Below are 57671 nucleotides of genomic sequence, written 5' to 3' on the forward strand. Positions count from 1 at the left end.
GCGGGCGGCTCCCGGCGCGGCCCGCCCCCCCCGCGGGGGGGGGGGCCCCGAGACCGGCGAGCCGCTTCGCTCAGACGGCGAACCCGCGGAAGACGCCCTGGGGGTCCTCTTCGGCCGCTTCCTTGAAGTCGCCGAAGGACAGATTGGCGATCATCAGGTTCGCGTGTATCTCGTGGACACCGGCGGGTACGGTGCGGAACTCGCCCCCGTCCGCCTCGAACTCCTCGTCGCTGCCGCACTCTTCCCTGGTGAGCACGGCCAGGGCCAGCAAGGTGACGGGTGCGCCGCGCATGGAGTCGCGGTCGGCGATGAACACCACGCTCAGCTCCTCGTCACAGGTCGCCTCCGGGAGAAGCTGAGCCGGGGTGCGGTCCGCCCATTCCGGGTCGTCGGCGACATGGACGTACGGCTCGAACTCTCCGTCGCCCCAGGCCCTCGTCAGCTCCGCCCTCACCACGGCCCATGCCTGGTCGTCGCGGTAGTCGGTCCTGATGACCAGCGCGGCATTCCGATCGCGCCCCGCCGGCCACTCCGTACGGTCACTCACTCCGTCACCCCGCCCGTCCGCGCGGATCACCCGGCCCGCGCACTCCCGATGAAGGTAGACGACACCACTGACATGGACCTCGGTACGGGGGTCCCGGCGGTCGTGGCTCTCTCGCCGGCCGGCACCGTGCTCGTACGGTTTCCGCGCACGGGCCGTCCGGGGTGCTCGGCGCCCCTCGGCCCAGATCCTCGGCGGAGTCGGGTGGCGTCCGATGTGCGGTCGGGCGAGGCCGACTTGGACACGTTCAGGACGGGTCGCGCGAACGCCGTGCCGTGGGAGGGGGGACGTTCCGCCGCGGCGTGGAACCACCGCCCATCCTCCGCCCCACCCCTTGCCTCACTTATCGAATTTCGATAGATTTCCATCGTAATTCGATGGAAGGATGGGTCATGGGGAAGCTGACAGTGCGTGCGCTGCGCGCCGTGCTCGCGGTGGTACTCGCCGGCACCGTGCTCGTGCAGGCCTTGATGGTGTGGGTGTTGGCCAGTGGGAGCGACCCGGAGGACGGGTCGCTCCCACTGACCCCGCTGCGCGTGATCACGGTCCTGGGCATGGTGTCGGCCCAGGTCACCCTGGTCAGCGTGTGGCGGTTGGTGACGATGGTGCGACGCGGAACCGTGTTCTCCCCTGCCGCCTTCCGGTACGTGGACGCCGTGATCGGCGCGATCGTGTCGGCCGCCCTGCTGTGGTTCACGGTCACGGCCCTCAATGCGCCGGGCCAGCGGGACGACCCGGGCGTCACCGTCATCATGGGCGGGGTCGGCGTGGCCGTCCTGGGGGTCGCACTCATCGTGCTCGTGCTGCGGACGCTGCTCGCCCAGGCCGTCGCGCGCGACGTCGAAGCGGCGCGGATGCAGGCCGAGTTGGACGAGGTGATCTGATGCCGATCATCGTCGACATCGACGTGATGCTGGCCAGGCGGAAGATGTCCGTGGGCGAGCTCGCGGACCGGGTGGGGATCACGCCCGCCAACCTGGCGGTCCTCAAGAACGGCCGCGCCAAGGCTGTGCGCTTCGCGACGCTCGCCGCACTCTGCGAGGTGCTCGAGTGCCAGCCGGGAGACCTGCTGCACTGGGAGGCCGAGGACACCGCGGGCGGATGACGCGCCCCGAGCCCCTTCCCCTCAACCACCTTGATTTCCGGTGGAATTGCCGATCTTCCGGACGCGGCATTAGTAATACAATATGAACACTTCCGGCGCGCTGAAACACACCCCGCCGAAATTCGTTTTCTCGCCGGTACCACCTTCCCCTCCACGACCGACGGTCGGAACATGCTCGAAGGGAGAACATCTTTTCGCATCCGTTCGGAGTGAGGGAGAGGTCCGGTGACCGACGTGTCCGCGGAGTTCCGCCGGCAGATCACGAGGGAATTCCCGGCCCTCAGGGGCATGTCCTATCTGGACACGGCGTGCATGGGAATCGCTCCGCGGCGGGCGGTTCGCGCCGTGTCGGACTTCGCGCACAGCACCCAGTTCTGTCCGGCCGGTTCCGGGACCGCCCAGCACGGCCGCCTCAACGAGGACAGGGCCGCGACCCGGCCACTCGCCGCGAGGCTCATCGGCGCCGCGCCCGAGGACATCGCTCTGGTGGAGAGCACCACCCACGGACTGTCCGTGGCCGCCCGGGCGCTGCCGTTGCGGGCCGGTGACCAGATCCTCATGTGCGACCTGGAGTTCATCCAGATGGGGGCGGTCTGGAGCCAGCTGGAGAAGGACGGGATCGGGCTGCGCGTCGTCCCCAACCGGGCCGGGACGATCACCGCGGACACCGTGCGCGCGCATCTTTCTCCCGAGGTCCGGGTGCTCGCCGTGAGTTCCGTGCAGTGGACCAACGGTTTCCGGGCCGATCTGGAATCCCTTGCGGAGTTGTGCCGCGCCCGGGACATCTGGCTGGTCGTCGACGCGGCTCAGCATGTGGGGGCCCTGCCGATGAATGTCGGGGAAACTCCCGTGGACGTCCTCGCCTGCGGTGGTCACAAGTGGCTCAACTCCCCTTTCGGGACGGGAATTCTTTACCTCTCGCCGAGGGCCCGCGCCAGGATGAAGCGGCCCCTGGCCGGATTCTTCGCGGCCCAGCCGCCCGCCCGCACCTGGGGAGAATCGTTCTTGCACCCCGAACTCGCGGCGGTCCCGGAGTTCGCGTTCACGGACGAGGCGCGCGCGTGGGAGGTCGGAGGCACCGGCAACTACGCCGGGGCCCTCGGGCTCGCCGCGAGCCTCTCGCTCGTCCTGGAGATCGGGCAGCACCGGATCGCCGAGCACATCGACGAGCTGACCGGCCGACTCGTCGAGGGACTCGACCGCCGGGGGATCCAGGTCGTCTCCCCCCGGGGAGACCACCAACGGTCGGGCATCGTCACCTTCACCGTGGGGCAGGGGCAGCCGGACATCGCCGTCATGCGCCATCTCCTCTCCCAGGACGTGGCCGTGGGCGTCCGCTACATCTCCGGGGTGGGCGGTGTGCGCGTCTCCTGCCACGGATTCAACGACGAGCAGGACATCGGGCGGCTGCTCGACTCCCTGGACGACTGGGCCCAGCGGCGCTCACGCGGCAAGCCGGACCAGGGCGGGCGGACCCGCGCCGCCCGCAGGGCGACCGCGCAGATCGCGCGGCAGCGCTCTCTCATCGACGCCCTGGACGACGACCTCATCGGGCTGGTGACCGCGCGCGGTCAGGTCTCACGCGGCATCCGGCTCTCCGGCCTGGAGGGCTCCCTGCCCCGCACCGACCTCGCCCGCGAGAGAGAGGTCGTGGAGCGCTTCCACCACCGGCTCGGCCCCGCCGGAACCCGCATCGCCCTGGAACTCCTGCGGCTGTGCCGCGGACACACCTGAGCTCGTGGACCTAGGGCGTGTGAGGAAGAAGCGCGCCATGAGAGCCGTCCCCGCCACCCCGCGCACCCCCGCACCCCCGCACCCCCAGGCAGGAAGCCATGACACACGAAGTGTTCAATGCCGCGGCCCATCTGGTCGACCGCCAGATCGAGCGCGGGCACGGCGCCCGTACAGCCGTCATCGGCCCGTGCGGGCGGGTCGGCTACACCGAACTCGGCCGGCGGGTCGCCGACTCCGCCGCCGGATGGCGCGCCGCGGGCCTGCGGCCCGAGGAGCGGGTCGTGCTCATGGCCGCGGACGGGCCCGACCTGCTCACCGCCCTGCTGTCGGTCATCCGCGCCGGAGCCGTCGCCGTGCCGTTCCCGGTCATGGGCACCGGCGGCGAGCTCGCGGCGGCGCTCCGGGACTCCCGGGCACGCTTCCTCCTCGTGGGTCCGGAGTGCGCCCGGGCGGCGGAGGAGGCCCTGACGCTCCTGCACCCGTCGTCCGACCTCACCGCGGTCGTGGTGCTGAGCGACGCCCCCGTCCTGCCTCCCGGAGGCGTGGCCCGGCTGCGCTGGGAGCACCTGGCGGCGGCCGGGGCGTCGGGCTCGCCCGCCGACGGCGCCGCCGACCGCACCACCGAGGACTCCCCCGCCCTCTGGCTGTACACCTCGGGCACCGCCGGCGCCCCCAAAGCCGCGATGCACCGGCACGGCAGCCTGCGTCACGTCGCGGAGTCGTTCGGGCGGCGGGTGCTCGGCATCGGCCCCGAGGACCGCTGCTTCTCGGTGGCCAAGCTCTTCTTCGCCTACGGCCTCGGCAACTCCTGCCTCTTGCCGCTGGCGGCGGGGGCCGCTGTCGTGCTCAGCCCGGACAGGCCCACGCCGACGGCCATCGTGCGGCGTCTGCGGGAGGACGGTCCGAGCGTCTTCTTCGGTGTCCCCACGGCCTACGCCGCCCTGCTGCGCGCCGAGGACGTGCCGGACGACGCGTTCGCCTCGGTACGGCTCGCGGTCTCGGCGGGCGAGCCGCTCCCCTCCGCGCTGCACCGGCGCTTCCAGGAGCGTTTCGGTGTGGAGCTGATCGACGCCCTGGGGTCCACCGAAGCGCTGCACGTCTATCTCTCCAACCGTCCGGGGTCCGTGCGGCGGGGCTCCGTGGGCACCCCCGTCCCCGGCTACCGGATGCGCGTCCTCGCCGAGGACGGCGGCCCGGCCGGCCCCGGCCAGGCGGGGCTGCTGGAGGTGAACGCGCCCTCGGCCGCCACCGGTTACTGGGCGCGTTCGGATCTGAGCCGCAGGGTGTTCCGGGGAGAGTGGCTCGCCACCGGGGACGTCTTCACCCGTGGCGAGGACGGCTCCTACACGTACCTGGGCCGCGCCGACGACATGATCAAAAGCAGCGGGATCTGGGTGTCGCCCACCGAGGTCGAGGACCAGCTGCTCCAGCACCCCTGCGTCCATCAGGCGGCGGCCGTGGCGATCCCGGACGGAGACGGCCTGGACCGGCCGGTGGCGTGCGTGGTCGCCGTCCCCGGCCAGGTCGTCCGCACGGACGAGCTCATCGACTTCTGCCGCGCCCGGCTGCCCTCCCACAAGTGCCCCCGCCGCGTGATCGTCTTCGACGCGCTGCCGTCCACCGGCACCGGCAAGATCCAGCGGGGCCGGGTCCGGGAGCAGGCGCTGCGGCGGCTGCGGGACGGCACCGGGTGCGGCCGTGCCCCCGCCCCGCCGCACCCGGCCGGGCCGGACGCCGGTCCGGGGCCCGCCGCCCCCCGCCCCGACCGCGCCGGGACCACGGGAGAGACCCATGCGTGACGTGCTGGTGACCGGTATCGGCGTGGTCCTGCCGGGCTGCGACACCCGGGACGCACTGTGGCGCCAACTGTCGCGAGGAAGCAGTCAGTTGACCCTGGAGCCTGCTCCGGGACCGGCCTCTCGCCACGCGGTCGGCCGGATTCGCGCGTTCGACGCGCACCGCTACCTGGGGGAGTTTCCGGAGCCGTACTACGGCCGCTGCCCCCGGGACGTCCAGCTGTACCTGTCGTCCCTCGTCCTCGCCCGCGAGGACGCCGCGCTGACCGGTGTGCCGCTCGCTCCGGACCGGGTGGGCCTGTTCGACGGCACCTCGCGCGGCAGTTTCGCCGCCTGGTACGCACGCGTCCGCAGCGAAGGACAGCAGCCGGCCCGAGAGCTGTACACGCGGCGCGAGCTGGCGATGGACACACCCGGGCAGGCGGTCGGTGTCGGCGCCGCCCTCCTCCGTACCGAAGGGCCGGCCCTGACCTTCACCGCTTCCTGCTCCTCGGCCCCCGTCGCCCTCGGGCACGCCTGCCGGGAGGTGGCGAGAGGCGCGGTGGACGTCGCCTTCGCCGGTGGCCACGAAGCCGCGCTGGTACCGCCGCTGCATCTGATGTACCAGGAGGCCGGGCTCTGTTCCGCAGAGTACGAGGACCCCGCGCGGGCCGTGCGTCCGTGGACCGGCGGCTCGGGCAACGCCTTCGGGGAAGGCGCCGTGACCCTGGTCCTGGAGGCCCGGGAGCATGCCGAGCGACGAGGCGCGCGGGGTCTGGCGACGATGCGTGGCTACGCCTACGGCAACACGGGGCGGCACCCCACGCACGTGGACTCCTCCGCGGACCGTCCCGCTCGCGTGGTCCGGCAGCTGCTGGACGAGGCGGGCGTTCAGAGCCGGGGAATCGGGTTCGTCGTCGGTCACGGAAACGGCGTGGCGGCCAGCGACGCCTCAGAGATCCGCCTCATGCGTGCGGTGTTCGGGCGCCGCTCCGGCGAGGTTCCGCTGATCTCCACCAAGCCGCTCTACGGCCACACGCTCGGAGCGGCCGGTGCGCTCAACGCGGCGGCGGCCGTACTGATGCTCCATCACGGACGGACCGTCCGCAGCCCGAACGCACCGGACGACCCGGTGGAGTACCCGGACATCTCGTTCGGTCACGGCGATGCGCTTCCTTCCGCCCGGCGCAACGGGATCTGCCTCTCGTTCGGCCTGGGCGGCCACAACTCTGCCCTGCTGTTCTCCAGTCGCACGAAGGAGTCCCCATGAACCGAGGAACGCACCTGCCCGACGCACGCGGAACCGAGGGGGTCAACGCCCGCCAGGGGATGACGCACGCACTGGAGATCGTCTCCACCGGTCACGCGTACCCCCACGAGCGTGTCGGCAACGACGACTTCTTCGCGCGCTGCCGCTTCCCCCTGCCCGCCGACCGGGCCGGTCTGGTGGAGAGCACCCGGATGAAGAACCGGTACTGGTGCGGCCCCGCCGAGAACACCTGGACGCTCGCCCGCACCGCCGTGGAGCGCGCGCTCGGGGACGCGGAGCTGCGGCAGGAGATCGACGTCGTTCTCGCGGTGTCGTCGACCACCGTGGCGTACCTGAACCCCCCGGAGGCCGAGCGCCCCGGGAACGGAGACCTCTCGTCCCTCGTCATCCGTGACGCCCTGCGCCGTACGGACTGTGTCGGTGTGGACCTCAAGTCCTGCGCCTGCGCGGGCTTCGTCCGGGCCCTCCAGGTGATGGACGGACTGCTGAACGATCCCAACCGCCGGGCCGGGCTCATCGTGTGCGTCGAGCAGACCAGCCGGCTGGCCGTGGCGGAGAGCAACCGCTCGGCGTTCTGCTTCATCCTGGGCGACGCCGCGGGCGCGATGGTGCTGCGCCGGGGCGCCCCCCGGCAGGACGACGGGCCGGAAGTCGGACTCCTGGACCACACGGGGCACACCGACGCCACGGGACTCGGCCTGATCGCCTTCGGCGACGACGGGGAGTCGCTGGTGATGCGCGGAGCCGCGGCGGGCCGGGCCACCCTCGAAGCCATGGCTTCCAGTGCGCGGAAGCTGCTGCGCCGCAATGGTCTCGGACCCGGCGACGTCGACTGGCTGCTGCCCGTCCAAGGGCACTGGGACGGTGTCCGGAGCCTGGCCGAGGAGTTGCGGTGGCCCGCCGACAAGGTGCTGTGGAGCGGCGACACCACGGGGTTCTCGGGGAGCGCGAGCATCCCCGCCTGCCTCTCCGAGCAGATCGAACGCAAGGTCGTCCGCAGGGGCGATCTGATCCTCTCCCCCGCCGCGGGGGCCGGCATCAACGGTGGTGCCGCCCTCTACCGCTACTGAGCCCGGTCGCCCGCCCCCACGCACGGGCCGAATCCGGAAAGGAGCTCCCTTGAACGTCATGCCGCTGGCGGAGGCGGTCGCCGCCTTCACCTCACCGGGGGACCATCTGCACTTCGCGTCCACCCCCAGCCGCTCCAACGCCGCGGTCCGGGCGGTGGCACGCCACTACCGGGACTCCGGGCCCGCCTTCGTCCTGAGTACCACGGGATTCCACTCCACCGCCCATCTTCTCGCCCTGCTGGGGCTCGGCCGCCGCTATCTGTCCTGCTTCTTCGGCGACAACTACCCCCAGCCGCGCCCCAACGACCTGTACACCCGGCTGCTCCGGGAGGGCGCCGACCTCCAGCACTGGTCGCTGCGCGGCTACGTCGAGGCCTTGCGGGCCGGGGCCCAGGGCCTGCCGTACGCCGTCGTCCCCGCGCAGTCGCCGACGACCCTCACGGCGGAGCTCGCCGCGGCGGGCCGCTTCCACACCGTCCCCGATCCGGCCGAGCCCGCCGATCCGCGACGGCGCGTCGGGCTGCTCGCCGCCCTGCGCCCGGACGTCGCCTTTCTGCACGCCCCCCTCGGTGACCCGACCGGCCGCGCCGCCTTCTTCGCTCCGTACGGCGAGGCGCACTGGGGAGCCGCGGCGGCGGTACGGGGCGCGGTGGTCACCGTCGAGAGGGTGGTGGAACCGGCCGTCCTCGACGCCGTGCCCAACGCGTCGGTGCTGCCTCCGCACCGGGTCCTGGCCGTGTGCCCGGAGCCGTACGGAGCGCACCCACAGCCCCTGTACGTTCCCGCGGGCCTCCCCGCCACGCGGTACCGGGACGACGTCGAGCACTACCTGCTGTGGCGCGAGGCGGCTGGGGCCCCGGACCGCATGCGGCGCTTCCTGGACCGCGTCCTCGCGGCCGAGGGCCCGCACGGCTACCGGGACGCCGTCGGACCCGGCCGTCTGGCAGCGCTGCGCTCCCCCGCCGCCGCCCCGCCCACGCGGTCCTCCGGCCGCCCGCCGACTCCACGCGAGGCCCCTCCCACGCCCACCGAACTGATGATCGTCCGAGCGGCCCGGGTCATCGCCCGCCAGGTCGAACGCCGGCGGTACCGCGTCGTCCTGGCCGGAATCGGCCAGTCCTACGACGCCGCCCGGCTGGCCCGCAGACTGCTGGGCGAGCGCGGGACCGAGGTGCCGGTCATGGTCGAGACGGGGATGTACGACGTCGACTGCGGGCCGGGGGGCGGAACCTTCCCGCTCGGCCTGGAGGCCGTCGCCGGATCCCGCCGGCTCACCGGCATCGAGGACGTGCTCTCCACGCTCACCTGCGGAGCGGACAACCGCTGTCTGGGCGTCGTCGGCGCCGCCCAGATCGACCCCGGCGGCGACATCAACAGCACCCGCACGGCCGACGGACGCCATCTGGTGGGTTCCGGCGGGGCCCACGACATCGGCTCGGCGGCCGACGAGGTCGTCGTGCTCACCCGGTGCACACCGCGGCGGATGGTGCCCCGCGTGGACTACGTGACGACGCCCGGGGCCCGGGTGACCCACGTCGTGACGGACTCCGCCACGTTCGTGCGCGACCTCCCACGCACCCCGCCGCCCGACGGCACGGTCGGCCTCGACGGCTGGTCCGTGCGCGACCTCGATCCGGCCGCCCCGCGCGCGTACGAACGCTGCGGCTGGCGACCGCTCCCGCACCGCTCCACGGACCTCCCCTGGCCGGTGCCGACCCCACGGGAACTGCGGCTCCTGCGCGCGCTGCAAAGGACGGGCGCCGACGAGCCCGACGCGCCCGCGCCGCTTTTCGGTGCACCCCCTCACGCCCCCGACCGGAGGACGACGACGCCATGACCCGGATCTCCCTCACCGGCTTCGGCAGCCACCTGCCGGGAACCCCCCTCACCGACGATGCGCTGCCCCCGCTGGACGCGCCCCTGACCGAGGCGCAGGCCCAGCGCATCGGAGTGACCCGACGGCACTGGGCGGGCGAGCACGACACCGTGCCGGGCATGGCGGCGGCAGCGGCCGAACAGGCGCTGCACCGGGCCGGCACCCCGGCGGCGGACCTCGACCTGATCGTGCTCGCCAACTGGACCGGCCGCCGCTACATCCCGGAACTGGCACCCCGGTTGGCCACACTGCTGGGTGCGGACAGGGCCGTCGCCTTCGACCTCTGCTGCGCCTGCGCGGGCTTCCTCTACGGCCTGGCGATCACCGACTCCCTGCTGCGCACCGGGAGATACCGGCGCGCCCTGGTCGTGGCCTCCGAGACCACCTCCCGCAGGGCGGCACCGGGCAGCAGGGCGAGCCGTGTCTACGCCGACGGCGCGGGCGCCTTCGTCCTGCAGCGCGACGCCGGGCGCGGCGGCACACTGCTCGACCACGAGCTCGCCACCGACGGAGAGCAGCACGGGATCATGGACGTCACCGAGGACGGCCACGTACGCACCCACCTGCGCCAGCGTGAACTCGCCGGACTCGCCGCCGAGTCCATCGCGCGCCTGACCACCACGCTCCTGGAGCGCAACGGCCTCTCGGCCGACGACGTCGACTGGTTCGTCCCGCACACCGGGACCGCCGGAATCCACACCGCCGTCCGCCGGCGTCTGCCCTTCCGGCCCGAGCGGATCCTCACCAACTTCTCCACCGTGGGCAACGTGTCCTCCGCCGCCGTCCCTGTCGCCCTGGACCACTTCGTCTCCCGGGGTCTCGTCAAGCCCGGACAGCTGGTCCTCTCGGCCTCCGTGGGCACCGGCTGGTACGCGGCAGCCACCCTCTACACCGTGTGAACCGGCCCCGAACTCCAGGAGAGCCTCCGTGTCCCAGAAATCCCGCGACCGGATCGCGGTCGTCACCGGCGTCACCTCGGGCATCGGCCAGTCGCTCACCGGCCGGCTGCTCGCCGAAGGCATGACCGTCGCCGGGATCGCGCGCGATTCCCACCGGCTCTCGGCAGCCGCCGAGTTCTGGGGAGAGTCCTTCCACCCGTTCCTGGCGGACCTGTCCGTGCCCGGAGCGGCGGACACCTGCGCCGACGCCGTCACGCGACAGCTGTCCCGCGTCGACATCCTGGTGAACAACGCCGCCGACTGCGTCTTCGAGCCCCCCAGCACACTGCCGACCGAGCGCTGGCGTTCCCTGCTCGAAACCAACCTGCTCGCCTGCGTCGCCCTCACCCGGGGCCTCCTGCCCGCCATGGGGGCGGCGGGCCACATCGTGAACGTGTCCTCCGTCACCGCCCGCTTCCTCCCCGCGTCCGGTTACGGCCCCTATGCGCTGACCAAGGCCGCGTTGGAGCACTTCACCGCGGCGCTGCGCCTGGAACTCAGCACCACCCGCACGAAGGTGTCCCTCCTGGCCCTCGGACTGGTCGACACCCCCATCCACCACAAGGTCCCCGGATTCGAAAGCACCCGGACGCGGCTGGCCGAGCACGTGCCCGACTGGCTGCACCCCGACGACGTGGCCGACACCGTCCACTGGCTGGTCACCAGGCCGGAGCACGTCGTCGTCGGGGAAACCCTCCTGCTGCCCCTGCGTCAGCCCCGCTGAGCACCGGCCCCGTACGGAAAGGTCCGACCACCATGCCCGACGACCCCCTCACCGCGTCCGAGGCATACCTCGACGCGCTCTTCGGCCCCGGCGCGGGCCGGCGGCACAGCCGGTTCCTGGAACACGTGGAACACCCCGGCCTCCGCGAGGCTCTCCACCGCTGTCACCGGACGGAGGCCGACACCAGGGTGCTCAGCGTCGAGGAGAACTACCTGATCGGCATGTGCGTGCTCTACGCGCTGCACTGCTTCGGCCCGGCCGGCATGTTCGCCCGCACCCTGCTCCACCTGGGGGTCGACCGCGCGAAGCTGCTCGAAGCCGTGGCCCGGCTGGAGATGTGGACCGGTCCGGTGCCCGCGGCCGTGGCCGCCGGCCACCTCCAGCGCGCGGCGGACGACTGGGCGAGACGCGGCACCGCCTCGCTCGACGCCTGGTTCCCGCCCCCGGACCGGCCCGAATCCCGCACCGGCGACGACGCTCCACGGAAGGACTGCCATGACTGAACCGCCCCCCGAACCGGCCGGAGCGAACGAACCGACCGAGCCGTTCGAACCGGTCGAGCCGACCGGACTGCCCGCCCTGCCCGCCCTGCTCGCCCTGCTCGCGGGACGGCGCGGTCTCGTCATCGGCGTCTCGGGCGAGAACAGCGTCGGATACCACTGCGCGAAGAACTTCCGCCGCCTCGGAGCCGAGGTGGCCATCAGCTACCGCCCGCACCGCGCGGCCCGTGGCGCGGCGCTCGCCGCGGAACTGGGCTGCGCGCTGCACCTCCCCCTGGACTGGGAGGACGAACAGTCGCTCACCGCCGGTTTCCGGCGCGTCGCCGACACATGGGGACACCTCGACTTCGTGGTGCACACCCTCGTCCACACGCCTCCCGGGGCCCTCGGCCACCCGCTCACCGAACTTCCCCGCACGGCGTTCGACGACGCCCTCTCCACCGGCGCCTACTCGCTCGTCGCGGCGGCCCGCCACGCGGCGCCCCTTCTGGAGAGGTCCGACAACCCGCGCATCGTCACCCTGTCGTCGGCCGGCGACAGCTTCACCCTGCCCAACTACCACGTCCTCGGCATCACCAAGGCAGCCCTCAACGCGACCATGCGCTACCTCGCGTACGAACTCGGTCCACGGGGCATTCTCTGCAACGCGCTGAGTTTCTCCCTGCTCGACACCGACGGAGCCGTCCGGGCCCTGGGCACCGCGAACACCGACCGCACCCGTGAACTCCTGGCGGGCGCCGCGCTGACACGCACCGCGCTCGCCGTGGACCAGGTCACGACCCTCATCGCCCTGCTCGCCGGCCCCTGGCTGCAGAACACGACCGGGCAGGTCATCACCCAGGACGGGGGCTTCTCCCTGAACTACCTCAAGGCGGCCCGGGGAGGAAGGCCCCGCACCACCGCCGGGCGGGAGCCCGGGCCGCCGCCACCCGATGGCCGTGGTGCCTGACCGTGGTGCCTGATCGCTGGCCCTGACCTTGGTGCCTGATCGCGGGGGCTGATCGTGGAGCCTCCAGGATCCGCCTCCGGATCCGGCTCCGGCGGGCGCGGCAGGCCACGCGGTCCCGCAGGAATCCCGCGACCTGGGCGCGACCTGGGCGGTACCGGGCGGGCTCAGCCCCGCGTCGCCTCCAGCGCCGAGGCGACGAAGTCCGCGACCAGGCGCCGCCGGTCCTCCCGTCCCCAGGCGAGGACCAGCTCACTGCGCGGCGCGTCGGCCACCGGAACATGAACGAGCCCCGGATGCAGCGGCCGGGCCAGCGAACGCGGCAGCACCGCGACCACTCGCCCCAGCAGGATCATGTGCGTCAGCTCGGCGCCGTCGGCGACCTCCGGACCTGACCCGGCGACAGGCTCGATCCCGGGCACCCCCTTGCCCGGCATGCCATGGCCGCGTACGCCCTTCCAGCGCGGCAGCGTCTCGTGGGCCAGGTCCGCGAGAGTCACCTCGCCGCGGCCGGCGAGCCGGTGGTCCGGCGGCAGGACCGCCACCCTGTCTTCGACCATCAGGGTCTCGTGGTCCAGCCCGGTCAGGTCGTCGAACGGCATGTACAGCAGCGCCACGTCCGCCCGGCCGTCGCGCACGTGATCGGCACGGTCGGTGGCCCCGCCGAAGAGGATGTCCACCTGGCGGGCGCCGTGCCGCCGGGAGTAGGCGGCCAGGATGCCCGAGAGCAGATCCGCGTCTCCGCCGGGCTTGATCACCAGGCGCAGCCGGGTCCCCTGCTCGCCCGCCCGACGGGTCTTCTCGACCGCCGCCCCGACGGCGAGCAACGCGTACCGGCCGTGGTGCCGCAACACCTCGCCCGCGGAGGTGAGGGCGACGTGCCGGCTGGAGCGCTCCACGAGCACCACGCCGAGCCGGCCCTCCAGCCTCCGTACCGCCTTGGACAGGGCGGGCTGCGCGATCCCCAGCCGCTGCGCCGCCCGGCCGAAATGCAGTTCCTCGGCAAGGGCGGCGAAGTACTCCAGTTCGCGGGTCTCCAGCTCGGCCATGCGGGCCAGAATACCGCCGCGACCATTCCTCGAAGGAATGGATTCATACCCCGTCGGCCTTGGACTTCGCTGAGAACCACCAGTTCAATCGAGGCATGATTCACCACACGATGATCGTTGCCTTCGACGAACCGATTCCCGCCGACGAACTCGACGCGTACCTCCGAGGGCTTGAGGAGCTGACCGCGAGTACCGGCACCTTCCACTCCTTCGCCGCCCGCCCCCACCTGCGCACCTCCAGCGACGACCACGCCCCGGTGGCTGTCGCCTCCGCCGTCGTCCAGTTCGCCCTGGCCGACCTCGACGCTCTCGACGCGGCTTTCGCCCTCCCGGGCATCGGTGAGTTCATCGACGGCTGGCAGGCCCGCCGCCCGTACAAGGCGATCTGGGTCAACCACGAGCCCTTCGCCTGAGCCGTCCCGGGGGCGGCGGCGCCCACGATCCGTACCCCGCCCCGAGGGGGTACGGATCGTCAGGTGCCGGACCCCTGGTACGTGGGGTGGCGGTGGGCAGGCTAGTTTGCTCGGATGAGTCTTCTTGATGAGGTGGCCGAGCGCGACGGCTGGCGCTGCTGGGTGTGCGACGAAACGGTCGACCCCGACGAGTCGGTGAACGACCCGCGGGGGCCCAGCGTCGACAGCCGGACCGCCGACCGGAAGGCCAAGGGCGCCGAGCGGCTCGCGCACCGCGGATGCAACACCCGCAAGGGCGCGGTGAAAGTGGTCATCGCCTGGCCGGACCACCTGTACGTGGTCGAGCCGGCGCCGCTGATCACCGTCGCCGCGAGGCTGGAGCGCAAGGGGGGCCGCGAGATGGTCGGCCGCTGTCCGACCCGGCGGGACGCGCAGGAAGCGGCGGACTGGCTGGTGGACCGGTTCTCCCGGCTGGCACCGGGGCTGCCGGTGACCGCCGGCATCGAGCCGGGCGGCGGCCAGTTCCTCATCACCCTGTCCACCGGCCGCCGCTGACCGGCATTCACCGCCGGCCACCGGCAATCGCCGGCGCACGACGCGCACTGACGCGCACGAGCCACCGCGGTCGCCCTCGACCGTTCTCCTCCGCTCACCGGACAGCCGGTCGCCCGGTAGCCGATCCCCCGGCGACCAGTCGGCGGCGACCGGTCGCCGACCATGGGGCGTCAGCAACCGGTCGCCGGAGCACGTGCGTCAGCAGCCGACGGGCGAGGAGCCTGCGGCCACGTCGTCGAACCACAGGGTGTCGTCACCGGTCCCGTAGCTCTCCCAGCCGAGACGCAGGGCGGTGGGCTTCGGCGCGGTGGTCCGGGAGAGCCACTGCCCGTCGACGTCCTGCGTCGGTACGCCGTCGGCGTGCAGCCCCGGCACCAGCTCGTCGCCGAGCCAGGTGTCGAGTCCGGTTGCCGAGGTGTCGACCGCGAACCGCAGGCACTGCCAGCTGTTCGTCGGCAGGGGCCTGCTCAGACTCACCCCGGTCGGGCTCTGTGCCGGGAGCGTGGCGTCGTCGATCTCCCGGTTCCACTGCAGGGCGCCGTTCTGGCCGCCGATCCGCAGTGCCTTGCCGCCCTGCGAGCTGTCCGGCATCGACACGAAGGCGACGTGCGCGGCCGGGAGCGCGGTGGTGTGGCGCACCCACATGCGGACGTAGAGCACCGGGCCGACAGACGACAGGTCCGCGGTCGCGGCCACGAAGGCGTGGTTGCAGTAGCCGGCCCGACCGTCCACCCGCAGCGACCGCGTGCCGCTGTGCGCGACCCCCGTATCGACGGCGGCCGTGCCCGTGCCCTGGCAGTCGGGCGCGGTGAAGCGCCAGTTCCCGGAGGGGGACGGGCCTGCCTGGTCCTCGAAGCCGTCACAGACGACGGCACCACCGCACGCGGAGGAGGGCGGGGTCGTGCTGGGGGTCGGTGTCGGGGTCGCCGTGGGCGTGGGGGTCGGCGTCGGGGTGGGAGTCGGGGACGGCGTCGGGGTCGTCGGTGAGGTGCCGCCACCGCCGCAGGACACCCCGTTGAGGGCGAAGTCCGTGGGCGCCGGATGGGCCGACTGCCAGGTCCCCTGGAGACCGAAGTCGACGGTACCGCCGTCGGCCAGCCCCCCGTTCCAGGCCACGTTGGTGGCGGTCACTGCCTGACCGGTCTGTACGACGGTCGCGTTCCAGGCGGAGGTGACGTGCTGGTCGCCGGCGTACGTCCACGTCAGCTGCCAGCCGCTGAGCGCGGAACCGGTATGGGTGACACGCACCTGGGCGGTGTAGCCGCCGGTCCACTCGTCGGCCGTGTAGTCGACCCGGCATCCGGACGCCGCCTCGGTGCCACTGGCGGGCACCGAGACGAAAAGGGACAGGGCCAGCGCGAGAGCGGCTCCAGCCGCTGTCCAGGGCCTGCGCAGTAACCGCGGGGGAAGTGTCGGCATGTGCGTCTCCTCAATGGGCGAACTGGAGGGCGAGTGAGAGTGGGAGCGCTCCCATCCATCACACCGACTTGACGGCGTACTGTCAATAAACTTGTCGCCCGGGCGTCCGGGGGCATCCGGCTCCCGGGCCGGCTCCAGCCCGTCGAAGCGCTGTCGCGACGACCGGCCGATCCGGCGCGCCCTTCAGCGGGGCAGGTCCGCCGGGACCAGTCGTCCGCCTTCCCGCTACCGCACGATGCCGGCGAGTTCGATGCGCACGCCCGCACTGTCGGTCATGCCGTCGGAACAGCCCCTGGGGCATGGACCCCACCGCTGCGCCGGAACGGCGCGATGATCTTCCGTACCGCGTCGGCGGCGCCCCAGCTGTCGTCGTCGTGGGCGACGGCGCTGAGATGTTCCCGGAGATTGAGGAGCGGCATCCGCTCCTCCCAGCCGTCCTCCAACCCGGTGAGCTCCTGGTACACGGCGAAGAACCGCTCCGAGGCAGCCGCGCGGGGCGAGCACCACAACATGCTGAGGTCGACTTCTGGCCAGGTGAAGGACACGGCGGGATCGATGAGCGCAGGGGCGCCGCCACCGGTGGCGACCACGTTCTCCTGCCACAGATCACCGTGGGTCAGGCACGGGGGTTGAGGCGGGATCAGCTCCGGCAGGGCGTCGCAGAGCCGTTCCAGGGCCCGGCGCTCTTCCCGGTCGAACTCCGCGTCGAGCGAAGGTTCCGCCAGCCAGCGCAGGATGCGCCGCTCCGCGAAGAAGACGTGTCCGTCGGTCTCCCATGTGTTGTCCTGCCGCAGGCGTCCCAGCCAGCCGTCGCGGTGCCAGCCGAACCGGTCGGTGGTGGTGGACCCGTGCAGGGCGGCAACCATGTGGGCGAGCTCTTCCCAGAATTGCCCGTCGTCCCCGCGCGGCTGCATCTTTTCGAGCACGAGCAGACGGGAGGAGGCGAACAACACGTCAGGCGTGGTCACTCCGCCGGAATTGCGGAGTTCGGACAGGCCGTCGGATTCGACGGTGAAAATGTCCAGATCCGGCCCGAGCAGAGTCTTCGCGAATACCTGGGAGCCGTCCTGGAGCGCGACCAGACCCGCGAGGGCGACCGCTCCCCCGGTGGCCTTCTCCACCCCTTTCGCGGCGTACCCCGCTTCGCGGAGTCGCTCGGTGAGTATCTCCTCGTGTGACACCGGAAGATCAAAACACGCCTCTCCGCCGCACGCCAGAGGCGACCCGTGCGTCAGCGCCCCGTACGTCAGCGTAGCGCCCCGTACGACTGCGGCCCGTACGGCTGTGGTTGTGGCCCGCACGAGGGCCGGGGATGGTACGGGCGTGTGCGAACCGCTCCTCGCGAGAAGGCCGGAGATTCCTTCGCGCTGTCCGCGGGGACACCACGCACCAGCACGGTTGCCGACTCGGCGCCCACGGGCCCCGTTTCGCTCCCCCGAGTTCACCCGCGCCGTGGGCCCAGCACGACGTGGCACTGCGGCACGGCCACCGCAAACGCTTCGCCCATCCGGCACTCGGCCCGATCGAAGTCGACTGCTTCAGCCTCTTCAGCGAGGACGGCCGGCAACGGCTGCTCTGGTTCGCCCCCGCGGTCGGCACCGACAGCGTGGGCGTGCTGTCCCTCCTGGCATCCGTCGGCACCCGGGAACTCGCCGACCCGGCGCGCTGAGCCGTTCCGGAGAGAAGGCGTCGCCTGAGGAGCCTCGCAGGAGAGGGAGCCTCGCCGGAGTTGGAGCCTTCGTAGGTGTCGGAGCCTCGCCGGAGAAGAGTCCCGTCAAGACCGATCGTTCTCCCTCGTCATTCGCTAATCTGTCTGGATGAGTCAGAGGGCGAGAGAGAACCGCACGTCGGAAGCGCGATCCCGGCTGCTCGACACGGCGACCAGGATCTTCTACGCGGAGGGGATCCACTCCGTCGGCGTCGACCGGATCGTGGCGGAGGCTCAGGTCACCCGTGCCACGCTGTACCGGCATTTCAAGGGCAAGGACGAACTCATCCTCTCCTACCTCGAACAGGCCGACCGGGGCCTCCGGGCGCAGGCCGAGGCGGCTCAGGCGGGCGAGGAGTCGGCGGCCGACCAGATCCGGGCCGTCTGCCGGACCATCACCGCGGGCATCCGGTCCCCGGGGTTCCGGGGCTGCGCCTTCCTGAACGCGGCGGCGGAGTACCCCGATCCGGACCACCCGATCCACCGTGCCGTCCTGGCCCACCGGCAGTGGTTCCTGGACACCGTCACGGGGCTGCTGGCCCGGACCGGCGGCACACCCGCCGAAGCCGCCGGCCGGCATCTCGTCATGCTCCGGGACGGCGCCATGGTCTCCGGCTGCCTCTTTGACCCCGAACTGGTCTCCGAGACCTTCCTGCAGGGCGTCGAGGGAATCCTGCGGACCCGCTCCGTCTGACCTGCTGCGTCAGTGGGGCGGTTCTCGGTCGGGCCGCCAGAGCGGGTGTTCCCGCTCGGCCCACTCCCGTGCGACCGAGCCCGTACGCATGCCCCGGCGGGCCTCGGGATCGCCCATGGCCTTGCCGATGTGGCCGCCGACGACGAGGGCGAGGGTGAGGGCCAGCCAGTCGTGCACGAAGGTGGCCCCGGTGCGCCAGACCAGCGGGGTGAGGTGGGTGAACCACATCATCAGCCCGGTGCCGAGCATGACGAGCGTGGCCCCCGCCGTCCAGGCCGCGTAGAGCTTCTGCCCGGCGTTGAACTTGCCCGCCGGACGGGAGGACGGCCGCCTGTCCCGGTGCAGGGCTGCGCGGAGCCACTGGCGGTCGTGGGGGCCGAAGCGGTTCAGCAGGGTCAGGTCTGCGCGCAGAGCCCGGGAGGCGAGCGCGATCAGGACCGGGACGGGGAGAGCGACCCCCGACCACTGGTGCACGGTGACCACGAGGGCGCGTCGGCCGACGAGTTCGGCGAGCGCGGGCAGGTACAGGAAGGCCGCTGTCGTCAGGCACGCGCCCATGAGTACGGCCGTCGCGCGGTGGGCCCAGCGCTCGGCCGGGCTGAAGCGCCGCAGCCGGGTGGCCGTTCGCGGGGTGTCAGGTCGTCGGCTCATCGTCCCGTCCGTTCGACCGGCCCACCCAGGCGTCGATGTCGTAACCGCGCTCCTCCCAGAAGCCCGGCTCCACGTTCTCCGTGACGGTGATGCCGGAGAGCCACTTGGCGGACTTGTAGAAGTACATGGGCGCCACGTAGAGGCGGACCGGGCCGCCGTGGGAGTGGCCGATGTCCTTGTCCTGCATGCGCAGGGCGACCATGACGTCCGCGCGGCGCGCCTGTTCGAGGGTGAGGCTCTCCGTGTAGGCGCCGTCGAAGCAGGTGAAGTGCACCGCACCGGCCGAGGAGCGTACTCCCGCGGCGTCGAGCAGGTGGGAGAGGCGTACCCCTTCGAAGGGGGTGCTCGGGACGCGCCAGCCGGTGACGCACTGGATGTCGCGCACCGAGCGTGTCTGGGGCAGCGCCCGGAGATCGGCCAGGGTGTACGTCGCGGGGCGGTCGACCAGGCCGTCGACGGTGAGCCGGTAGGTCTGGGCGTCCTTGTGCGGAACGGAGGAGGTGACCGAGTAGTAGCGAAAGCCCCCTCCGTTCGGGAGGAGCCCCGTCAGCCCGGTGGGATCCATTCCGGCCAGAGCTTCCGTACCCCGCTGAAGCGCGGGGGCGGCGACGACGCCGAGCGCACCCAGCCCGAGCGTGCCGAGAAAGACGCGCCGCCCGACCGGGGAACCCCTCCCCTCAGGTGATGCGGAGTTCACGTGTTCATTCCTCCCATGGATTCGCCGGTCCAACCGTCGCCGATCCGCGGTGGGTTGGAAGCTCCTGGTGTCACCCTGTCATGCACCGGCGACACTTGAGGCGCCGGAGCCGTGCACTTTCCTTGAGCTCCTGGAGCAGTTCCGTGGTCGGCCGGTCGAGCCGGTCGCGGAAGCGGGCCGTGGCCGCGGTGGAGCGGAACACCCCTGCACGAGCCAGGACGCCTGGGTCCTGTCCGGCGGATCATGAGGCCAACAGGATCTGACCATGATCATCCGAGCAGGTCCCGCCCGACGACGGTCGCGCTCGGGCCGCCCCGTACCACTCGGCCGACGACGTTCTCCCCGACCGGTCCCGCGCGCCCGTGACGTCGACGTCGTACGTCTTGGTTTCCACGTCAGCTCACCTTCGTGGCACGGCCGAGGCGCAGTGCCGAGACGAGGAAGAAGATTCCGCCGAGAACGGCATAGCCGGCCACGTCGCCCAGCTGCGGGTCCGACGCGGACGCTCCCATGACGAATGATCCGCCGGCGAGCACGGAGATGCCGCCGCTGAGGATCATCGGCCACTGGCCGCCCAGACGACGGCGGACAGCACCCACGACCAGTTGCACGATCCCGGAGAGGATCGCCCAGGCGCCCCAGACGCGCAGGACGGCCGGCACACCGGAGGAACTGGCCATGGCCAGGCCGACGGCCGCGATCAGACTGATCGCCATGTTCACCTGCAGCGCGCGAATCGATCCCCGGTCGCGGGCCGAGCGTGCGTCGACGACTGCCGCGACGACGTCGAACAGGGGATAGATGACGACGAGGGCGACGCCGAGCGGTCCGAGCTCGGACGCGGTGGTGAACAACAGGGCCGCCCAGATGACGGCGAATCCGAACCGCACGAAGTACAGCCGGCGCAGAGCTGGTGCGATGCCGCGGGCGGCGGGCGATTCAACGGTGGTCACGATGATCCTTTCGGGACTGCGACGAGAGAAGGTGTGCGGTTCGGCAGATGCCAGGTCCGGCAGATGCCGCGGTCGGTCTCCTCCTCCCCGTACAGGCGAGGAGGAGCCACCGGACCGAGTAGACCGAACGTTCTGCCTCACAGGAGCTTGGCGACTCCACCCACGCATGTCAATACCGAACGTTCTACCTTTCAAAGATGCGGCACTTCGCCGGCGCGAGCCCGCCGCGAAGACCCTTTCCCGGCGCCCCGTTCGCACCGGGGACCTCCACCGAGCCGTCGACGCCGGACGACGAACGCCCCGCGCACCGCCGTGAGGTGACACCGTTCCGCCCGGGGACCTCCACCGAGCCGTCGACGCCGGACGACGAACGCCCCGCGCACCGCCGTGAGGTGACACCGTTTCGCATCGACACCACCCGGCCACGGCAGCGCCCGTCAGGCGTTCATCGGCGACGGCGAGCGGCTACGGGGGACGGCAGCCCGCCCGGGAGGCGGGGACCCGGGCGGCGGGAGCGCGTGCGCGCCGCGACGAAGCCCGCCCCCGGAAAACGGCCGTCGCGAGCGGGCTCCTACGCTGATCCCATGCAACTCACAGGAGAGATCACCAGCACCCGCCCCCTGCTCGTCCTGGCGGTCAAGGAGGAGGCCCAGTATCTCGACACGTCCTTGCCCGTCCTGCTGACCGGCATGGGCAAGGTCAACGCCGCGACCGCGCTCGCCGCGGTACTCGGCAGAGGCCCGAAGCCCTCGCACGTCGTCAACCTCGGCACCGCGGGGGCCTTGCGCCCCGGCTGGACCGGCACCCACGTCATCGGCACGGTCGTGCAACACGATCTGGCCAGTGCCACCTTGCTCACCCTGACCGGGGAGACCTACGGCGCGCCCCTGACCGTGGGCGATCCGGAAGGCCCCACCCTGGCGACCGGTGACTCCTTCATCGACGACGAGGCCGCCCGCGCCCGCCTGGCCGCGCACGCGCCCTTGGTCGACATGGAGGGCTACGCCTTGGCGGCGGCGGCACACCAGGCCGGTGTGCATCTGCGCATCGTCAAGCACGTCAGCGACGACGCGGGAGAGGGAGCAGCCAAGACGTGGCGGGAATCCGTCACGGAGTGCGCTCACGCTCTCGCGGACTGGGCGGCCCACAACGTCCCCACCTACGCCTGAACCGCCCGTTCTTCCCGCCCGATCGATCCGCCCGCCCCGCATCGACCCGCGCGCAGGTGAACGCCGAGTCAACTCTCCCGGCCACAATCGGAGAAGGAGGGAACGTTCGGCACGGACGGGGGTTGTGCGCCTCTGCCCTCACGAAAGCGAACGCTCCGTACGCCGCACCGCCGGACGTGCCCGTCGGACACCACCCACGGTCAGGATCTCGGCTGGGCCCGTGGGCCGACCAGCCCTTCGTACAGGGCGCGCCGCTCCTTGGAGCCCTCCTCGGTCCTGGCCAGCGCGGCGTCCCATTCGTCCTTGATCCCGTCGAGGAAGACCCGCCAGTCCTCGCCGGGCAACTCCCCCAACTCCACCAGGCGTTCATTTTTGCTCAGTCCGCCCGAACCGACCTTGTCGCGCTTGTGGCCGTGCAGAACGGACTCCGGGTTGGCGGTGGCCTCGGTGGAGCGGAAGTCGTGCTGATAGCCCACCGGGCTGGCGGCATGTGGAGCAAGGGTCTCGATGCCGACCTGAAGCGAACCGTCCTTCTTGGTGGTCGGCCGGTGGTAGACGAGAAGCATGTGGCCGTGGGATCCGTTCGGAAGGACCACGTCGCCGTTCCAGTCCCTGGAGCCGAGACCGCCGCCGGAGATGTCCTGCCCCCACATGTCCGGGCGGTCGGCACCGAAGGACACGGCGTTGGTGAGCGACGCCGCGAGTCCTCCCTTCTCCTTGAACGCGCCGGGCTTGCCGTCCTTGTTGGCGCCGATGGCGGTGCGGTGGGTGGCGAACGCGCGTTCGCTGACGCCCGACGCGGGGGTGTTCGTACGGTCGTCCTGCGTCACGCCCAGGAAGTGGGGCAGCGAGTAGGCCGGCTTTTCGGACGAACTCAGCGAGGGAATACGGATGTTGACCCGCCCGCCGTGGGCGAGGGCGCGGATGACGTCCTTCTCGAAGTCGGCAACGTGGGCGCCGGCCTTCGGGTCGTACAGTTTCAGCCCGTGCCGCAGGACGAGGAGCACCCGGGTGAAGATCTCGCGGGCCTGCACGTCGCGCGCCGCGCTCCCGGATGCGCCACCGTCCTTGCCCTTGCCCTTGGTCGGGCCCGCCCCGGGGATGCCGTCGCCGTGCATGCGCTCGGGGGCGATCCCGGCCGGGTGCAGGGTGTCGATGGCCGTGTCCCGGATCTGCCGGTCGCGTTCCCGCTCCAGGGTCTCCTTCTCCTCCGGCGAGGTACCGGGCGCCTGGGTGAGCATGAAACGGCCGAGTGTGTAGGCGGGCGAGATCGGTGTGTCCCGGTCCGCCCCACGCACGGCCGGATGGTTGGCGCGCACGGCCAGGGTGGCCACGAGCACGCGCTTGCCCGCGGGGAGGGTGAGCCAGTCGTCGAAGCGGCCCTTGGTGTAGCTCTCGGCCTGCTCGTAGGTGCCGATACCCACCTCTTCGAGCCACTGCGGGTTAGCCTCGGAGAGGCTCCTGATGTCGGCCAGGTCCTGAGTGGTGAACGCCTCACCCCGCATCACCCGCCGGTCGAGCGTCTTCCTGAGCCGGGCCGGGCCCGCGCCCATCCAGTGCTCGGGCCACCAGGTCCCCGGCGCGAAGGCGTTCTTCTTCGTCGTCTGCTGGATCGTCTGCTGCTCGATCGACTCGCTCAGCCGGGCGATGGCTTCCGCTCCCTTGGCGGACCGCTCCGCCTGCGGTGAGGCGGGGGCTTCGGGCACGGCGCCTTGGCGCACTCGCTGGACCGGCGCCGGTCCGGCGGTCCGCTCGGCGGTCCGCTCGGCGGCCTCGCTCCGCGGACCCGCTCCGGGACGCGACGAGACAGCACCTCCCACGGCCACACGCTGCAGATGGCGCACCCATGCGCTGTTCAGGGTTGTCGGCGGCCGTGCCTGGCGCATCGCGCCCGATGTCCGTTCATCGGCCTTCCGGTGATCCCGATCGGCGGAGTGCACAGGTGGACCTCCTTCCCAACATGAGGCGCAAGCCTACTGGTTGCAGGCCAGGCAGGCGCTCCGGAGCACGGGCCTGGGGCGTATGTCGAAAGTGGCGCTGCCCGCCCGGACGCCGCCGGACACCACCTAAGGGGCAGGATCGGGTGCCCGCGCGGACTCGTCCCCGGAAGGGGGTTGCTCGGTCAGCAGGCGTACGACGGCGCTGTTCCCCACCACGCCCTGGAGGTGCGCCAGGCGAGCGACCACGGAAACCTCCGGAGCGGACCGGGCGATCGCGGCATGGGCCGCGGACGACCCCGCGCACTCCGCCCCGGCCTCGGCCGACGAGCCGGTCATCGCTCCCCCCTTCAGCACGTGCACCCCTCCGTGGCCACAGTGCCACCCGACCCGCGTACCGACCAACTGGAGTGCCGCAAAGCTCCGTTGCGCGGCAGGCCGATCGCCGCCGAACGCACCCCACCGCTGATCCATTAGGCTGGTCGGCTATCACATTTGAACGAAGGACACACATGGCCCGCCCCTACGCCCCCGGACCAAAGCAGTTCGTCTTCGCCGTCGGCGACGGCGAAGAGCAGCAGGTCTCCGTGAACGACCCGCAGGAAGCGTACGTGGCGTTCTCCGCGTTCTTCCGGGAGCGCGTTTCCAGCGCCTGCACCGTGGAGGACGTGGCGGCGGGCCAGCGATTGGTGCTCCTGCCCGGACAGGGCGTGATCGCCCGGTTCGAAGGAGCGGACCAGCGGACCCGGTCCGGATACCTCAAGGTCGACAGGGCCAATCGCTACCTACCGAGCGCGATGCTGTTCTTCGAGAACGGATATGCCGGCCTCGACCACTTCGGTCAGTGGCTCTCGGACCTCGCCGACCTCGACGCGTCACCGGAGGCTCGCGGCGCCACCCGCGCCGCCACGATCACGACCGAAGCCGCAGCGGTCCAGGAAGTCGCTCGGATCTGGGCGAACTCGGGCATCGTGGACCCGAGCGACCAGTACTACGTCTTCTTCGACGGGGACGATGCCGGCGACGACCGGGCCGAACGGGCCGAACTGCTCGAGCTGATCGGGTTCCTCGGCCTCGAACGGGTCGACGCCCCGGCCGAGGCCGCCGACGGCGAAGTCTGGGTGCGCACCGACGAGCGCCTCGACGTCGAATTCGAACGGTGGTCGTGAAGGGAGGGCTCGGGACGGGCGGGCCCGCGAATGCGCGGTGACGCTTGCCGCGGGCCCGCGGCCAACCGCGTCCGGCCGGGGCGGAGCAGGTCCTCCCGCGGGAAGAAGGCCGGTCCGGCTGCGGATCGACGGCCGTTCCGGGCGGCTGGGCCGTCCGCGTGACAGCCGACGGGAAGGTCATGCCGGTGCGAACCGGGCGGACATGTCCTGCGTACGGTCCGTTGCGGTGGCCGCGCACGGTCCACCTCCGACGTGCGGTCCGCCCGCACCGGGCTCCCCGGGCCTCCGGGCGGGCGGGGTCCTCCGGCGGGGCAGGCGCGCGGCTGAGCCGAAGTCGGCAGGAGGTCGTCATGGATGTGTCGCCGGGTACGCAGGACGGCCCGGGGCCGGAGCTGGACCGGGCCGTCCTCTGGGCGCTCTTCTCCGAGTCCCCCATGGGTCTGCTCGTGCTCGATCCGGACCTGCGGCTCGTGCGGTTCAACAGCGCCGCCCGGCACGTGGACGCCGTCCCCCTGAGCCATGCGCTGGGCCGGCACATCGCCGACTGGGCGGGTGACTTCTACGACGACGCCGTGGCGGCCACGCTGCGCGGCGTCCTGGACAGCGGCGTGCCGGCGCTCGACATCGATACGACCGGGCATCTGACGTCCGAGAAGACCGAGACGACCCTGTCCGTCTCGTGCTTCCGGCTCGCCGACGAGGACGGCGGCGTCCTCGGAGTCGCGGTCGCGATCGTGGACGTCACCGACCGCCAACTGGCCCGCGAGCGGCTGGAGCTGATCAGACGGGCGAGCGGACGCATCGGCACCACGCTGGACATCTTCCGCACGGCGCAGGAACTCGCGGACGAGCTGTCACCGGCCCTCGCCGACGTGGTGGTCGTCGAGGTCCTGGACGCGATGCTGCGCGGTGAGGCCGCGTCCCCCGGTCCGGTTCTGGAGAACGGACCGCTGCGCTGCGCCGGACAGCGCACCGTACCGGAGCTCGAAGCGTGCGGGATCTCCGAGATCGGCGAGGTGACCGGGCTCTCCTTCGCGACCCCGTTCGTGCAGAGCATGACCGACCTGCGGACGCGGCTCGTCAACCGTCTCGCCCCGCACACCACCTGGCTGGAACGGGAGCCTCGGCGGGGCCGTCACCTGGTCGGGCTCGGCGCCCACTCGCTGATGGTGCTCCCGCTGACCGCCCGCGGCGTCGTCCTGGGCCTGGCCCGCTGCTACCGGCTGGGCCGCGCCCCCGCCTTCGACGAGGAGGACCTCGCCGTGGCCGCCGAGCTCGCCGACCGGGCGGCCCTGTGCCTGGACAACGCCCGCCTGTACAACCGCGAACGGTCGGCCGCGCACATCCTCCAGCTCACCCTGCGGCCCGCCCGGGTGACCGACCACCCCGCCGTGGAGACCGCGTTCAGCTACCGGCCGTTCGGACCGGGGGGCGACTGGTTCGACGTCATCCCCCTGTCGGGGGCCCGGGTGGCGCTCGTCGCCGGCGACACGGCGGGCCGGGGCATCCGGGCCGCCGCCACGATGGGCGAGGTCAGGTCCGCGATCGGCGTACTGGCGGTGCTCGACCTTCCGCCCGACGAGGTGCTGGAACGTCTGCACGCCCTGGTGACCCGCCTGGAGGGTGAGCAGCGGCAGAGCGGCGACGGGGACGGGGAGGGGAACGGGGACGAAGGCTCCCGGGAGGGAACGTGTCTGTACATGGTGTACGACCCCGTGTCACGGCGCTGCACGATGGCGAGCGCCGGGCATCCGGCGCCCGTACTCGCCCACCCGGACGGCACGGTGGAGTACGCCGGGGTTCCCACCGGACCGCCTCTGGGCCGCGGGATGCCGGACTACCGCACGACGGTTGTGGAGCTGCCCGAGGGCTGCGTCGTGACCCTGGCCAACGCGGCGCTGCTCCGCACGGCTTCGGGCACCGGTGAGGAGCGGCTGGCCCACCTGCACGACGCGCTGCTGCCGTCCGCCCGCCCCCTGCAGGAGATCTGCGACGCCCTGCTCTACACGCTGGCTCCCGAGCGGGCGGACAACGACGCCGTCCTCCTGCTGGCGCGCACCCGGGTCCTGGGGCCCGACCGGGTCGGGACGTGGACGCTGCCCAACGATCCCGCCGCGGTGGCGGGGGCGAGGGCGTCGGTGGAGGGCAGACTGGCCGCGTGGGGGCTCGAAGCCCACGCGTTCACCGCGGTCCTGGTCGTCAGCGAGCTGGTCACCAACGCCGTCCGGTACTCCCACGGCGACATCGGCCTCCGCCTCGTCCTCGACGGAACGACCTTGGTGTGCGAAGTGACCGACGACAGCAGTACGGCCCCGCACCTCCGGCACGCCGAAGCGGGCGACGAGGGCGGGCGCGGCCTCTCCATCACGTCGCAGCTCAGCACCCGCTGGGGCACCCGGCCGGAGAAACGGGGCAAAACCATCTGGGCCGAGGTGCCGCTCTCCGACGAGATGTGAGCCGCACGGCGTCCGAAGCCTCCTCCCACGAGCCCGTGCGCGTTCCGGGCGGGGAGGCCGGGCAGGACGCGAGGGTGGGGCGGGGTCGGGACCACCATGGCGGTCGACCTGCGGCAACAGGCATGATGGGCACGCAAGTTCCGTACACCCCGTCTCATGCCGCGTGTCCCCGTCGCCCCACCGGCCCCGGGGGCCGGGAGGTCAGATACGTGTCACGCCAGATGCTCACCGTCGCAGTGGACGGTTCGGGCGATTTCCGCACCGTGGCGGAGGCCGTCGCACGGGCCCGTAACGGGGCCGTGGTCAGCATCGGTCCTGGCCGCTACCAGGAATCCCTCACCGTTTCCGCGGCGATCACACTGACCGCGTCCGAGGGTGCCGGGACGGTGGAGCTGGCGCCCCGGCGCGGCACCGCGCTGACCTTGACCGGCGACGCCGTGCTGGTGAGCGATCTGGTGCTGCGCGGCCACGACGACGAGCTGCCGGTCGTCGACTCACCGCGCGGGCAGATCGCGATGGACCGGTGCGAGGTGCACGGCTCGGCGTGGGCGGCGCTGTTCGCGCGGGGCAGCGGGTCCCTCGTCCTGCGCGAGTGCCGGGTCAGCAATCCGGCGGGCGCCGGTGTGGTCTCGACGTCCGGGAACGAGAGCTTCGTCGAGGACTGCGTCGTCGAGCATCTCGGCACCTCCGCGGTGGTGGCCGGCGAGCGCGGGCGGATCACCGTACGCGGCGGCAGGCTGCGCGACACCCGCGGCAACGGGGTGCTGACGAACGGCCAGGCGCACCTGCACCTGGAGGACTGCGAGATATCCGCGGCGGACAAGCCCGGGGTCGCCGTCGAGGAGGACAGCACGGTGCGCATGGTGCGCGGTTCGGTCCGGCAGGCGGTGGTCGGGGTGTACGTCAGCTCGACCGGGCAGACCGTGCTGGAGGAGGTGACGGTCACCGACACGACCGGGCACGGCTTCGTGCTGGGCGCCGGCAGCTCCCCCGCCCTGACCGCCTGCCGCACGGAACGGACGGCAGGCCACGGGCTGTTCGTGACCGAACGCAGCCGGGGCACGTTCAAGGACTGCGTGTTCACCTCCGCGCGGGACGCGGGGATCCGGGTCGGCGGGTTCTCCTCGCCGGTACTGACCGGGACCGTCGTGGCGGACGCGGAGGCCGTCGGAGTACTCCTCGACGAGGACTCGGCGGGTGAGTTCGACCGCCTGGAGGTACGCGACGCGGGCGGGTCCGGCATCGTCGTACGCACCGGTGCCAACCCGCTGCTGCGCCGCGCGACCGTCACCCGGTCGGGGTCGCACGGGGTGGAGGTCGCCAAGGACGGGCGAGGCCGGCTCGAGGAGTGCGTCGTCGAGGCGTCGGCCGGCTCGGCCGTGCACGTCTCCGGGCACGGCAGCCTGTACGTCGGCGGCAGCACGCTGCGGACGGCGGCCGAGTCGGGCGTGCGGGTCGGGGCGCTCGGCACGGTCACCCTGCGCGACACCGCCGTCGAGGAAGCGTCCGGTGCGGGCGCCCGGATCGATCCGGAGGGCGAGCTGTCCGCCGCGCGGGTGCGGATCAGCGGCTCGGGTGAGCACGGGGTGCTGGTCGCGGCGGGCGCGCGGGCGTCCCTGAAGTCCTGCGAGGTGTCCGGCTCCGGCGCCGACGGCGTACGGGTCGAGGGCACCGACGCGGTGTCGCTGACCGGCTGCACGCTAAGGGACAACCGGGGCAGCGGACTGCGGCAGGCGGTGCCCGGCGACCGGCTCGCCGTCGAGGGCCTGAAGAGTGCGGACAATGGTGCTCCGGACGCCTGGGGCAGCGCAGCGGGTGCCGAGGCGGCGGGCGACGGACGGCTTCCGGGAGGCGCGGTCCCGACGGCCGCGGAACCGGACGACGGCACCGGCCCGGTGGCCGAGCTGGAGTCCCTGATCGGTCTCGCCGACGTGAAGCAGCAGGTCCTGACACTGATCAACCTGAACCGGCTGGCCCAGCGGCGCGCCAGCCTCGGTATGCCCGCCCCGCCGATGAGCCGCCATCTGGTGTTCGCGGGCCCGCCCGGGACCGGCAAGACGACGGTGGCCCGGCTGTACGGGGCGATCCTCGCGTCGCTCGGAGTCCTGCGCAGCGGGCACCTGGTGGAGGTCTCGCGGGCCGACCTGGTGGCCCAGATCGTGGGCGGCACCGCGATCAAGACCACCGAGACGTTCACCAAGGCACTGGGCGGGGTGCTGTTCGTCGACGAGGCGTACACCCTGGTGTCCGACGGGGGCGGTTCGGGCGCGGACTTCGGCCGGGAGGCCATCGACACGTTGGTGAAGCTGATGGAGGACCATCGCGAGGACGTGGTGGTCGTGGCGGCCGGCTACCCGGAGGAGATGACCGGTTTCCTCGCCTCCAACCCCGGTCTGGCGTCCCGGTTCACCCGCACCGTGGAGTTCACCGACTACACCTCGGACGAGCTGGTCACCATCGTCGAGCGGATGTGCGCGGGGCACCGCTACGAGCTCGAACCGGCGGCCAGGACCGCCTTGCGCGGCCACTTCGACGCCGTTCCGCGCGACGCGTCGTTCGGCAACGGGCGCACCGCGCGCAAGGTGTTCGAGGAGATGGTGGACCGGCAGGCGTCCCGGCTGGCGGTCATGGCCGAGGTGAACGAACGCGATCTGGCGGTACTGACCGCGAAGGACGTCGGCGTGGGCACGGCCGTGGAACCCGGGGCCGACGAGGACCCGCTGCTGCGGCTGGACGCGCTGGTGGGGCTCGCCGCCGTCAAGCGGGAGGTGGGCGACCTGGTCAATCTGCTGGCCACCGCACGCCGCCGCGCCGAGGCCGGGCTGCCCGCGCCCCGCATCAGCAACCACGTGGTCTTCGCGGGCCCGCCCGGAACCGGCAAGACGACGGTGGCCCGGCTGTACGGAGAACTGCTGGCCTCGCTCGGTGTGCTGCCGCGCGGCCAACTGGTCGAGGTGTCGCGGGCCGATCTGGTGGGCCGGTGGGTCGGGCACACCGCGCAGCTCACGAAGGAGGTGTTCACGCGGGCGCTCGGCGGCGTGCTGTTCATCGACGAGGCGTACACCCTCACCCCCGCGGGGAGCGGCGGTTCGTCCGACTTCGGACAGGAGGCCGTGGACACCCTCCTGAAGCTGATGGAGGACCACCGCGACGAGGTGGTGGTGATCGCGGCGGGCTACACGGAGGAGATGGCGCGCTTCCTGGGCTCCAACCCGGGTCTCGCGTCCCGTTTCCCCCGGCACGTCGAGTTCCCCGACTACTCCTCCGACGAGCTGGTCACGATCGTGCGGCAGCACGCCGTCGACAACGGTTACGAGTGCGCGCCCGGCGCCGCCACCGCGCTGCGCGCGTACTTCGACGGGCTCCCCAGGGGGCGCACGTTCGGCAACGCACGTCTCGCGCGGCAGACCCTGGAGGAGATGATGACGCGTCAGGCCGGGCGCCTCAGCGCGGTCGCGGCGCCGAGCCTGGAGGATCTGCGGCTTCTGCTGCCGGAGGACCTGACCGGTCTGCCGCAACGTTCCTGAAGGCCGCCCGGCCGTGCCGCCGCGCAGTCCTGTCCGGCCCTTCCGGATCCCCGTACGTCTTGGACCTCCGTCTTGGACCTCACCGAACAGAGGAACGCCCCGCATGCACCGCCGGACGACCGTTGTGCTGCTCTGCGCCGCTCTCACCGCCCTGCCGGTCCGGCTCGCCCTCGCGGAGGACGGCGACGGACAGGTGGTGCTGCCGGGGGTCCCGGAGCGGCTGTCCTCGCAGCAGGCGTGTACGACCGCGAAGGGCCGTGACACCTCCGACGCCCCCTGGACGCGCCGGGCGCTCGGCCTGGACCAGGTGTGGACCCTGTCGCGGGGGGAGGGCGTGACGGTCGCGATCGTCGGCACCGGGGTGAGCGACGTGCCCGCCGTGCTGGCCGGCCGGGTCGACGCGGTGGATGACGCGGACGAGGACTGCGTGGGACGGGGGACCTTCCAGGCGGGCCTCGTCGCGGGGGCGGCCACTCCCGGCCAGGGCTTCGCCGGGGTCGCCCCGCAGGCGAGGATCCTGGCCGTACGGGGCACGGGCGTCCGCGGCGAGTCCGACCCGGCACGGCTGACGGCCGGGGTGCGGGCGGCGGCCGAGCGCGGGGCCGGTGTGATCCTCGTGTCCGCGCCACTGGACGGCGCGGACAAGGCGGTACGGGCGGCTCTGGCGGTGGCCGCGGCCAAGGACTCGCTGGTGGTGGCCCCGGCGGCGGCGGACAGTGTGCCGCTGTCCACCGCCGCCGAGGCCCCCGCCGAACCCGCTCCCGCGCCTCCGGAGGACGTCCTCGCCGTACTGGACACCGGCCCGCAGGGCACCCGGCCGGACGGCGCCCCGCCCTACACGCGCGCCGACCTCACCGCGCCCGGTGACGCGCTCGTCGGCCCGGGCCCGGTGGGCGGCGGCATGTGGACGGGCTCCGGCGCTTCGCTGGCGGCGGCGGTGGCGGCGGGCGCGGCGGCGCTGGTGCGCTCCTACCATCCGGAGCTGAACGCGGCCCAGGTGCGGGAGAGGCTGCTGCGTACGGCGTACCCGGCTGACCTGCCGGCGCTGGACCCCTATGGCGCGGTGGCGGGCGCCGAGGCCCCGGCCGCGCGGGCGGTGGCGGTGCGCCCGGACCCGGTGCGGCCGGTACCGCCGCCGGACACCGCGGGAGCCAGGAACACCGCGCTGCTGGTCACGGCGGGCGCCGTGGGGGTGGCCCTGTTCGTGGCGTTCCTCGCCGCGGTGCTGCCGCGGGGGCGCGCCAGGGGCTGGCGGCCGGGCCGGCTGGGCACCGGGGGCGGCGGCACCGACTGACGCGGCGTGTGTCCGGTCCCGATCCGCCGGACACACCCCGGCCCTCCCGCTACGCCTTCGGCGGCGCCACCTCACGGGGAAGCGCGATCTGGACCAGCGCCGCCTTGCGGCGGGCTATCCGCAGCGCACGCCCCGGCGGCAGGATCCTCGGCTTGACGCTGTCGAAGACGTATCCCTCCGAGGTCGGGCAGGACAGCTGGAGGGCCGGGGAGTTGACCTCCTGGAGCTTGCGCATCAGCGGGTCCATGCGTGACGCGCCGGCCGACGCGCGGGCCACGACCAGGTGGAGGCCGACCTCGTAGCCGAGCGGGATGTGCGGCAGCAGCGGTTCGAAGGGGCCGCTGAAGCCGGTGGTGACCATCTCGTAGTCGTCGACCAGCACGAACACGCGCGGCCCGGTCCACCAGTCGGCCCGCCGCATCCGGGCCGGGGAGATGTCCTCGCCCGGGGTGCGGATGACCATCGCGCGGGTGACCCCGTCGACGAGTTCGCGCAGCGGGTCCGCCGCCACCGCGTGGCCGAGCCGGTACTCCTCGGGGACCGCCTCGACGAGCTCGCGACGGTAGTCGACCACCAGGATGCGCGCCTGCTCGGGGGTGTGGTTCGCGACGATCTGCTGGACCAGCAGCCGCAGCGCACTGGTCTTGCCGCTCTCCGTGTCCCCGACCAGCATCAGGTGCGGGCTCTGGGCGAAGTCGTGCCAGACCGGTGCCAGTTCGGCTTCGTCCAGGCCGAACGGGACGCGCAGCGGCCTCTCCGGGTCGGCCGGCGGCAGGTCGGCGGTGGTGAGGTGGGCCGGGAGCATGCGGACGGGCGGGGCCGGCGGGGCGTCCCAGTTCTCCGCGACGGCCTCGACGAGGTCCGCGAGGGCGTCCGTGAGGTCCTCCGCGTCCTCGCCGCCGTCGATGCGCGGGAGTGCGGCGAGGAAGTGGAGCTTCTCGTTGCTCAGGCCGCGCCCGGGCACGGCGGGCACGGTGCCGGCCTTGCGGATGTCGACGGCGGAGTCCATCGGGTCGCCCATCCGCAGTTCGAGGCGGGTGCCGACCTGGTCGCGGAGGGCGGCGGAGAGTTCCACCCAGCGGGAGGTGCTGACCATGAGGTGGACGCCGTAGTTGAGGCCACGGGTGGCGATGCCGTTGAAGACCGCGATGTCGTCGAACATGTCGCTGCGTACCGTGGACCAGCCGTCCACGACGAGGAAGACGTCACCCAGGGGTTCGTCCGGGTACTGCCCCTCCGCCCGCCGCCTGCGGTAGGTGGCCATGGAGTCGATGCCCTGCTCCTGGAAGAACAGTTCCCGTCGGTTGAGCAGCGAGGTGACCTCGGCGAGGGTGCGGGAGATCTTCTCCCGGTCGAGCCGGCCGGCGACCCCGCCGACGTGCGGCAGTCCGGACAGGCCGAGCAGCGCTCCGCCCCCGAAGTCCAGGCAGTAGAACTGCACTTCACGAGGGGTGTGGGTGAGGGCGAGCGCGGCGATGAGGGTACGCAGCAGGGTGGACTTGCCGCTCTGCGGGCCGCCTGCGACGGCGAGGTGTCCGCCCGCGCCGGAGAAGTCGACGGTGAGCAGGTCGCGCACCTGGTCGAAGGGCTTGTCGACGATGCCGACAGGGACGCGCAGCTTTCCCCGGTCGGCGGAGCCCGTCGTGGTGAGGCCGTGTGCGGGGTCCGGGACCAGGGGCGGCAGCAGGGCGTCGAGGGCGGGCGGGGCGTCCAGCGGAGGCAGCCACACCTGGCGGGCGGGCGGCCCGCTGTCGCGCAGCCGTCCGAGGGCGAGCGCGAGGAGGGACTCGCCCGAGTCGGGCTCCGCGGTCACCGGTTCGGGGGCGGCGGGCAGGGTGCGCGGCACCACCCAGTCGGTGCCCCACGGCACGACCTGGCGGGCGATCTGCGCCTGTTGGGCGGCTCCGCGCCTGCTCGTGTACGCCCCGGAGACGTATGCGGCGCGGAACCGGGTCAGCGCTTCGACGCCGCTCTTCAGGTAGCCGCTGCCGGGAGTGGGCGGCAGGTGGTAGGCGTCGGGTACACCGAGCACGCCGCGGCTCTCGATCGCGGAGAAGGTCCGCAGGCCGATGCGGTAGGAGAGGTGGGACTCCAGCTGGTGCATGCGGCCCTCCTCCAGCCGTTGGGAGGCGAGCAGGAGGTGGACGCCGAGCGAGCGCCCGAGGCGGCCGATCATCACGAAGAGTTCCATGAAGTCACGGTGCGCGGAGAGGAGTTCGGAGAACTCGTCGACGACGATGAAGAGGGAGGGCAGCGGTGCGAGCGGAGTGCCGGAGGCGCGGGCCTTCTCGTACTCCAGCACGGAGGAGTAGTTCCCGGCCCGGCGCAGCAGTTCCTGGCGCCTCATCAGCTCGCCGTGCAGGGCGTCCTGCATGCGTCCGACGAGGGGGAGTTCCTCCGCGAGGTTCGTGATGACGGCCGAGGTGTGCGGCAGTTCGTCCATGCCGAGGAAGGTGGCGCCGCCCTTGAAGTCGACGAGCACGAAGTTGAGGGTCTCGGAGGAGTGGGTGAGCGCCAGGCCCAGCACCAGGGTGCGCAGCAGTTCGCTCTTGCCGGAGCCGGTGGCGCCGATGAGCATGCCGTGGGGGCCCATGCCGCCCTGGGCGGACTCCTTGATGTCGAGTTCGACGGGCAGCCCGTCCTCGCCGACGGCTATCGGTACCCGGAGTCGGCCGCGGCTCTCCAGCGGGCGGCTGTCCCAGAGCTTGGCGGGGTCGTGGCGGCGCAGGTCCGCGATGCCGAGCAGGGAGGTGAGTTCGGTGTCGGAGACGAACGGCTCGGCCGGGACCGCGCCACCGCCCAGGCGGTACGGGGCGAGCCGGGCGGCCAGCGTGCGGGCGGCGACCGGGCCGAGCGTGTCGGGTTCGCCCAGCAGGGTGGACTGCTCCTTGCGGTCGCGGTCGGTACGCACCAGGTGGAGTCCGTCGTCGCCGATGCGCAGCCGCAGTGTGCCGCGGGCGGGCTTCCAGGCCAGCGACTGCGACAGGTCCACGACGACGACGTTGCGGTACCCGACGCCTTCGAGGCGGTGGCCGCCCGGCACGGTGCCGCCGTCCACGACGACGACGGTGAAGGGCTCGTCGCGGCCGGGCGCGGTTTCCGGGTCGAAGGGCGGCCGTTCGGTGAAGTCCGCGCCGAGCAGTTCGTCCAGTTCCACGAGTCCGGCCGCGACGGTACGGGCCGGCCCCGCACCGTCGCGCTGGTAGGCGTGCTGGGTGTGCGGCAGCCACTTCACCCATTCCCAGTCGGCGCGCCGCGCGTCGGAGACGCAGAGCGCGACGGTGAGTTCCTCGGGGGCGTGGAAGGCCGCGAGCTGAGCGATCAGGGCGCGGGCGAGGGAGCGGGCCCGCTCCTCGTCGCCGTGCACGAGAATCCGCGACCAGGCGCGCAGGTAGAGGGCGATGGGCTGGCCCGGCACGGTCGCGTACGCCCGGATGAAGCTGCGCAGGGCGTGCGCGGTGAGCGGTTCCAGGTCTTCGACGGGCCTGGTGGCCAGCGGGGCGAGCCGGGTGCCGAGCTTCTGCTCGCCCACGGCGACACGGACCTCCGCGAAGTCCTCGTCGGCGGGGCGGCGTTCCCACTGCCGGCTGGTTCCGGTCAGCGCCCACAGCCCGGCCGGGTCCGGGTGCCGCCAGGCCAGGGCTTTTTGCTGGTCGGCCACGGTGCGGCGGATCTTGCGCCGGGTCTGGGCCAAGTACCGCAGGTAGTCGCGTCGTTCGCCCTTGAGCTTGCGCTTGCGTTCGCCCGCGCTGCGCATCAGCTGTCCGACGATCATCGCGACGGACGAGAGCAGCATCAGCCCGATGGCCAGGTAGCTGAAGGTGGTTGCCTGGCCGGGCCTGATGAACATCATCATCATGGCGATCGACGTCAGGCCCACGGGGAGGTACATCCACATGGCCGAGGTGTTCGGCTCCGCCTCCGGGAGGGCGGGCGGTTCCTGGAGGCTTATCTCGCCGTCCGGCATGTCGGGGCCCCGCCTGCGGGCGGGACGACGGAACAGAACGGTGCTCACGCGGAATTTGCTCCTCGGGTTCGTCGCCTCTGCGGCGGCGGGGAGGCGGGGGTTCCAGGGCGGTGCGGCACGAAGGACGTGCGTGCCCCGCTCTGAACGGCACATGAAGGCTGACGGCCTGACGCAAGATCAAAGGTAGTGTGCGGCCATCAACTTTGGTATCCCGCCCCTCGGAGAGGTGTGGCCCCGCCGCAATGACAGACATATCCGCCCCCGGCCTGTGCCGGCTCACGGTGAGAACCCAGGAACGGATCATCGATCTGGCGGTCCCCGCCGACGTGCCCGTGTCCGACCTGCTGCCCATCCTCCTCGACCACGCGGGCCACGACCTGGCGGAGAAGGGGATCGAGCACGGCGGCTGGGTGCTGCAACGCCTGGGCGAGGAGCCCCTGGACGAGGAACGCACCCCGGAGGGCCTGGCGCTGCGGGACGGCGAGACGCTGTTCCTCCGCCCTCGCGCCGAGGCGCTGCCGCCGGTCCACTTCGACGACCTGGTGGACGGGGTCGCCGACACGATGCGCGGTCGCCCGCACGGCTGGGAGGCCCGGACCAGCCGGTGGCTGCTGCGCGGCACAGCGGTGGTGCTCCTCGCGGCCGGGCTGCTGGTGCTGGCGCTGCCGGGCGGCTCCGCACCGCTGCGGGCCGCCGTCGCGGCCGGCACCGGGCTGCTGGTGCTGTTCGGCGCCGCCACGGCGAGCCGGGCGGTGGGCGACTCAGCGGGCGGCGCCGCACTCGGCGTCCTCGTCGCGCCGTATCTGGGGCTGGCCGGTGCGCTGCTGCCCAGTGGTGACGCGGACGCGCACCTGACGGGGGCGCGGCTCCTCGCCGGTTCGGCGGCGGCAGCGGGCGGGGCGGTGCTGGCGGTGGCCGCGGTCGCGGCCTTCGTGCCGCTGCTGCTGAGCGTGGCGGCGGTCGCGCTCGCGGGCGCCCTGTGGGGTGCGCTGATGCTGGTCACCGACTGGCCCGCCGCGCACGCGGCGAGCGTCCTCGCGGTCCTCTCGGTCGTCTTCGGCGGCCTCGTCCCGGGCATCGCCTTCCGGCTGTCCGGGCTTCGGCTGCCCGCCCTGCCGACCAACGCGGAGCAGCTCCAGGAAGGGATCGAGCCGCATGCCAGCCAGGTCGTGGTGAGCCGCACCGCGCTCGCCGAGGAGTGGATGACCGCCCTGTACGCGGGGACCGGCCTGGTCTGCGCGGTGGTCCTGACCGCCCTCGTCACGGTCCGCCCGGACACCGCCGCCGTGGTCACCGCCGCGGTCCTGTGCCTGCTCCTGCTCCTGCACGCGCGCGGTGTCGGCAACGTGTGGCAGCGGCCCGCCGTCATGCTCCCGGGCCTGTACGGCCTGGTCCTGATGGCGGTGCGGGCCGCCGGTGCGCTGGACGCCGGGCAGCGCCCGTACCTGATCGCGGCGCTCGTCGCCGTCGCCGGGTCGGCGGCCATCGCCTCGTGGACGGTGCCCGGCCGCCGGATGCTTCCCTACTGGGGCCGAGCGGCCGACGTCCTGCACACCCTGCTCGCCGTCGCCCTGATCCCGCTGTCCCTGTGGGTGCTGGGCGTGTACACGGCTCTGCGCACCGCCAACGGCTGAGGGGGTACGACATGCAGTCCAGGAAGGACCAGGTCCAGGCCCACCTCTTCGTCATGGGGCGGCTGACCAGCGGCATGCTGCGGAGCGACCCGGACTCCCCGGAGTCCCCGGTGGGGCGCACGAACCGTGGAATGGTCTGGGGAATCGGCCTCGGAGTCGTCCTCGCGGTCGGGTTCCTGCTCTTCGGCCTGATCTCGCCCGCGGGTTCCAAGTCCTGGCAGCAGGGCTCGAACCTGATCGTGCAGAAGGACACCGGTACCCGTTTTCTGTATCTCGACAAGACGCTCCGCCCCGTGCGCAACTGGGCTTCGGCGAAGCTGATCGCGGCCGACGACCTCACCGTGGTCCGGGTGTCCGCGGCGTCCCTGGCGGGCGAGCGGCACGGCACCCCGGTCGGCATCCCCGGCGCCCCCGACGCGCTTCCCGGCCCCGGAGACCTGGAGCAGGGGGCGTGGCAGGTCTGCGCGGAGGAACCGGAACGCACGGGCGCCGACCGGACCGGCCGGCGCCCCGTCACCTCGCTGCGCGTGGGCGTGGCCGCCGACGGCGTCTCCCCCGGAGACGACCGCGCCGTCCTCGTCCAGGGCCCCGACGGAGCCACGCACCTGCTGTGGGGCGACCACCGGCTGCGGCTCGGCAAGCACGGTGCGGCCGAGGCGCTGGGATACTCCGGGGTGACGCCGGTGCCCGTCTCCGCGGCGTTCCTCGACAGCGTGCCGGCCGGCCCCGACCTGACGGCGCCGGAGGTGGACGGCCGGGGCGCGGCCGGCCCCCGGATCGACGGCCGCGTCGGACGGACGGGCCAGGTGTACGCACTGGCGTCGCCGGGCGCCGTCACCCAGCACTTCCTTCTGGAGGAGAGTGGGCTGCGTCCGCTGAGCACTCCCGGGGCAGCTCTCGTGCTGGGTGACGACCGGACGGCGAAGCTGGCGTACAAGGGGTCGGTCCCGGTCGCGCTCCCGCTCACCGCGGACCAGTTGGCCCAGCACCGGGCGCCGGCGGGAGAGGCGACCGAGGACCCGGCGGGGTGGCCGTCCCGTACGCCCGTCGTACGGGACCCCGGTCCCGGCACGTCGGTCTGTGCCCGGATCCAGCCGGAGGGGTCCGCGCCCCGAGTGGCCCTGGCGCTCGTGCCGACGGCGGCACGGCCGGCTCCGGTCGCCTCCGGCCCCGAGATCCGGCGGGCGTGCCTGGCGGTGGACGGTCTGGAGGTACGGCCCGGCGGCGGCGCGCTCGTGCAGGCGCTGGGCGCGGGGGGCTCGGTCATCGGCACGACGACGTACCTGGTCACGGATGTGGGGATCAAGTACCGGCTGCCGGACGCGGAGTCGGTGGACCGGCTCGGTCTCAAGGGCGGGCACGCGCAGGCGGTGCCGTCCCGGCTGCTGGACATGCTGCCGACGGGGCCGGTGCTCGACGCGGCGGTGGCCGGCGGTGAACGGGCGGCTTCCGCGGTCGGGCCGGAGGATTCCTGCGGATGAACGGCCGGTCGATGAGCGCGTCGACCACTGACGCTCGGTCACATCGTGTCGCCCTGAGAGCCGTTAACGACCTCCCAGGTTAACCAATGATCAATTCCAGCTCAGATCTCGCCTCGGAGCATTGCTTGCTCCACACCGCCCTCCCTAGCATCTGCAGACGCTCATGTTCCTGAAAGGACACCTGACATGTCGAACACCCCCGCCCCTCCCGGCAACCTCCAGACGTCGTCCCAGTCCGAGAACCAGAAGGGCTACCACGCCCTCAGCACGGTCCAGAGCGGTATCAAGCAGTCCCAGGAGGAGGTGCGCACGACCATGAGCGGCCTGATCCACGCGTACGGGGGCCAGGACGGCGGCGCCTACCAGAGGCTGCTCGCGGACTGGAGCGGCCAGGTCGACATCATCACCAAAAACATCAACCAGATGATGGAGCAGCTCCAGGAGACCGGCATGCTCCAGCGCGGACTTCAGGGACAGACCACGGCGACGATCGAGACCAGCAGCCGGTCGAACGACGTACTCGCCCAGCTGATCTGATCGCCCGTCCGGATCCCGCCGACCGCCCTGACAGCCCTTCCCTCTCCAGGAGTTCGCCATGACCACTCCGTACGATCACTCCAACAAGACCGACGGCATCATCCACGTCGAGTACAGCCGGGTGGACCAGGCCGCCGAGGACATGCGCCTCCAGACGAACCGCATCCATTCCCTGGTGCAGGCCCTCAACGAGGAGCTGGCCGGGCTGCACGGTGCCTGGCAGGGTGCGGACGCGGCGACGTACGGGGCTCTGCAGGAAAAGTGGAACCAGGCCACCACAGAACTGGGCCAGGTCCTGACGAAGCACGGCGACACGCTGAGCGACATCTCGGAGCAGTACCGCAAGCACGAGAACCGCAGCGCCTCGGAGTGGGGGAACATCCGCGTCGGCGGTTGATCCCCCTCCTGCCCCGACCGCTGCTCCCGCCCGACCCGCCTCCCCCGACGATTGTGAGTAGCCATGGCGGCCGACCCGGCCGATCTGTCGCACCTCGACTTGGACTCCCTCCAGAGGTTCGTCGACACCGACGTGCAGGAGTTCATCGACCTGCTGACCGATCTGGAGAAGGACTCCCCGTACGGGATCTCCTCGCTGAAGTTCCTCAGCGCCCAGATGGCCTCTCCCGGAGTGGGCCTCAGCAGCCACGTGCTCAAGCTCGGCAAACTGGTCGAGAAGGACGCGTCCCCGCTGAGCGCGGCTCCTCTGCTGACCTACCTCACGGGCGCGGCGGAGTCCCAGGCGGAAGTCATCAGCAACCAGCTGAAGCTCTTCACCGACATCCAGAAGAACATGAGGACGGTGCTGGCGACGATGAAGAAGAACCAGGCGGACAGCCTGGAGGACATCAAGAGCCAGGAGTTCCTCAACGACCTGGGTGATGTCGACGGGGACCTGACCCCGACCCAGAAGTCCTGACCCTCACCTTCCGTCTCCGCTCGTCGCACAAGGAGCGTCCAGCCCGTGGCAGTCGATTCAAGCTGGGAATCCGTCGTCAAGCAGCTCACCGGTTTCGACGGCGGCACCAGGGCCAAGGTCGCGGCCGTGGGCGGTGCGGACCCGGACAAGGGAGACGGCAGCGAGTGGATGCGGGTCACGGTGGAGAAGGTCTCCCACGGGATCACCTTGAGGGACCGCATCACCACGGGCGAGGTGGAGGCGGGCGAGGCGCCCGAACGGGTCATCCAGTTCTACGGCCCCTACGACAGCCAGAGCACGGGCGCCCTCATCGTCTACAGGGCGACCATCTCACTCCCCTGGAGCTCGTCGAACGGCGCTGACTGGAGCAACACCGGAAACGCCGGAGCGTACGACTGGGGGTACGGACAGGCTCTGCAGACTCTGCGGAACTCCTACACCACCGCCGGGTTCGGCGGTGGATACGCCCACACTCCGGCGGTCGTCACGGCCGACGCGATCGATCTCAAGGAATTCGGCGCCGTCGCCGAGGCCTTCAACAGGGTCGTCGACTACTTCTCCACCAAGTCCGTCGACCTCGAAAAATGGGTGAAACAGCTCGACGGCGAATTCTCGTCCTACCAGGGCACGGGCGCGGACGTCTTCCGTGATCTGATCGACGCGTTGGGCCTCGGCTACAAGGACTTCCTCACCCTGATCGCTCCGAAGACCGGCGCGGTCCAGCCCGGCGGCGGCAAGGATTTCAAGGCCGACACGGCTCACCAGTCCCGTTCCGCAGTCGGAGACAAGCTCCATGACGCCGAACTGGCGATCTGGACGGCGGCGGACCAACTCTTCACGGCATGGAAGAACTGGCAGGACAATGCGAGCCTGGGCAGTCAGGTCGCGATCGTCAAGGCGTACGGTTCCCTCAGGGCCCAGCCGGCGAACGCATGGCTCGGCACGTCCCATCTCGACGCGCTGCTCGATGATCTGGCGGTGTGGCTGAACGAGAACAACATCACGAAGATGTACCAGGTCTCCGGCTTCAACAGGCCCGGAGCCGGGTTCAAGTACCACCACGACGTCTACGGCGACCTCACCGTGGCGAGCAACTGGAAGACGCTCGCCACGCGGGCCTGCACCAATTGGCTCGACACCCTCTACCCCCTCGACCTGGCCGCGAACAGGGCCATGCTGGACCTCAACCAGGCCATGGTCACACTCAACTCTGATTCGTCCTTTCCGTTCAAGGCCGGTACGGGCAGCCTCACGCAGGCGAACGCGGGCGACGAGGCCGCACGCGCCAAGGAGGAGGCGGAGAAGGAGAAGGAGGAGGCGGAGAAGGAAGCGGAGAAGCAGAAGGAGGACGCCCAGAAGGAGATGGACGAGCTCGGCCAGGGCGCGGACGGCGACGGCAAAACCGGCGAGGTCGACCTTCCACCGCAGATCGGGGAGAACGGCACCGACGGCGAGTTCGGCGGCGGCGGAGCGGGCAGCGACCTCGGCCTGAACAGCGGGAACACCGGCATCGTCGCCCCGCCCACGCTCGGCCTGAACGGCACGGGCGACGGCAGCGGCCTGGGCGGCACGAACCTGCCGGTCACCAACCCCGACGGCTCCACCAGCATCGTGAATCCGGACGGTTCGACCACCACCACGTACCCGGACGGCCACCAGGCGACCACGCCCGCAGGCGTCGTCCCGCCCGCCCTGTCCCCCAACCTCACGGGCGGCAGCAGCGGCGGCTACCCCGTCAGGACGGTCAAGGGCCCTGACGGCAGCACCACGTCGTACAACGCGGACGGTTCGCGTACCACCACGCACAAGGACGGCACGACCACCACCGTCAACCCCGACGGCACCTCCGTCACGAACAATCCCGACGGCTCCAAGACGGTCCTGAACAAGGACGGCAGCGAGACGATCACCTACCGGGACGGCACGAAGACCACGATCGGCCCGGACGGTACGACGGTCACGCGGTTCCCGGACGGCACCTCGACGAAGCTCTCCCCGGACGGCGCCCTCACCAGCACCGACGCCCAGGGCAACAGCACCACCAGCCGTCCTGCGCCCGGTTCGACCGTGCACAACGCGGACGGTTCTTCCACGGCGTTCGGCACGGACGGCACGACCACCACCACGCACGAGGACGGCACGAAGACCTCCGTCTCGGCGAACGGCACCGTGACCACGACCGACCCCGACGGCACCAAGACGGTCTCGCACCTGGGCAAGGGCACCTCCACCGTCCAGTACGCCGACGGCTCGGTGTCCCAGGTGGGCCAGGACGGCACGGTGTCCACCACGTACAAGGACGGCAGCACCACCAAGCTGGGCCCCGACGGCACGTACACCACCATCGACGCCGACGGCCACAAGCAGACCGAGCACCTCAACACCACCGGCGGCGCCGGTACGCAGACGCAGACGACGCACAACGCGGACGGCTCGACCACGACGACCTACCCGGACGGCACCGTCGACACGACGCTCAAGGACGGCGGCCACCGGATCAGCTACCCGGACGGGCGCACGGTCACCACCGACGCGTACGGACGGACGACCGGCACGACGGGCGGCACCGCCGGGCTCGGAACGAACACCACCGGTAGCAGCCTCAGCGACTTCGACTACTACGACTACCCGGACGACGGAAGCGACGAATCCCCCCTGGGCGGGGGCGGTTACGGCGACACCGGCACCGGCGGGTCCGGCAGCGGTCTCCCGCTCAACCCGCTCGGCAACCAGGGACTCATGCCCGGTGGCGGCACGGGTGCCTCGGCGGGCGCCGCCGGAACCGGGCTGGCCGCGGAGCGCGGCCGGGCGATCGCCACCGGAGAGGCCTCCGCGGCGCGGAACGCGAAGTCCGCCCAGCTCGCCGCGGAGGAGGCCGCGGCGGCGAGCCGGCGGCCCAGCACCACATCCTCCGGAAGCACCCCGATGATGCCGTCGATGGGCGGTGGCATGGGCGGCGGCGCGGGCGGCAACACCCAGAGCGACGAACGCGAGCGGTCCACCTGGGTGAGTGAGGACGAGGACACCTGGGGCACCGACGAGGGCGGCGTGGCGGCGGTGATCGGCCGGTGACGGCCGCCTTCAGCCGGAGCGAGGGACCGAGTGGTACGAGCGGATCGAAGGGCGCGGAACGCACATGAGCAACCCGATGGAAGAGCACCTGGCCGAGGCGCTGGCCGAGTTCGAGGAGGCCCGGACCAAGCTGACCGAGGCCGGGGCCGCCGCCGCCCGGATCTCCGCGACCGTCATGGCCAAGGACCGCTCCGTGGAGGCGACGGTCGGGCCGCAGGGCGAGCTGACGAACCTGCGTTTCCCCACCGCGAAGTACCGGACCATGCCCCCGGCTCAGCTCGCCGGCGTGCTGATGGCCACCATCGGATCGGCCCGCGCCCAGGCCGCCGAGCAACTTGCCGACGTGTACCGGCCCTTCGGCCCCATACCCGGCCTCTCACCGACCGGTGAGGGCGGCTTCCAGGAGCTGGACTGGGACGCGCTGTTCGCCCCGCTCCGCGAGGAGGGGCTGCCGGTACCCCCTTCGAAGGCGCCCACCCGCCCGTCCGGTGGCGCGCTGCTCGACGAGATCGTCGACGAGGACGACGCGACCGGCACGGACGAAGGAGCGCAAGCATGAGCGGGCTCGACGTCGACACGGACGGGCTCGACCGGAGCAGCGAGAACCTGGACCAGGTGGCCGACCACATCAAGCTGATCCGCGACGACTATCTGGACAAGATCACCTCGTACCACGGGTGCTGGGGCACGGACAAGTTCGGCATGACCTTCGCGGAGAAGTACCTGCCCGCGGTCGAGGACGCCAAGACGGGCATCACCGCGCTGAGCGACGCGCTGGTCGGCAGCGGGCAGAGCCTGCGCGACGCCTCGACGGACTTCGGCAATCTCCAGAACGACATCCGCGACTCGCTCGGCGGGCACAAGACCGGGAGGAGCTGACCCTTGTCCCTGGAGTTCCCTCCCGACTGCGCCTGGCTGTTCGCCGCACTGACCGGTGAAGTACCGCCGAACGGTGACGAGGACAAGCTGTTCGCCTTGGCCGAGGTCCACAAGGACCTGCACGGCAAGCTGAACAACGACATGAAGCAGCAGATCGCCGCTGCCCTCGGCTACACCAGCGAGAGCTTCGACGGTGACGCCGCCGCGATGTACCAGGCGGCGATGAAGAGCTTCATCGGCGAGGAGGGGCTCAACTACTTCGACGCGGTCGCCGACCAGGCGCAGCTGCTCGCGACGTTCACCCGCAAGGCCGCCACCCAGCTCCAGTACACCAAGTACATGATCATCGCCCAGCTGGTGGAGCTGCTGTTCGAGGCGGTCGTCGCGGCGGCGCTGGCCTTCTTCTTCGGGGCGTCGATCCAGGCCTACCTGGCGAAGTGCGCGATCGTGCGGTTCCTGATCCGCTCGTGGCTGGGCCGGGCGCTGATGACGTTGCTGATGCACCAGCTGATCAACGTGGGCATGGGTGTCGCGATGGATCTGCTGGTCCAGTGGACGCAGCTCAACAAGGGCACGCGCGACGCGTACGAAGGCGACCTCACCAAGGGTGCGGCGCTCTCCGGCATGATCCAGGGGTTGCTGGCCGGTCCGTTCCAGTTCCTGGGCAACAAGCTGGGCAAGAGGCTCGCCGACATCTTCGGCAAGGGCGGCGGGAAACAGCTGGGCAAGGAGCTCGACAACGCGTTCCCGCAGCCCCCCGTGCAGGGCCCCAAGGGGCCGAAGGGCGCCGGGCCGAAGGCCCCGAAGACGTTCGGGGAGGACTTCGCCAAGAACTTCGCGAACGACCTGCCCCACACCGTCGGGCCCGGTGGCAAGGCGGCCGGGGACAAGTTCGTCCGCAACATCGGTGAGACCTTCAGCAAGCACCTGGGCGGCGAAAAGGCGGGAGCCGTCGGCCGCGACTGGGCGAGGACACTGCTGGAGAACACCGGCAAGAAGGACCTCCCGAAGCTGCTGGAGGACGCGCTCAAGCCGCTCGCCAAGGAGGGCGACGGCGCACTCGGCAAGATCCTCGGCCAGGGCGCGGCCGACCAGCTGGGCAGGAGCGCCATCCGGGCGATGGCCCAGTCGGGCGTCCACGGCATCACGGAGGGTGTGTCCGAGGGGGCGCACGCGGCGGTCTCCGAGGGCTTCTACAACCTGTTCTTCAGCGACGACCACACCTTCAGCACCTCGGGCCTGACCTTCGGCTCGGGCATGGTGGAGGGCCGCGTCGGACACATACTCGAAGGCGCGGGCGACAAGCTCGGGGCGGATCTGCGCAACAAGACGCTGGAAGCCGGGTTCAAGCTGCCCGGTGCCGGTCTTGAGTCCTCGGGCGGTCATACGGGGTCGGCGTCCGGCGGCGGCGCGGGGAACAACACGGTCGGCGCCACGGGCTCCCGTACGGTCACCATGGAGATCGGCGACGTGCCGGTCACCGACCAGAGCGACACCTCTTCGCTGTCGTCCACGAACCCACTGTCGTCCGCGAACAACGACAGCGACCTGACGAACAGTTCCGGCTCCGCGACGGATCAACCGCAAGACGAGAACGGGCCGTTGCAGGAGGAGGGGAACGACGACTCCGACGACGACGCGCAGCGGCCCGTCGTGCCCGCGCCGCCGACGATGCCCCGGGACACCAGCGTCCCGCTCACCACGACGGCGAGCACTCCCGCGGCGTCATCGGCGACCGCCCCGGCCAACAGCACGTCGAAGCCGACGCTTTCCACCCAGCAGAACACCGCTTCGAGCACCAGCGGTGCGGCGAACGGCCCGAACACGACGTCCACGGAGGCCGTCGCGGAGCAGGAGAAGGAACGGCCGGAACAGGAAACGCCGGAAGAGGACGCGAAGCAGGATCAGGAGCAGCGGCAGGAACAGCGGCGGGACGAGGAGCAGGAGAAGACCTCCGCGTCCACGGGTCAGAACTCCACGCCGCGGACGCTCTCACAGCCCATCGCCCCCTATTCCGCCGAGTCCCACCTTGCCGTCGACACGGGCGCCCCCGTGCTCACCACCAGTCACGCGCCGCATGAGGTGCCGCATACGGCCATCACCATCGAATCCGACATCTCCACGGCCCCGGCGCTCACCACCGAAACCAGCACCAGCACCAGCACCAGCACCGATGTCCTCGCCGACATCGTCAGCGACGTTGACGACGGTGCGACCAACGCCACACCACCGCCTCCGCCTCCTCCGCCGCCGCCCGCGAATGTATGGCTGTCCGACGAGGTAAGACGATTCGGCACGGATGCCTCCGAAGGCATCAGCGGCGTCCACCTGGCGCCGATCCCGGACCAGGTCGCCACGGCGCTGCAGCGGCAAGCACTCGACGCCCTGAAGACGCCCACCGGCCCTCTCCCCGAGAACACGGCCGCCGAAGTACGCGCCCAGCTCGCCGAGTTGCTCTCTCCACAGGCGCTGCAGGACAACCGTCTGATGCTGCTCAGCAAGGACGGTCACCCGATCACCCTGACCGTCGACGGCAAGCAGCGTTCGTTGGCCGTACAGCTGCGACTGGAGAAACCCAAGCGCTCCACGCTGTTCGGTGCCGGAAGGCACACGCCGCCGCACAACAACGAGCAGCGGCACGCGGCCACGTTCGACAGCACCTCCTCCGCCTCCGTGACCAGCGTCCGTACGATCTCGCTGACTCCGCTCTCGAACGCCATCAGCGTGGTCGCGGACGTCCTCACCCACGTGCCCGTCGCGCTGAACTTCAACATCACTCATCAGCAGAGAACCCTGTCGACGACGGTGAGCAGCGCGATCACCTCCACCAGTCTGTTGCGCAGTTCGGAACCGGCCGGCCTTTTCGACTACACCGCGCGGGGCAGGGTGTGGGAGGTCACCTCGCCGACGTCCCCGGAGACCTCGCCGGAGCCGGCGGAGGGGCAGACGCTCGGCACGGTATCGGCGTGGTTCCCCGAGCATCTGGCCGTGCCCGGTTACACCGCGGCCGGCCGCAACGGCTTCAACCGCATGGAGGACGCCGACTTTCAGAAGCATCTCGACGATTCACCGCTGTGGGTGATGGACTCGATGTCCGACCCCGGCAGCCTGCTGCGAGAGGTCCGAGCCCGGTTCGGCGAGCAGTTCGGCTCCCTCGACGCCGGCTCGCTGGCCGCCGTCGAGAAGTTCCTCGGCGCCGAACACCTGCTCGGTGCTCTCCCTCTGCAACGTGCGACAGGCCGCCCCGGCGGCAGTACGGGCACATGGTCGCCGGTCCTGCTGGACCAGAGCGGCAACGCCCTCGGCATGTTCAAGGTGACCGCTCAGGTGACCCACCGCACCGGCAGGGAGATCCTGGTCGGTCCGAAGTACAGCCTGGAGCGCTTCCTGGACCGTCAGCGCAAGACCGACTCGCTGTCGAAGGTGTCCCAGGCGTACGACCTCGCGGGCGGGATCGGCTTCGTGCTCAACTCGATGCCGGACGAGGCGGACAAGGCTTTCCGGGACTTCCACCTCGGCGGCTCCCTACTGCCCAAGGGCGGTCGCGTCTGGCAGAAGGACCGGAGTCTCGGGGCGGGCGCCACACACGGCGTGACGCACAACATCCGCACCAACGGGGGGCACGTGCTCACCCCGGCGAACGTGGTCTACAGCGTGGAGTTCATCGCGGCGGACGGAAAGCTGACGGACCCGGTGCCGATGCCACCCACCCGGGTACGGCTCAGGATGCTCACCCCGCAGACCGCGACCGGCACCGTGCCGACGGAAGCCACGGGGAAGCAGGCACCCCCGGAGGTGGCTCGGCTCGATGCCATCGGCCTCACCACCACCCCCCTGGCGGTGCACGGCGAGGGCGTCACCGAGGTACTGGAACAGGCACGGACCTGGCTTCTGGACAACGGCTACCTCCCGCGTGAGGGCGAGCACGACGGCTGGTCGATGGACGGGGGCCTCGTCAAGGCCCGTCTTGAGAATCTGCGTAAGTTGTCCCTGCTGGGTTCGCAGCACGGCCTGCTCGGGGCCATGGACGAGCTGGTAGACGGCGGCATGGTCCTGTACTTCAACAAGCCCCGGTCGGGCGGCGGTGTGGACCACGTCCGGCTCCGCTTCACCCTGGACCGCGCACCCGGGGACACCACCGCCCCCACCCATCGCACCTCGCTGAGCGATGTCCACCTGCCGAGCACCAGCAGTCTGTCCGTGCCCGGGACCAGCCAGCAGTCGTCCGGCGGTTCCATCACCGGCCAGGCGGCCGGCCAGATAACCGGTATCGCGGCAGGTCATTTCAGGGGCGTGGTCACGGGGGACTACAAGGGCACCTGGCAGACGACGAACACCTCGACCGCCGCCGCGGGAGTCTCGCACTCCCAGATGATCATAACGACCCAGCAGACGACGGAGGTCTTCAGGGTCCCGGCCGTGTTCGCGGTCGAGATCACCGACGGGGCCGGTCCACTGCCCGCCGCCACGTTCACGTCCGCCACCCCGCCCCGGACCGAGTCCCGGAACCCGACCGGTCCCCAGCCCGAACCGGTGACCATCGACCTGGCGGTGCCGGAGAAGCGCACGGGGACCTTCTCGGAGGCGTACGGGGAGGCGGTGCTCCAGCCGCAGGGCACTCCGCTGCCTCCCGACGGGCAGACTTTCCTGCTGCCCGACAGCTCCCTCGTCGACGTCGTACGCGGCAGCAAGCAGCTGTACGAGGCGGTCGAAGCGATCTTCGAGGACCTCTCGGCGCCCCCGGTGGAGGAAGAGCGCACCGACGCCATCGAGATGAACCAGCTGGGCAACGACGGCGGCTCCGGCCACGGCCCGACCCTGCCCGTTTTCAGCACGGAGGTCCAGGGGAACGCGGAATCGGCCGGCTCTCCCTCGACATCGACCTGGTGGGGGGCGGCGACCGAGGCCGCGAAGTCCGTCGCCGACTCGGTGCTGTCCATGGCCACGGTGATCCGGCAGACCGTGTCCACCGGGGACCGCAGCGACCAGGGCATGCTGCTGCACGAGGCGCTGCACGCGCAGCTGACGCCCGCCGCGCTGATGTCACGCGCGCACCAGATGGTGAAGGGGGTCTTCGTCATCGACGACCTGTTCGTGCCGGGAGTGTCGGGCGGCACCGACCTGGTCGTCGAGGTGAAGGCCGTACTCACCAATCCGCAGGATCTGGGTACGGTCCGGCAGTACGGCGAGACCGACCTCGGAGCCACCGACAGCGCCTCCCACCAGATCACGAAGACCGAATCGCACCAGGGCGGCCCCGGGTTTACGGGGAAGTACGGCCAGAGTTTCGAGGAGGCCGAACAGGCCGCCGCCGGGCCTTCCGTCACCGATCCGTCCACACCCGGCGCGTCGAAGCCGACCACCGGCGGCCTCGGTGTGAAGGGCGTCTACGGGCGGGGAAACAGCAGCTCGGTGACCACGTCGGCGTCGACCAGCATGACGCGGGTCCCCACCGAGGGCGGCACCCAGCATCGGATCAGCGCGGACATCACCTACGAGGTGACCGTCCACCGGGGGCACCGGCGGGTACCGCCGCTGAACCACACCGCGGCCTCGGTGACGCGCACGGTCCACGTGCCGGGCGGCATCACGTTCCTCGCCACGGCCGATCAGCTCCGGCGGAGCGGCCCGACGCTGGAGCCGCTCGCGGGCGAGGAGACCGGGGCGCCCCGCCCCGACACCGAACGGCTGCCGTACCGCTTCGTCGAGTACGGCGCGCTCGGGCTGGCGGCGGTCCTGGAGGCGACGCCCCTGGCGAAGCCGCACCCGCATCCGGCCGAGGCCGACGAGAACACCTCCCAGGAGCAGAGCTCCGCCGAACCGACGGCCGAGGAGCAGAATCCGGCCCACGGCGACCCGCGTCGGCCCCATCTGCTGCGTGAGGCGCTCACCCGCCTGGTCGAACAGCACGCACCGGGCAGCCTCACCCCCGGCCACCGCAACTACGTCCCCGGGCTGGCCCAGCGCGTCGCGGACTACACCTCGCCCGCCGCCCTCGGCGCGCTGCCCGGACGCGGCAAGGACGGATCGCTGAGCTTCAGCTTCCCGTACGCGAACGGCCTGACCACCCGTACCGTCACCGTACGGGTGCAGGGCGAGCCCGCCTGGACGAAGGACCAGCTGCGCCTCGTGACCGGGCGCCGCGGCGACGCGGGGGCCGGGGTGGAGAACTTCTCCGCCCACTCCCCCGCGAACGTCACCGAGAGCCGGGTGCGTACCACCCGCTGGGGCTTCACGGTGCCGGGCAGCATCGTGGTGCCGACGTCCGGAGAGAACTCCCGCAAGGCGACCCTGAGCCCTTCCGGCAGCGGCTCGACGACTCGTTCGGACACGGTGAGCAGGACGCTCACCGGCGAGGACCGGCTGTGGCAACGCGTCGAGAGCGGCAACGAGTTCACTCTCGCGTACACCTTCACCGTCGATCTGCACATCGAAGGCAATCCCCCCACCACTCGTCCTTACGAGAAGGTGGACGGACGGGTCACCCTGCGGTTCTCCGGGGACACCGACCAGCAGCAGGCCCCGGAGACCCCGGCGGAGGAGCTTCTCCAGGGGATCGGCACCGAGGACCCGAGGCTCTCCGGTCCGCTTGCCACCGCGACACCGCTCCGGCCCACCGGTACCGAGGTCGCATACGCGCTCAGCAACCAGCAGGACCTCCTGAACGCGGTGCGGGAGCTGGCGCCCGAGCTGGCCGGCGAGGGCGTCGGTTCCGGAAGCTCGTCGGAGGCGGCTGCCGCGCGGCTGACCGAGCTGCTGCACGGCGGGAGCATCGCCATGGACCCGGTGCGGACGGCGGCCGGAGCGGGCGGGACCTTCACCGGGACCGCGACGCACCCCAGGGTCACCTTGTCGACGCAGGTGTTCCGGCCGCGCGTGATCGACACCACCAGGAACGTGGCGGTCGACCGGGTGCGGGTGACGGGTTTCAGCACGAGCTCCGGCTCCTCGGTCTCCCGCAGCGGAGACTTCAGCCTGGGTGTGTCGGGAACCCTGGCCCCGGGGGGCGGCTTCGACTTCGGCGGATCGATACCCCTTCTCGCGTACCAGTCCGTCCCGGGCGGTCAGGGCGGCGGAGTGTCGGCACTCGCCCGGCACTGGGAGAAGACCGGCACCGCGGGCATGCCCGGCGCCGACCAGGGGCTGCGTACGTACGAGGTCGAGGTCGACACCGTCACCACGCTGACCGGGCAGAACGGGGAGGTGCGGTACGCGACGGGCACCGCGTTGCTGCGGGTGCCCGAACGCGATCTGCTGGGCCTCGGCGTCTTCCCCGAAGCGCACCGCGGCGAGGGGGTGTGGGACCTGTCCGCACCGGACGTGCGGAACCTGAGCGCCTCACAGGTCGCGCAGCTGATCACCACCTCCGACGACGTGCTGCCGCCGGGAGCCGTGGTACAGCTCTGGCTGGATCTCGGGACCAACCCCACCGCGGACGAGCGCTTCGAGGCGCTCTACCGGGCGCGGTCCATCGCCCAGGAGAGCGGACAGACCCTGGAACTGGTGCTGCGCGACGGCGACGGCACCCGCGTCCGGACCCTGGCCCCGGACAGCGACGAGATCCCCGACCGTAACGGCATCCGAGAGCAACTGCGCCACGCGGCAGACCAGTTGGATCTGTTCGAGCAGACGTACGGCCGCCCGCCCGTCCTGGACCCGAACCCGCGGGAATCGCTGCGGCAGGCCGCCGATCTCCGTACCGCAGCCGATCACGAGCTGCGACGGGCGCGGCAGGCCGAGGAGGACCAGCGGACTCTCGTGGCGGGCCTCGCCTACACGCAGCCCGAGGCGCACGACGCCCTGCGGAACGCCACTCGCCTGCTGGATTCCACCCGCACGCGGCTCGCCGCGGCGACCCCCGACCGGGTCGAGACACTGACCCGGCGTCAGGCCGACCTGCTCGACGCGGTGGCCGAACTGGAGCGGAACCTCGCGGCGCACGATGTTCTGCGGGTGGCCGCCGAGTCCCGCCACAGGGCGGAGACCCGGCTGGAGGAGGCGAGGCTCCTGGAGGAGGCCGCGCAACTCACCCTCCAGTGGCACGATTTGAGGCAGGACGTCGAGCGGGCGAACGCCCTGCTCGTCGAGATCGGGGTGCGGCAGCTCACGCTCTCCGCCGACATCACGCACGCAGACCGGGCCGACGACACCGAGGTGCGACTCACGGTGCCACCGCTCTCAAAACCGGCTCCCACAGCCGTCCACGCCCGAGCGCCCCGGCCCGGAACGCGAGCGGTCGGACAGTCACCACCGCAGAACACCGCGGCAGCGTCGATCGACGAGTCGCCGAGCCCGGACGAGCCGCTGAGCGAGGAGGAGAGCGCGGCCCGGGCGCGCCTGCGCGCCGCCGAGTCGGCCCTGGAAGCCGCCGGCCTGCACGCGGACGACCTCCGGCAGAGGATCGACACCACCACCGATGCACAGGAACGGGACGCCCTGCGGGCGGAATTGGAGAGACACGCGACCGTCCTCACCGACGCCCTCCACGAAGTCGACCTCGCGCTCGCGGAGACACGGCCCGGTACCGAGCCCGTCACGCGACCCCGAACGCGGCTGGACCGCACCCCCCGCTTCACCGTTCCCTCCCGCTTCGACGTCCGCCGCATCCAGCACGGCGACGAGACGGTCACCGACCTCACCATCACCGTCGCCTTCAACGGCGGTAACAGTGAGGCGGCTTGGAACACGCTCCGCCAGGGAGTCGAGGAGTACTTCAACCGTCCCGGCCACCGTCTGCCCAACGGCGACCTGCTCCACGTCACCGTCGAGCCCTCCCCACCCGGCAGCACGCCCCACCTGACCGTCGACCTCGTCGGCCGGGACACGGTCATGGACCAGAAGAACTGGCACCACGACGCCGACCCCGTCGACTACGCCCACGAACTCGGCCACCAGCTGGGCCTGCGCGACGAATACCAGGACGACACCGCCCCCCACCGCCCGCACGTCGAGGGCAGCCTCCCCGGCGACTACCGCCGGCCCACCCCCGACGCGCTCCCCCAAGGCCAGCTGCGAGAGCGGCATTTGGCGCTCCTCGGCGCCCTCATCGGCGACACCGACATCCAGAGAGGCAACGGCGACTGGGCACAGTCACGGGCCAATGCCACGCCCGTCGAGCGTAGTCACACATGGGTCGATCCCGTCTCCGAACCCCTCGGCCGCCGGAGCGACGACAACACCGCGCAGCAGGAGACCGACGCCGTCGCCGCCCGCGTACTCCCGCCACCACCATCCCGCTTGCGCCAGCATTCCGACGAGTCGGACGCGGCTGGGTCCGACTGGGACGACTCCGAATCCGACTCCGAATCCGACGCCGATGCCGACTTGGGTGCACCCGTCCCGGCCGTGACCACGGCGGTGCCCGCAACAGCGTTCCCTCCGCCCCCTGTCGCGCCGACACCGGTCCACGTGACACCGGTCCACGTGACACCGGTCCACGTGGCACCGGCGCTCACGCAACCCGAGGACCAGGCTGCCCCCGGGGACAGCCTGGAGGGCGAGGACAGTCAGCAGAGCGCGTCTCCGGAGCCACCGCCCGCGCTCTCGGCCGACGCACTGCCGACAGGCCCCTTCACCGCGTCGACGCTCTGGTCGAACGCTCCGCCGCTGCCCGCCCTGAGCGTGATCAACCTGGGGAATGGCAGCACCCACCCCATGGTCTATCCGGAAGACCGGCCGATCTCCGACTGGGAAGACCGGTACGAGGGCGTGGACGCCTACGAACGCGCCATCGTGGCGAACCATCAGTATCTGGAACTCATCGTGGAGAGGGCCGCGGGCATCGTCGGCGACGCGAACGCCTCCGCGATCGAGAGGAGGGCCGCAGAGCGCCTGCTGGAGACGAACTCCCTTCTGAGGGAGAGCGGGTGGGTTCCGGAATACCGCAGTGAGTTCCTGCGCCTGCAGATGCTGCTGGGAGAGGACGGACTGCTCGACCGTCTCCCCCGTGAACTCGTGAGCAACCCCGACTGGCAGCGGCAGAAGGGGGTGCCGGACCCCGAGGACACACCGTGGGCCCTGGTCGATCCCGCCGACATGACCGGCCCGATCGGCGGATCCCTTCGCGGCGCCGACGGGGTGTCCGCCGAGTTCCACACCTGGCTGAACAAGAACGGCGGAGACAGCCGCTGGCTGTCCGCGTGGGCCGAAGACCAGGCGGGCGGATCCATCAACACCGAATCCCAGCGGTTCAAGGTGATGATCAGCTACTTCCGCCCGCCCAACCCGGACGTCGGCTACCACATGACCAGCTTGAACGAGAGCCTGAGGAACGACATTTGGAAATCCAAGGACGGGGAGCACTGGGTCACGGTATTCGCCCCGGAGTTCCTGTACACCATGATCGCCCAGCACGTCTTCACGTACGAGGTGCTGACCCGGGTGAGGATGCCCAACGTCGACGTGGCAAGAGGAGTCGTCCAGCTCATCCGTCTGGAGAAGCGGAGCCTGCTGGAAAATCATAACTACGGCCGCATGACCGTCGGGGACAACGTACAGATGACCCGTGGCCCCGCCGAGTCGTACAGCCTTCTGACGCCCTACAAGGACCCCACCGACGAGAGCAATCACACGCTCGGACCGTTCTGGGTGACCTCGCAGGAGGTGCCGCTGCACCATGTGTTCGGCACCTACCTCCAGAGCCGCGCTCACACGGATTCCGACCAGTCACTCCTCCTGGGCGAAGGAGAGAACGAGTTCCTCGCACTGGGCGAGGGCGCGACCATCACCTTCCACGGCACCGGCACCCCACCCCTGCTGACCGTCACACCCGCCCAACCGCCCGTCCCGCCCGCCCCTCAGGGGCCGCCCCAGTCCCCGGACGACAGTGCGACGCCGCCCCCGGCCGGGACCGGCGGTTCCCGCGAGGTGGGCCGGCGGACCGAGGACCCGGTGCTTCCGCACGAGGTGGCGGCGCTCCCCCGGGGGAAGACGGCCGCCGTGCACACCGAGCGTTTCGACCCGAAGGTGGTGCAGACCCGTAGCCGGGAGGGGTTCCTCGACGGTTCGCTGACCCTGATCCGCAACCACGTGCGCCGGATCAGGATGCCGGACGGTCGAACCGTCAGGCAGTTCTACGTGGCCCTGCCCATGCGGCTCACCGACGGGTTGAGCGCGCAGGACCTGGCCGCGTTGCAGACCCGCCTTCAGTCGACGCTGGACGCCCACGTCAACACCGGTTACATCCTTCCGGAATCCGGTGACCAACTGCACGTCACGTTGGAGCTCGTGCAGGCACCCGAGCACGGCGAGGCGGTGACACTCTCGCAGTCGGGCGGTACGCCGGTCCGGGCCGACCAGCGCAGGTGGGACGTCGGACACGGCGACGCGGTGCTCACGCACGAGATCCTGCACTACCTCGGCCTGGCCGACGAGTACTCCGATGCCGGGGAGCAGCGCGAGGACCGCCACCTGTTCCGGCGTGACGACCGGGCGAGCGGGGTGCGCCGCGAGGGCCTGATGGTGAGCACGCTCCAGGGGAGCTTGGAGAACCTTCCGAGCGACTACCTGGCCACCATCGAGCGGGTGAGTGACAACGCCGTCGTACCGCTGCACACCACACCGGACGCTCCGACGGCGGCGGCTCCGGAGTCGGATCCCGATTCGGATTCGGAGTCGGAGTCGGAGTCGGAGTCGGAGTCGGAGTCGGAGTCGGAATCCTCCGAGGGGACCACCGCGGAGCATCCGGAACACGGGTCCACGCACTCCGCGCTCTCCGACCTCACCCTGCGCCTCCTCACTGTCGGGTCCACCACCGGCCCTGCGGGTCCCGCATGAGATCACGGAGGCTAGGGTCATCGTCCCGACCAGGAACACCCATTGATGGAGGGTCAGTGCAGCGCAGCAGCTTCACCCGCCGGGAGGACTCCCGGTGAGCGGACTGGCCTCGCGGCTGCCTCGGTGGCGCGGACGGAGCTCGGCGGCGGAACCCTCCCCCGCCCCTGCCTCGTCCGGCCCCGTCGCCCGTGGACCGGAGGGCCCCTACACGGTCCTCGACGAGTTCGGCGCGGAATCCGGTCCCGGCGGCGCCCCCGGATTCCTGCTGCGTTCCTCCGCCGACCGCCGCACCTCCGTGCGTGAGCTGGCCGGAAACCTGCGTGTCGAGCGGGAACGCCCGGTCATCATCGTCGACGTCGCCGCGGACGCGGCGGGGAACCTCGGCGAGGAGTTGGGCGGTCTGCTCGCCCGGCTGCGGGACGAACATCGTTCCGCAGCCCGGCTGGTGATGTCCGGCGCCGCCGCGCGCAAGCACGACGGCCTGCTCCCGCTGGCACAACGACTGTCCGACGCATGGGACTTCGAGATCGAAGCACCCGACGCCGCGGCGGTCCTGCTGCCCGGCGGCGGACTGTACGTGAGCGAGCCGGCGACCCCGGCGGGCGGCTGGTGGCGCTTCGCGCCGGGCACGGAACCCGTGGCTCTGGGCGCACGCCTGCCCGCCCCGCACTGGCAGCGCGCGCTCACCCGGGTGCCGCTGGGCGAACTGGGCGACCACACGGTCCGGCAGATACCCGCGGGGCTGCTGCTGCACCCCGTGGGTGCGGCAGCGCCCCGTCCCGGCGATCTGGCGTTCGCCCTCGCCGTGCACCCGGACCGGCTGACCGTGCTGGTGGACGGCGCGGAGAGCCTGGACGACCTCGCGGAGGACTTGGCCACGCTGCTCGCCCGGCTGCCCGCGGAACTGCGTGACCGGGTACGGCTGGCCCCGGGCGGCGGCCCCGATCTGCTGCCCGTCGCCCGGCGTGTGGCGGACCTGCTCGGCACGGAGGTGACGGTCTGCACGGGGCTCCCGTTGTCTGTGCCGGACCCGTCGGGGGACACGCGCCGGGAGCGGATACGGCTGGTGTCGGCGGAGGGCGAGTACACCTGGCCCGCCCTGCTCACCGCGGTGAGCTGCGCCCCCACAGAAGCGCGGGCCGGGGAAGCCGGACCGGGCACGCCGCAGCCCGCCCCGCGTCCGGTGCACTGGCTGCTGCCCGACACGGTGACCGGCCCTGATCCGGAACCCGCCGTG

The 57671-nt window shown here is 71.6% G+C and carries 40 protein-coding genes and 1 pseudogene (1 of these 41 running past the window's edge); 31 read left to right on the forward strand and 10 right to left on the reverse strand.

Features of this window, described 5'->3' with window-relative positions; all coding sequences use genetic code 11:
- Positions 1 to 70 precede the first annotated feature (70 nt).
- Positions 71 to 547 (reverse strand): DUF6924 domain-containing protein, encoded by a 477-nt coding sequence (locus ACFWEE_RS06030; protein ID WP_386886787.1) that lies wholly within the window; start codon positions 545 to 547, stop codon positions 71 to 73.
- A 389-nt stretch (positions 548 to 936) separates the two neighbouring features.
- Between ACFWEE_RS06030 and ACFWEE_RS06035 the strand changes: the two genes are divergently transcribed.
- The 11 genes from ACFWEE_RS06035 to ACFWEE_RS06085 all read left to right on the forward strand — a co-directional run bounded on the left by ACFWEE_RS06035 (position 937) and on the right by ACFWEE_RS06085 (position 12485).
- The gene (locus ACFWEE_RS06035) at positions 937 to 1428 is read left to right on the forward strand and encodes a DUF2975 domain-containing protein (protein ID WP_386886789.1); all 492 of its coding nucleotides are present in this window, start codon (positions 937 to 939) and stop codon (positions 1426 to 1428) included.
- Positions 1428 to 1649: a helix-turn-helix domain-containing protein gene (locus ACFWEE_RS06040; protein WP_386886790.1), complete on the forward strand. Its 222-nt coding sequence runs from the start codon at positions 1428 to 1430 to the stop codon at positions 1647 to 1649. Before ACFWEE_RS06035 ends, ACFWEE_RS06040 begins: the two co-directional genes overlap by 1 nt.
- A 225-nt stretch (positions 1650 to 1874) precedes the next feature.
- Positions 1875 to 3383 carry an aminotransferase class V-fold PLP-dependent enzyme gene (locus ACFWEE_RS06045; protein ID WP_386886792.1) on the forward strand — a complete coding sequence of 503 codons (1509 nt, stop codon included), beginning with the start codon at positions 1875 to 1877 and terminating at the stop codon, positions 3381 to 3383.
- 98 nt (positions 3384 to 3481) lie between these two features.
- Positions 3482 to 5182 (forward strand): benzoate-CoA ligase family protein, encoded by a 1701-nt coding sequence (locus ACFWEE_RS06050; RefSeq protein WP_386886794.1) that lies wholly within the window; start codon positions 3482 to 3484, stop codon positions 5180 to 5182.
- Positions 5175 to 6428 carry a beta-ketoacyl synthase N-terminal-like domain-containing protein gene (locus ACFWEE_RS06055; RefSeq protein WP_386886796.1) on the forward strand — a complete coding sequence of 418 codons (1254 nt, stop codon included), beginning with the start codon at positions 5175 to 5177 and terminating at the stop codon, positions 6426 to 6428. Before ACFWEE_RS06050 ends, ACFWEE_RS06055 begins: the two co-directional genes overlap by 8 nt.
- Positions 6425 to 7498 carry a 3-oxoacyl-ACP synthase III family protein gene (locus tag ACFWEE_RS06060; protein WP_386886797.1) on the forward strand — a complete coding sequence of 358 codons (1074 nt, stop codon included), beginning with the start codon at positions 6425 to 6427 and terminating at the stop codon, positions 7496 to 7498. The genes ACFWEE_RS06055 and ACFWEE_RS06060 overlap by 4 nt, the downstream gene beginning before the upstream one ends.
- A gap of 58 nt (positions 7499 to 7556) precedes the next feature.
- Positions 7557 to 9335: a CoA-transferase gene (locus tag ACFWEE_RS06065; protein WP_386887002.1), complete on the forward strand. Its 1779-nt coding sequence runs from the start codon at positions 7557 to 7559 to the stop codon at positions 9333 to 9335.
- On the forward strand, positions 9332 to 10273 hold the full coding sequence (locus tag ACFWEE_RS06070; protein WP_386886799.1) for a ketoacyl-ACP synthase III: 942 nt from the start codon (positions 9332 to 9334) through the stop codon (positions 10271 to 10273). The genes ACFWEE_RS06065 and ACFWEE_RS06070 overlap by 4 nt, the downstream gene beginning before the upstream one ends.
- 28 nt (positions 10274 to 10301) lie before the next feature.
- The gene (locus ACFWEE_RS06075; protein ID WP_386886801.1) at positions 10302 to 11036 is read left to right on the forward strand and encodes an SDR family oxidoreductase; all 735 of its coding nucleotides are present in this window, start codon (positions 10302 to 10304) and stop codon (positions 11034 to 11036) included.
- Between the two features lie 32 nt (positions 11037 to 11068).
- Entirely contained in the window at positions 11069 to 11539 is a 471-nt protein-coding gene (locus ACFWEE_RS06080; protein WP_386886803.1) for a hypothetical protein, read from the forward strand.
- Entirely contained in the window at positions 11532 to 12485 is a 954-nt protein-coding gene (locus ACFWEE_RS06085) for an enoyl-ACP reductase (protein WP_386886805.1), read from the forward strand. Before ACFWEE_RS06080 ends, ACFWEE_RS06085 begins: the two co-directional genes overlap by 8 nt.
- Before the next feature lie 164 nt (positions 12486 to 12649).
- Here ACFWEE_RS06085 and ACFWEE_RS06090 read toward each other — a convergent pair whose 3' ends face one another.
- Positions 12650 to 13531, reverse strand: a complete 882-nt coding sequence (locus ACFWEE_RS06090; RefSeq protein WP_386886806.1) for a LysR family transcriptional regulator — start codon at positions 13529 to 13531, stop codon at positions 12650 to 12652.
- 95 nt (positions 13532 to 13626) lie between these two features.
- Between ACFWEE_RS06090 and ACFWEE_RS06095 the strand changes: the two genes are divergently transcribed.
- Together ACFWEE_RS06095 and ACFWEE_RS06100 are read left to right on the forward strand one after the other, a co-directional pair.
- Complete coding sequence (locus ACFWEE_RS06095) at positions 13627 to 13944, forward strand: hypothetical protein (RefSeq protein ID WP_386886808.1); 318 nt, start codon at positions 13627 to 13629, stop codon at positions 13942 to 13944.
- Positions 13945 to 14058: 114 nt separating this feature from the next.
- Positions 14059 to 14499: a hypothetical protein gene (locus ACFWEE_RS06100; RefSeq protein WP_386886809.1), complete on the forward strand. Its 441-nt coding sequence runs from the start codon at positions 14059 to 14061 to the stop codon at positions 14497 to 14499.
- Between the two features lie 198 nt (positions 14500 to 14697).
- Here ACFWEE_RS06100 and ACFWEE_RS06105 read toward each other — a convergent pair whose 3' ends face one another.
- Positions 14698 to 15918 carry a cellulose-binding domain-containing protein gene (locus ACFWEE_RS06105; RefSeq protein WP_386886811.1) on the reverse strand — a complete coding sequence of 407 codons (1221 nt, stop codon included), beginning with the start codon at positions 15916 to 15918 and terminating at the stop codon, positions 14698 to 14700.
- 272 nt (positions 15919 to 16190) lie between these two features.
- Entirely contained in the window at positions 16191 to 17099 is a 909-nt protein-coding gene (locus tag ACFWEE_RS06110) for a fructosamine kinase family protein (protein WP_386886813.1), read from the reverse strand.
- Positions 17100 to 17386: 287 nt separating this feature from the next.
- On the opposite strand from ACFWEE_RS06110, the gene ACFWEE_RS06115 reads away from it, so the two are divergent.
- Both ACFWEE_RS06115 and ACFWEE_RS06120 read left to right on the forward strand, forming a co-directional pair.
- Complete coding sequence (locus ACFWEE_RS06115; RefSeq protein ID WP_386886815.1) at positions 17387 to 17587, forward strand: hypothetical protein; 201 nt, start codon at positions 17387 to 17389, stop codon at positions 17585 to 17587.
- Positions 17588 to 17735: 148 nt separating this feature from the next.
- Positions 17736 to 18320 carry a TetR/AcrR family transcriptional regulator gene (locus tag ACFWEE_RS06120; RefSeq protein WP_386886816.1) on the forward strand — a complete coding sequence of 195 codons (585 nt, stop codon included), beginning with the start codon at positions 17736 to 17738 and terminating at the stop codon, positions 18318 to 18320.
- 9 nt (positions 18321 to 18329) lie between these two features.
- Here ACFWEE_RS06120 and ACFWEE_RS06125 read toward each other — a convergent pair whose 3' ends face one another.
- From ACFWEE_RS06125 to ACFWEE_RS06135, 3 genes are all read right to left on the reverse strand, one after another.
- A complete protein-coding gene (locus ACFWEE_RS06125) occupies positions 18330 to 18971 on the reverse strand; it encodes a cytochrome b/b6 domain-containing protein (RefSeq protein ID WP_386886818.1) in 642 nt (213 codons plus the stop codon).
- The gene (locus ACFWEE_RS06130) at positions 18955 to 19668 is read right to left on the reverse strand and encodes a molybdopterin-dependent oxidoreductase (protein ID WP_386886820.1); all 714 of its coding nucleotides are present in this window, start codon (positions 19666 to 19668) and stop codon (positions 18955 to 18957) included. The genes ACFWEE_RS06125 and ACFWEE_RS06130 overlap by 17 nt, the downstream gene beginning before the upstream one ends.
- Positions 19669 to 20063: 395 nt before the next feature.
- Entirely contained in the window at positions 20064 to 20621 is a 558-nt protein-coding gene (locus tag ACFWEE_RS06135) for a hypothetical protein (RefSeq protein WP_386886822.1), read from the reverse strand.
- Positions 20622 to 20944: 323 nt separating this feature from the next.
- Between ACFWEE_RS06135 and ACFWEE_RS06140 the strand changes: the two are divergent.
- Together ACFWEE_RS06140 and ACFWEE_RS06145 are read left to right on the forward strand one after the other, a co-directional pair.
- A pseudogene (locus tag ACFWEE_RS06140) lies at positions 20945 to 21080 on the forward strand (ergothioneine biosynthesis protein EgtB); the annotation flags it as partial.
- Positions 21081 to 21205: 125 nt separating this feature from the next.
- Positions 21206 to 21790 carry a nucleosidase gene (locus ACFWEE_RS06145; protein ID WP_386886824.1) on the forward strand — a complete coding sequence of 195 codons (585 nt, stop codon included), beginning with the start codon at positions 21206 to 21208 and terminating at the stop codon, positions 21788 to 21790.
- A gap of 200 nt (positions 21791 to 21990) precedes the next feature.
- On the opposite strand, the gene ACFWEE_RS06150 is transcribed toward ACFWEE_RS06145, so the two are convergent.
- Together ACFWEE_RS06150 and ACFWEE_RS06155 are read right to left on the reverse strand one after the other, a co-directional pair.
- Positions 21991 to 23496, reverse strand: coding sequence for a PE-PGRS family protein (locus ACFWEE_RS06150; RefSeq protein WP_386886826.1), 1506 nt, complete (start codon positions 23494 to 23496; stop codon positions 21991 to 21993).
- A 360-nt stretch (positions 23497 to 23856) separates the two neighbouring features.
- The gene (locus ACFWEE_RS06155) at positions 23857 to 24066 is read right to left on the reverse strand and encodes a hypothetical protein (protein WP_386886828.1); all 210 of its coding nucleotides are present in this window, start codon (positions 24064 to 24066) and stop codon (positions 23857 to 23859) included.
- A 173-nt stretch (positions 24067 to 24239) separates the two neighbouring features.
- Here ACFWEE_RS06155 and ACFWEE_RS06160 point away from each other — a divergent pair, with 173 nt between their 5' ends.
- The 4 genes from ACFWEE_RS06160 to ACFWEE_RS06175 all read left to right on the forward strand — a co-directional run bounded on the left by ACFWEE_RS06160 (position 24240) and on the right by ACFWEE_RS06175 (position 32173).
- Positions 24240 to 24896, forward strand: coding sequence for a hypothetical protein (locus ACFWEE_RS06160; RefSeq protein WP_386886829.1), 657 nt, complete (start codon positions 24240 to 24242; stop codon positions 24894 to 24896).
- Between the two features lie 350 nt (positions 24897 to 25246).
- Entirely contained in the window at positions 25247 to 27352 is a 2106-nt protein-coding gene (locus ACFWEE_RS06165; protein WP_386886831.1) for a SpoIIE family protein phosphatase, read from the forward strand.
- 221 nt (positions 27353 to 27573) lie between these two features.
- Positions 27574 to 30879 (forward strand): right-handed parallel beta-helix repeat-containing protein, encoded by a 3306-nt coding sequence (locus ACFWEE_RS06170; RefSeq protein ID WP_386887004.1) that lies wholly within the window; start codon positions 27574 to 27576, stop codon positions 30877 to 30879.
- 103 nt (positions 30880 to 30982) lie between these two features.
- The gene (locus ACFWEE_RS06175) at positions 30983 to 32173 is read left to right on the forward strand and encodes a S8 family serine peptidase (protein ID WP_386886833.1); all 1191 of its coding nucleotides are present in this window, start codon (positions 30983 to 30985) and stop codon (positions 32171 to 32173) included.
- 49 nt (positions 32174 to 32222) lie between these two features.
- Here the strand turns inward: ACFWEE_RS06175 and eccCa are convergent, their stop codons facing one another.
- Positions 32223 to 36188 (reverse strand): type VII secretion protein EccCa, encoded by a 3966-nt coding sequence (eccCa, locus tag ACFWEE_RS06180; protein ID WP_386886834.1) that lies wholly within the window; start codon positions 36186 to 36188, stop codon positions 32223 to 32225.
- Between the two features lie 194 nt (positions 36189 to 36382).
- Between eccCa and eccD the strand changes: the two genes are divergently transcribed.
- The 10 genes from eccD to ACFWEE_RS06230 form a co-directional block, all read left to right on the forward strand.
- Positions 36383 to 37774 (forward strand): type VII secretion integral membrane protein EccD, encoded by a 1392-nt coding sequence (gene eccD, locus ACFWEE_RS06185; RefSeq protein WP_386886836.1) that lies wholly within the window; start codon positions 36383 to 36385, stop codon positions 37772 to 37774.
- Positions 37775 to 37785: 11 nt separating this feature from the next.
- A complete protein-coding gene (gene eccB / locus ACFWEE_RS06190) occupies positions 37786 to 39255 on the forward strand; it encodes a type VII secretion protein EccB (RefSeq protein ID WP_386886837.1) in 1470 nt (489 codons plus the stop codon).
- A 186-nt stretch (positions 39256 to 39441) separates the two neighbouring features.
- Positions 39442 to 39792: a hypothetical protein gene (locus ACFWEE_RS06195; RefSeq protein ID WP_386886839.1), complete on the forward strand. Its 351-nt coding sequence runs from the start codon at positions 39442 to 39444 to the stop codon at positions 39790 to 39792.
- A gap of 58 nt (positions 39793 to 39850) precedes the next feature.
- On the forward strand, positions 39851 to 40189 hold the full coding sequence (locus tag ACFWEE_RS06200) for a WXG100 family type VII secretion target (protein ID WP_386886840.1): 339 nt from the start codon (positions 39851 to 39853) through the stop codon (positions 40187 to 40189).
- Positions 40190 to 40252: 63 nt separating this feature from the next.
- The gene (locus tag ACFWEE_RS06205) at positions 40253 to 40708 is read left to right on the forward strand and encodes a type VII secretion system-associated protein (RefSeq protein ID WP_386886842.1); all 456 of its coding nucleotides are present in this window, start codon (positions 40253 to 40255) and stop codon (positions 40706 to 40708) included.
- A 45-nt stretch (positions 40709 to 40753) separates the two neighbouring features.
- Positions 40754 to 43780, forward strand: a complete 3027-nt coding sequence (locus ACFWEE_RS06210; protein WP_386886843.1) for an AAWKG family protein — start codon at positions 40754 to 40756, stop codon at positions 43778 to 43780.
- Between the two features lie 64 nt (positions 43781 to 43844).
- Positions 43845 to 44339, forward strand: coding sequence for a YbaB/EbfC family DNA-binding protein (locus ACFWEE_RS06215; protein WP_386886845.1), 495 nt, complete (start codon positions 43845 to 43847; stop codon positions 44337 to 44339).
- The gene (locus ACFWEE_RS06220; RefSeq protein WP_386886846.1) at positions 44336 to 44659 is read left to right on the forward strand and encodes a WXG100 family type VII secretion target; all 324 of its coding nucleotides are present in this window, start codon (positions 44336 to 44338) and stop codon (positions 44657 to 44659) included. The genes ACFWEE_RS06215 and ACFWEE_RS06220 overlap by 4 nt, the downstream gene beginning before the upstream one ends.
- Before the next feature lie 3 nt (positions 44660 to 44662).
- Complete coding sequence (locus ACFWEE_RS06225; RefSeq protein ID WP_386886848.1) at positions 44663 to 56434, forward strand: hypothetical protein; 11772 nt, start codon at positions 44663 to 44665, stop codon at positions 56432 to 56434.
- A 94-nt stretch (positions 56435 to 56528) separates the two neighbouring features.
- Positions 56529 to 57671: the beginning of a hypothetical protein gene (locus ACFWEE_RS06230; protein WP_386886849.1), read on the forward strand. It continues 1473 nt past the right edge of the window; the window shows 1143 of its 2616 coding nt (coding positions 1–1143); it begins with the start codon at positions 56529 to 56531; the stop codon falls past the right edge of the window.

It is taken from the genome of Streptomyces sp. NPDC060184 (assembly GCF_042728795.1).
Taxonomy (GTDB): domain Bacteria; phylum Actinomycetota; class Actinomycetes; order Streptomycetales; family Streptomycetaceae; genus Streptomyces.

Bases quoted from the DNA above. Each gene is read 5' to 3' on its own strand.
- ACFWEE_RS06035 (WP_386886789.1), top strand. From the start codon at position 937: ATGGGGAAGCTGACAGTGCGTGCGCTGCGCGCCGTGCTCGCGGTGGTA.
- ACFWEE_RS06040 (WP_386886790.1), top strand. From the start codon at position 1,428: ATGCCGATCATCGTCGACATCGACGTGATGCTGGCCAGGCGGAAGATG.
- ACFWEE_RS06050 (WP_386886794.1), top strand. From the start codon at position 3,482: ATGACACACGAAGTGTTCAATGCCGCGGCCCATCTGGTCGACCGCCAG.
- ACFWEE_RS06055 (WP_386886796.1), top strand. From the start codon at position 5,175: ATGCGTGACGTGCTGGTGACCGGTATCGGCGTGGTCCTGCCGGGCTGC.
- ACFWEE_RS06060 (WP_386886797.1), top strand. From the start codon at position 6,425: ATGAACCGAGGAACGCACCTGCCCGACGCACGCGGAACCGAGGGGGTC.
- ACFWEE_RS06065 (WP_386887002.1), top strand. From the start codon at position 7,557: ATGCCGCTGGCGGAGGCGGTCGCCGCCTTCACCTCACCGGGGGACCAT.
- ACFWEE_RS06070 (WP_386886799.1), top strand. From the start codon at position 9,332: ATGACCCGGATCTCCCTCACCGGCTTCGGCAGCCACCTGCCGGGAACC.
- ACFWEE_RS06080 (WP_386886803.1), top strand. From the start codon at position 11,069: ATGCCCGACGACCCCCTCACCGCGTCCGAGGCATACCTCGACGCGCTC.
- ACFWEE_RS06085 (WP_386886805.1), top strand. From the start codon at position 11,532: ATGACTGAACCGCCCCCCGAACCGGCCGGAGCGAACGAACCGACCGAG.
- ACFWEE_RS06090 (WP_386886806.1), bottom strand. From the start codon at position 13,531: ATGGCCGAGCTGGAGACCCGCGAACTGGAGTACTTCGCCGCCCTTGCC.
- ACFWEE_RS06095 (WP_386886808.1), top strand. From the start codon at position 13,627: ATGATTCACCACACGATGATCGTTGCCTTCGACGAACCGATTCCCGCC.
- ACFWEE_RS06100 (WP_386886809.1), top strand. From the start codon at position 14,059: ATGAGTCTTCTTGATGAGGTGGCCGAGCGCGACGGCTGGCGCTGCTGG.
- ACFWEE_RS06105 (WP_386886811.1), bottom strand. From the start codon at position 15,918: ATGCCGACACTTCCCCCGCGGTTACTGCGCAGGCCCTGGACAGCGGCT.
- ACFWEE_RS06120 (WP_386886816.1), top strand. From the start codon at position 17,736: ATGAGTCAGAGGGCGAGAGAGAACCGCACGTCGGAAGCGCGATCCCGG.
- ACFWEE_RS06125 (WP_386886818.1), bottom strand. From the start codon at position 18,971: ATGAGCCGACGACCTGACACCCCGCGAACGGCCACCCGGCTGCGGCGC.
- ACFWEE_RS06145 (WP_386886824.1), top strand. From the start codon at position 21,206: ATGCAACTCACAGGAGAGATCACCAGCACCCGCCCCCTGCTCGTCCTG.
- ACFWEE_RS06155 (WP_386886828.1), bottom strand. From the start codon at position 24,066: ATGACCGGCTCGTCGGCCGAGGCCGGGGCGGAGTGCGCGGGGTCGTCC.
- ACFWEE_RS06160 (WP_386886829.1), top strand. From the start codon at position 24,240: ATGGCCCGCCCCTACGCCCCCGGACCAAAGCAGTTCGTCTTCGCCGTC.
- ACFWEE_RS06165 (WP_386886831.1), top strand. From the start codon at position 25,247: ATGGATGTGTCGCCGGGTACGCAGGACGGCCCGGGGCCGGAGCTGGAC.
- ACFWEE_RS06170 (WP_386887004.1), top strand. From the start codon at position 27,574: ATGCTCACCGTCGCAGTGGACGGTTCGGGCGATTTCCGCACCGTGGCG.
- ACFWEE_RS06175 (WP_386886833.1), top strand. From the start codon at position 30,983: ATGCACCGCCGGACGACCGTTGTGCTGCTCTGCGCCGCTCTCACCGCC.
- eccD (WP_386886836.1), top strand. From the start codon at position 36,383: ATGACAGACATATCCGCCCCCGGCCTGTGCCGGCTCACGGTGAGAACC.
- eccB (WP_386886837.1), top strand. From the start codon at position 37,786: ATGCAGTCCAGGAAGGACCAGGTCCAGGCCCACCTCTTCGTCATGGGG.
- ACFWEE_RS06195 (WP_386886839.1), top strand. From the start codon at position 39,442: ATGTCGAACACCCCCGCCCCTCCCGGCAACCTCCAGACGTCGTCCCAG.
- ACFWEE_RS06200 (WP_386886840.1), top strand. From the start codon at position 39,851: ATGACCACTCCGTACGATCACTCCAACAAGACCGACGGCATCATCCAC.
- ACFWEE_RS06205 (WP_386886842.1), top strand. From the start codon at position 40,253: ATGGCGGCCGACCCGGCCGATCTGTCGCACCTCGACTTGGACTCCCTC.
- ACFWEE_RS06215 (WP_386886845.1), top strand. From the start codon at position 43,845: ATGAGCAACCCGATGGAAGAGCACCTGGCCGAGGCGCTGGCCGAGTTC.
- ACFWEE_RS06220 (WP_386886846.1), top strand. From the start codon at position 44,336: ATGAGCGGGCTCGACGTCGACACGGACGGGCTCGACCGGAGCAGCGAG.